Origin of the sequence: Actinomadura sp. 3N508, assembly GCF_044326375.1 — a bacterium.
In the GTDB taxonomy this organism is placed as follows: domain Bacteria; phylum Actinomycetota; class Actinomycetes; order Streptosporangiales; family Streptosporangiaceae; genus Spirillospora.
Genome location: NZ_JBIRAX010000021.1, coordinates 1 through 54,853 on the forward strand (window position 1 = coordinate 1; position 54,853 = coordinate 54,853).

The window sequence follows — 54,853 nt, forward strand, 5'->3', positions numbered from 1 at the left end:
GGCCACCGCGTTCCTCTCCTTCGTTCTTGATCATCCATCTCGAAGGATCTACGCGGTGGCCGTCTCACGTCACGACGCCACGCTCTTCACCTGCGGAAACTCGTACACCACCTCCGTGGACGCAACCAAGAGCCCACAGAGCATCGACGACCGACCAAGCAAGCCACGGCTGGCACACGATGCCCGACCGACCTGGAGACAACAGTTTGCGGTGGGTCGGGAGGCGGCGGGCCGGACGGTGGCGGGGAAAGGGAGCACGGGGGCGGGGAAGTTCGGGCCTTAGGGGCGCGAGCTAGAGAAGGCGCTGTCTTCGGGAGCCGCCGGCCTCGGGCTTGGGCTCTCCGGCCCAGGCGTGCTCGTCAATGTGACGGTCCGTCCTTCGCCTCACTCGGTGAAGAACTTCGGTGGTTCGGTGTGGTGTTCTGGCGAGCGTGTCCGGCCCAGCCTCCCTACCCCCTGTGGAGAAAGGCCGGACCGGGCACGCTCTGGCTGTGCCGACGGCTGATGGTTCAGCCGTCTAGGGACCGGCGTCGCCGGTCCCGGCGGTCACAATCGCTTGGCCGGCTGGGCGCCTACGGCGACTTTCCAGAGGGCGTAAGCGATCGCGTCGGAACAGCGGTCGAGTGCGGTCGTGTTGACGTTGGCGGGGTAGCTGTCGCAGGCCTGGTGGTAGCACCGGTCGAACGCCTGGTTCGCGGTGCCGCCCCACTTCTGCGCCTGAGCCGCGGTCTTGCGTGCCGGAGCTCCCGTGAACAGGAACGTCGTGGCGATCCCGGCGTCGCGGAACGACCCGTCGTCACTGCAGCACTCGGCGACCTCCTCCGTCGGCACGTTGATCGAGTCGAAGTGCTCCTTCAGGTTCTTCGCCAGCGGCGAGTTGATGTTGTCGATGAAGTAGCCCGGGTTCGGCGAGCCGACCATGTCGAAGTTGAAATAGCCCTTGATCTTCGCCCGGTCGGCGGCCGCCAGGCGGCTCACGTAGAACTTCGAGCCGCGCAGGCCCTGTTCCTCGTCCGTCCACCAGGCGAACCGGACGTGGTTCAGCATGGTGGGCTTGGACTGGGCGAGCTGCAGCGCGACCTCCAGCTGGGCCGCGGAACCGGTGCCGTTGTCGTTGATGCCGGGACCCGCGGCGACGCTGTCGAGGTGGGCGCCGAACATGTAGACGTTGTTCTCGTTCCCGCCGGGCCAGTCGGCGATCAGGTTCGGCCCGGCACCACCGCTGCATCCGGACGCGCAGGCCTGGCGGGCCACGGTGAACCCGGCGGCCTTCAGCTTCTGCTCGATGTAGGACACCGATGCGGTGTAGCCGGGGCCGGTGGCGCGGCGGTTGCCGCCGTTGCTGCTGGCGATGGTCTGGAACTGCTGCAAATGAGCCTTGACGCTCTCGACGTTGATGTCAGGCGCCGCCGCTTTTGGGTGGCTGCCGCCCCCGACCGTGTAGGCGGCGGTGTTGTTCGCGCCGGCGGTGCAGGTCGGCTCACCGGACTGCGCGCCCAGCTGCACGGCGTCCCAGGCCGCCTTGACCTTGTTGTACGACTGGCAGGTCGCGTCGAGGTTCTTCGCGGCGGTGAGGGTCAGCACCCGGTACCGGCCGTAGCTGGTGCCGGACGTCTTCAGCATCATCGCGTTGTAGAAGATCTTCGCGGCCTCCATGACGCCGATGCCCGTCACCTGGCCGCCCTGGCAGACCGGGCTGGTCGGCTTGCCGCCGCCCGGCTGGGAGCCCTCGGCGAGCAGGTAGAACCAGTGGTTGCCGGGGCCGGCCGCCTTGTGCACCTCCATCCGCGGTACGGAGGCCGAGTAGCAGTTCGGGTCGTTGTTGACCTGCGACGGGTTGTACATGTTGCGGATCGGGCCGCGGCCGACCAGGTCGACCAGCTCACCGACGGTGTAGTCGGGGGTGTCGTTCGGGTTGTTGAGGGCGTGCTCGACGACCGCGCCCCACACGTCGCCGACGAACTCCTGGGTGCCGCCGCCGGACATGCCGCCGGGGGTGAAGTTGTCGAGCCCGTGACCGAACTCGTGGGCCACCACGTCGGTCGAGGTGAGCCACTGGTTGCGCTGGTTGTGGCCGAACTGGGAGTCGGTGCCGTTCCAGTAGGCGTTGACGGCGTTGAGGCCGACCCTTGCCGGGGCCCACTGGTTGTTCCGCAGGCCGGTGCGCCCGAAGGACTTCAGCACGTCCCAGAAACCGGCGGACGAGTACATGACGTCCACGCAGCCGGATTCCTTGTCGGTCTTGGACGTGCTGCCCCAGACGTCGTCCGGGCCGGTGAAGATCCGGTTGCCGCTGAAGTCGGCGCAGGTCATGCCGGCCCGGTTCGGGTCGCGCATCGAGTAGGTGCTGCCGGACTGGGTCGTGCCGATGGTCAGGTTCGGGCCGCCCCAGATGCCGGTGCCCGTGCCCGCCTGGATGGTCTCCTGCGCGTCGAACCGCTTGCCGGTCAGCGCGTCGATGTAGACCTTCTTCCGGCTCGGCTGGTCGCCGTCGCGGCCGGACACGATCGTCTCCCACGCCAGCCGGGGCTTGGCCAGCGCGTGCACGACCAGGCGCGGCTTGAGGTCGGCCTTGTCCGGCTTGGTCAGCGCGGTGCGAGAGTGTCCCGCGGCCGCGGCTTCGGTGACCTTCGGGGTGGTGCCGACCGTGATCTGCTGGTTCTGCGCCACCGACAGGGTGCGGACGCGGCCCTTCCCGTCGGTGGCGATCACGAAGTCGCCGCCGACCACGGGGAGCCCGCGGTAGGTGCGCTCGTAGGCGACGTAGTACTGGTCCCAGGGGGTGCCGACGACCTGGGTGCGGATGTACTTCTCGTCCTTCCCGGTGTACAGGTCGGCGGCGTTCCCGGCGATCAGCGCGTCCGCCGACGCCGTCGCGGCCGCCTTCGGATCGGGCTTGGGGGCCCGACCGCTTTCGGTGGACGTCATGGCGGGAGCCGCCATGCCCGTGACCGCGAGCGCGGTGACCACCGTGGTCACCAGAAGATGATGTCTGCGTTTCACAGCCGCATGCCTCCATCAGGGCGGGGGTGAGGCCGCCCCGCGGGGGCGGGGCGGCGGCCGACACGACGACGGACCGGGGGAGCGGGGGCGCACACGTACTTGGGGAGCTGTGTGGCGCGGGTGGCCGGCCATCGCGTCCTGCAAGGTCGAGATTGACATCTCATGAACGCGTAGGGACCATCACATTTAGCCATAAATCAGCGCTATGTAGGCTGAACTGCGCCGTTTCCGCCGACGCGGCCGAATTGACGGACGAACGGCCTCGCGCGGAGCCGGTGAAGCCCCCGGACCGGCGATGTCAGGTGGCGGCGAGATGGTCGGGTTCGCAGCTGAGAACCTCGTGCAGAACGGGTGGAAGTTCGTCCCAGAGCCACTCGTTGAGCGTGCCGGGGAAGTCGGCCGGCGGCCGGATCGCCAGGCGGCTGGGAGCCGTCTCCGTCAGGCGTATGGAGAGGGGCCCGTCGTCCCACATCGGGTCGCGGTTCCCCCAGTACGCCGCGAAGTCGGCGCTCGTGAGCATCAGCTCGGCGGGCACGGTGTGCTCGCCCGGGTGCCTGCCCAGGGGCAGCAGCCGCTGCGCGGTCGTCCGGAGGACGTTGAGCGCGGCCAGGTCATGCGGGCAGGCGACGCCGGTGATCTCCAGTTCGGGCAGCCCGAACCGGTGCAGGCCGCGGGTGGCGAGGTCGACGCAGGCGCAGCCGTCGATGTCGTCCTCCGCGGCCGTGCAGCCGCCGGAGTTCCGGTACGGCGGCAGCGACGCGCCGAGCCAGTGGTCGGCGAGGACGAACTCGTCGAAGCGTCCGAACGTCGCGACGGGCACGACCTCGTTGGACGCGACGTCCACGGGGACGCCGCTGAGCGACTCGGCGACGGCCATGGCGGTGGCGCGCGCGAGGTGCGGCCCCGACGGGAGGTCGCTGACCGGCAGGACGGACGTGACCCCGATGTGGCGCCTGGCCTGCCGGACCCGGTCGGCGTCGTCCGCGTCGGCTCCTCGCACGTCGCACAGATCCCAGGGCGAGTCCGCGGCGCGATGGCAGGTGACCATCAGCCGCGGGCTGCCGAGGCGGACCGACACCGCCGCGGCGAACGCCCCGGGGAGCCGCTGCCGGATCGCCGCCGGAAGGTCGCCGGGGTCCCGGTCGGTGGCGATGACGAAGCCGGCGGTCGTCTCGTCGGGAACGGTGATCGTGACGTGCATGGCGCTCTCCTCGGGGGCTCGAACCGGCTGGTGCGACCCAGCTTCGAGGAGATTCACGAGCGGTGGAACAGAAATCGCTTCCTGTGGATAACTCCCAACGAACTGCCGGATATGTCTGGATAAAGGCGGTCAGAATGCGCAGGGGAGGGCCTTGATCCCGTTGATGAAGCTGCTGCGTTGCCTGACCGGCGCGTCCGTGGCGTGCAGGTTCGGAAGACGCGCATACAGCTCGCGCAGTAGCACCGTGACCTCGCGGCGGGCGAGGTGCGCGCCGAGGCAGAAATGCGGTCCGGGGGACCCGAAACCCACATGCGGGTTGGGGGAGCGCGTGATGTCGAATCGGTGGGGATCCTCGAACACGTTCTCGTCCCGGTTGGCCGAGTTGTAGTAGAGGACCACGCGGTCACCGGAACGGTAGAGGTGGCCCTGCAGTTCGTAGTCACGAGACAGAGTGCGGCGCATCCACGTCACCGGCGAGGCGTAGCGGACGATCTCCTCGACGGCGCTGGGCAGGTGTCCGTCCAGGTCCGCGACGAGGACGTCCTTCTGGGCGGCGTGCTCGGTGAGCAGGACGACGGCATGCGACAGCGCGTTGCGCGTCGTCTCGTTGCCGGCGATGACGAGCAGCGAGAAGAACCTCCCGAGGTCGCGGTCGCTGAGCGCCTCACCGTCCATGTTCGCGCTCGTCAGCGCGGTGACCAGGTCGTTGGTCGGCTTCTCGCGGCGCAGGCGCCCGAGGTCCGCCATGAGCTCGTGCAGGTAGGAGAACTTCTCCGCGAGCACCGTCGGACGGTCCCGGCCGTCCTCGCTGACGTAGTCCGGATCCAGGACGGACAGGATGACGTTCGTGGCGTCGATGACGTCGTCGTACGCCGATTCGGGGATGCCCATCATCGAGCAGATGATCCGCAGGGGCATCGGCATGGCGACATGCTCCACGAAGTCGCACGGACCGCGCTCGGCCAGCTCGTCCACGATGCGGCGCGCAAGGGCCGCGACGTCTCCGGTGACCCGTTCGACCAGCCGCGGTGTGAAGGAGCGGGAGACGATCCGCCGGAGCCTGGCGTGCCGCGGATCGTCCATGCTGATCATGGAGCCCATGTACTCGTCGAGCCCCGGCGGCGGATCGACCAGCGCCACGGCGGTGGGCGCGGAGCTGAACACCTCCGGCTTGCGGCTCGCCTCGGCCACCTGCTCGTGCCGGGTGAGCGCGTAGAACCCGGGCTCGTTCGGCAGGGGACAGAACACGGGCCTGTCCTCTCCCCGGAGTTCGGTGAAGAACTCGTCCCGCTCGGCTTGGGGTTTCGCCCAGAAATCCAGGCTCGACAGCTTCTGCTCGACAAGGGAGGGCATATGTGGGAGCCGCCTTCCGCTGGGGAGTCGCAGCTCTCAGGCTAACCCCGCACACCGCAGAACGCTGGCCAGAGCAGACGGGCATGCGAACCCGCTCGCCCTGCACGAGGCGAGATGGAACGGCTCTGGTGAGAACCGGTGTAGAGCGGGCCCTGTTCGCCGGTGGGCTCCAGCCGATGGTCTCCTAGCGGGCCGACGCCTCCACGTAGTGACGCTCTCCCGGCCCCACGTACACCTGGCGCGGACGCCCGATCTTGGTGGACGGGTCGTTCATCATCTCGCGCCACTGGGCGATCCAGCCGGGCAGCCGTCCGAGCGCGAACAGGACGGTGAACGCGTTGGTCGGGAACCCCATCGCCTTGTAGATGACGCCGGTGTAGAAGTCCACGTTCGGGTAGAGCTTGCGCTCGACGAAGTAGTCGTCGCTCAGCGCGACCTCCTCCAGCCGCATGGCGAGGTCCAGCAGCGGGTCGGATTTGCCGAGGGCGTCCAGGACCCGGCCCGTGGCCTTCTTCACGACCGCGGCGCGCGGGTCGTAGTTGCGGTAGACGCGGTGCCCGAAACCCATCAGCTTGACGCCGGGCTCCTTGCGCTTGACGCGCTCGACGAACGCGTCGATGTCGTCGCCGCTCTCGTGGATGCGCTCCAGCATCTCCAGCACGGCCTGGTTGGCGCCGCCGTGCAGCGGGCCGAACAGCGCGTCCACGCCTGCGGACACCGAGGAGAAAAGGTTCGCCTGGCTGGACCCGACCAGCCGCACGGTGGACGTCGAGCAGTTCTGCTCATGGTCGGCATGCAGGACGAACAGCATGTCCAGGACGCGCACGATCTCGGGATCGATCTCGTACGGCTGCGTCGGGAGCCCGAAGGTCATGCGCAGGAAGTTCTCGATGTACCCGAGAGAGTTGTCCGGGTACAGAAGCGGCTGGCCGTTGGAGGTCTTGTACGCGTAGGCCGCGATGGTGGGCAGCTTGGCGATGAGCCGGATACTCGACTGGTTGACCTGCTCGGGATCGAACGGATCCAGACTGTCCTGGTAGAACGTCGACAGCGCGCTGACCGCCGACGACAGGACCGCCATGGGATGCGCCCTGCGCGGGAACGCCGAGAAGAACGCGCGGAACTTCTCGTCCAGCAGGGTGTGGATGCGGACCTGGTCGGTGAACTCGCTCAGCTGGTCGGGCGTGGGCAACTCGCCGTAGATGAGCAGGTAGGCGACCTCAAGGAAGGACGACTTCTCCGCAAGCTCCTCGATGGGGTAGCCCCGGTAGCGCAGGATGCCCGCCTCACCGTCGATGTAGGTGATCGCCGAGGTGGTGGACGCCGTGTTGGTGAAGCCGGGGTCGAGCGTGACGTGGCCGGTCTCCTTGAGGAGGCTGCCCACGACCAGTCCCGAGGGGCCCTCGGTCGACTCGGTCACCTCCAGAGGCATCCGGCCGCCCGCGTGACCCAGCTCGAAATCCGACATGCGCCCTCACTCCCAACTGCGTCCCACACCTGCGTAGACGTTCCGTTCATCATCGTATCCGCGTGATCACCGGCGCTTTTCAGCGGCCGCCTCGTTGACTTCGGGCACGCGCGGGTGCTCCGGTGGTGGCATGACCCGTCACCGCGCCACGGGGCTCGCCGCCCGCGCCCGCCAGGAGATCGCGGACGCGACGAGCCAGAACCGTTTCGTCGAGCTGCTGGAATCAGGTGGGATGCCCAGGGAACGCCTGGTCTGGCTGGCCGCAGAGGAGTACCGGATCGTCAGCAGCGACCGGCGCAGCTTCGCGCTGCTGGCGGCACGGTTCCCCGAAGCGCCGTCCGGCGAGCTGTTCCTCGGGCTCGCGCAAGGCGAGGGACAGGCGCTGGCTCTCCTCGGCGACTTCGCCGCCGCGCTCGGCGAGAGTGACGAGAATCTCAGAACCTACGAGCCGAAGCCATTCGCGCAGGTCTATCCGGCCTACCTCGCGCAGAGGGCCGCGTTCGGAACCGCGAGCGAGGTCGCCCTCGCCATGCTGGCCAACCTGGAGGAGTGGGGCTCCTACTGCTTCCGTATCGCGGAGGCCCTCTGCACCCACTACGGCTTCAGCAAGGCGGACGTCGGTTTCTTCACCTTCTTCGCGGAATCGCCGCCCGGTTTCGAGGAGCAGGCCATGGACGTCATCGCGTCCGGTCTCGCCTCCGGCGACGACCCGGAAGAGGCCGTCCGCGCCGCACGTCTCCTGCACGCGTATGAGACCGCCTTCTGGGACGCGCTGGCGGAAGGCCTGTCCTGAGCCGCTACGGGTGTGGTTCGCGGAGCGTCGGAAGCTCGGACGTGATTTCTACGAGCGTTCGTTCCTGCACGCCGATCAACTGCTCGACGTCGGCGGGCGGCCATTCCTCGCCGTAGTGGGCGTCCAGGAGCGTGGACAGCGCGACCAGGACCTGCTCCGGTGAAGGACGCTCTGCAGGATCCTTCAGCAGGCAGCGTGTCACCAGCCCGCGCATGGGGTCGGGCAACCGGGCGAGGTCTGCCTCACCATGGACGATCCGTGCGCGCACCTTGTGGCCCGTCCCGAACGGCGCCGCACCGGTGGCCGCGTACACGAACGTCGAGCCGAGAGAGAACACATCGCTCTGTGGCGCGACGGGATCGCCTAGCGCCTGCTCCGGTGACATGTAGGCCGGCGTCCCCAAGATCTCCGTCTTCGACAGGGGCAGCGCATCGAGTGGCCGCGCGATGCCGAAGTCGATGACCCTCGGCCCGTCCGAGGCCAGCAGGACGTTCGATGGCTTCAGATCCCTATGGACGATGCCCGCTCGATGGATCGCGATGAGGGCCTCGGCGAGCCCCGCGCCCAGCCGGCAGGCCGCCTGTTCCCGGAGCGGCCCCTTCTCCTGGACGAAACTGGAGAGGCTCACGCCCCGGATGTACTGCGTCGCCAGCCACGGCTGGTCCGCGTCAGGATCGGCGTCGACGACGGGCGCCGTGTAGAAGCCGCTGACCGACTGCGCCGAGGTCACTTCTCGGCGGAATCTCGCCCTCCACCTGGGGTCGTCCAGAAGTTCCGGCCGGATCACCTTCACCGCCACGAGCCGTCTGCTCGGCGACGCCCCGAGGAACACCTCGCCCATCCCACCGGAGCCCAGCCGCGCGACGAGACGGTACGGGCCGATCTTTTCCGGTAGCTCTGGCTGCATGGGCATCCGATCATGCTGGGGCGTGCTCAATCGTCCCATGCCCTCGCCGCGCGTCCGGCCGAACAGGGCGTCACGACCAGGGGAGGACGCTCCGTTCGGCCCAATAGACCTCCGGTGCGACGCTCAGGTCGGCCAGCGCTTCGAGGTCCTCCTCATCAAGCGACACTTCTGCCGCGACCAGGTTGGCGCCCAACTGTGCGGTGCTGACCGCGCCGATCAGGACCGTGTCCGCCCACGGTCGGCTCAGGGCCGCGGCAAGGGCCAGAGCATCCGGCTGGACGAGGTTCCTGGCCGCCACGTTCTGCATGCCCGCGGGCGGCTGTGTGGCGAGCCGCCCGTTGGCGAGAACCTCCTTGAGCAGCACATGCATGCCCGCATCGTGCGCTTCCCGTAGGGCTTCCTCTGCCGAGGTCTCTAGGACGTTCCACGTCGATTGAACGGTGCTGAACAGACGCTGTCCGGACACTTCGAGCGCCACCGCGCGACGGATCGTGTCGGCCTGCCCAGGCCCCGAGGTAGAGAAGCCGACGCGAACACCATCTGCGGCCGCTTCTGCAACAGCCGCCTGAAGGCCCACATCCTGGAACAAGGGGCTTTCTTCAGTGAGCGAATGCACCTGATAAACGGACAGATAACCATCGAGGAGAGCACGAGACTCCTCGTACTGAGTCCGGTAACGGCCGAGACTGTGCTCCTTCACCTCATGCACCGGCGCGTCGGTCTTCCACTCACCGACGTAGGTGTATCCCCACTTGCTCGACACCGTCACGTCCGCCGGGCGGCGCGAGGTGAGCCACCCGCCGAGGAACTCTTCCGCCCTGCCATAGGACCGCGCCGCGTCCACCCAGCGGACACCCCTGGCGTAGGCCGTATCGAGAACGTCCCAGGTCGCTTCGCGCATCTGCTCCACGCTCCGGCCGGGTGGCATTTCGTCCGCCCGGCCGACGTTGATGTACGCCGGACGCCCGAGCGCGGCCAACCCGATCCCGAGCCGATGAATCGCGTTCATGCTCAAAGTTTGACCCACCGCATTCCCCCCACAACCCGCAAAATGGACAAATCACACGTCAGATTATCCACAGAACCACATTCTAGTGCTATTGGCGCACCGTGTCGGCGAGGCTGATCGCGTCAACGTCCCGCCGTCGCAAGAAAGGCACGACAATGCCTGCACAGATCGTTCGTGGTCAATTCGGCGCCCACCAGTTCGCCACCCGCCTGGGGCTCTCCCGGTGGCAGATGCGCGTCGGCGTGGAGCACGGAATACTCCCGGAACCCGATCTCGACGGGGAGCGATGGTCCGCGAACCTCGCCGAGGAGTGCCGCGGACGCGGCGAGCAGGTCATCGCCAGATTCGGCGATGAGGCGCCGATCGGATCCGCCCGTGCGGCCGCCAGGCTGGCCGCGCGACTGGGGCTCGACGTCGAGCGGCGGGACATCGAGGTGCTCGCCGCGCAGGGAGACCTCGCCGTCATCAGCACCTTCCGCGGCCACCCGGTCTACCTCCTGCGAGACCTCGACCGGCTCGATTCCGACGCCGTGCGTTCGGTCGTGTCGGCCCGGAAGGGCCCGCTGACCGACACCGTCGACGCCGGCGGAGCCGCGACGATCCTGTCCTGGCCCAGGAAGACGTTCGAGCGCATCGCCACCGAGCGCGACCTCGCGACGGACCAGCTCGGACGCTACTCGCTGGCCGACGTCCGCGCCCTCGGCGCGGACGAGATCCTGGTACGGCGGGTCGCCGAGGAGAAACGCGAAACGGCCCTGAAACGGACGCGACGGTCCGAGACGAGGTTGGAGGACGTCGTCCGTGGCTGGATGCTCCGATGCACCGCCTACCTGGACCGAGACGCCGACCAGCCGCCGGACATCGCCTCCCTCAGCCGCGCGATCCGGGGCCTCACTGCCGTCAGGGCCGAAATCACAAGGCAAGAACGGACACCGTCCTAGCGAATGCCTCGAAGCGTGCCTCAGCCAAACGCGGGCCCTGCAGCACCCGAAGCGCACCTCAGCCGACACTGGTGAACCACCGTTGTGCTCGCTCGGGCGCGAGGAACCAAGCGGGCACTGCGCCGGGACCCCAAATAGAGACCCCGGCGCGTCTCGAAGTGAGCGTCAGTTACGGCGGAGGTATCCAGTCCACCCGGTCCACCGAGGCCAAGGCGGACCTGAACGTGCATAGCGTGAAGCGACGCCGTGCAAGGCTCACCGCCCAACTAGAGGCGTGTGTCACCAGGTGGACGTGTGTCACCAGGTAAGCGTCGTGAGGGGAGCTGCGAGTCACGCCCCTACACGAGATCCCACCCCTGCACCCGTCCACCGAGAGCCCTCCTCGCGGCATGGCTAACTCCTACAACCCAACTGACCGCCTTCGTCCCGTGCCAGAGAGCGGGCCCGGATGCTCGTAAGTCGGCTGGACGTCGGCCGGTTCGGCTCCTACCCGACCAATTGGTGCTTCTGAGAAGCGAGCAGGTTGGATATGGGTGGTCAGGGGCGGCGTTGGGTGGAACGACGTTTTGAGCCGGTTTTCTGGTCCTGCCGTTGGCGGGCCAGAGCCGCTAGGAGACGGTCACGCGCTTCGGTACGGGAGACGGCAGGGATGCGCTCGGGGAGCGCGGAGGCGAGGCTTGAAGGTGCATCGACCAGGCCATCGTCATCGACGATGGCCCGATCTCCCGTCCAGGCGCCGGTGAGGATCGCGGCGACGCCGCCGGGGTGGCGACCGAGGAGCGTCTCGATCCGCTCCGTCTCTTCCGTGCAATCGGCCACCAGAAGGAGACGTCGCCCCTGTTCGGCGCCCGTGTTCTTGCGGATCGCGAGTTCTGTCTCCAGATAGGCCAGGGCGGCGTCCAGGTTGCCGGGAATGAAGAGGCCGGCGGTGTCGTCGTCGAGGAGTTCGTCCTCGCCGAGTCCGAAAAGGAGGGTGGCGTCGGGTCGCGGAACGACGACAAGTGAGCTTTCGCTTTGCTCGTCGATGGCTGTCAGGGCCAGTGCCCGCGCGGCGGAAACGGCGCCCGGGCCCGTCAGTCCTGTGACCGGAGCGGCGAACGGGTCGGCCACAGGGTGATAGGTGAGCCGGGCGGGTGGTGCCGCCGTGGTCGTGGCCGTGGCCGTGGAGAACGCGGGCAGGCCGGCGGCGGCATAGATGCGGTGCCGGAACGGGTAGCAGATCGCCGCGGCCGCGGGAATGAGGAGGCCGAGGAGCAGAACCGGCTGCAGCGCGGACGGGCGCGAGTCAAGGTCCCGTGCCTGGGCTCCGGTGGGCGTCGGTGTCGGCGAGGAAACGGGTGGGGGTGCGGGCGTCGGCCGTTCAGGCGTGGGGCGAGGGGTGCTCGGAGCGTCCGGCACGGTCGGCCGGGGGGCGGGCTCCTTGGGTTGTCCCGCCGATGGCGGCCATCGTTTGACCTTGAACTTCCAGTCGAATCGGTCGCCTCTGCGAGTGAATTCCCGGCCGCGTCCTGACCGCCTGCGAGACCTCTCGTACATCGCCAGCCATGCCTCCCTGCACTTGTGGGCGCTGTGCCTGTCGCCGGAGATCACGGCGTGCCGGCAGATCGGTGGTATCGACCTGCGCGGCTCGGGCGAGGCGGGGGTGACCGCATCCGCAGGGGTGGCCAAGCCGATGGAGAGGGCGCCGGCCAAGGCCGTATAACCCAAGACCCCGCTGGTACAGCGAATCAAGTCGCTGATCATTGAGGCAGGTATGGGTTGTGTGAGGAAACGGTTCATCTTCGCCCCGGGGGATCGCGTCGGTCACCGTGAGAATGCCGATCGTAGTCACTCCGGCTACGGAGCGTTGAGTAATGCGCGCAGTCGAATGGAAGATCATTCGGAGTCGATCCAGTGATCCCTCTGGCGAAATGACTGGCATATCCGAAAAACCCGATATTGTCCCCCGGCTCATCGCATCGACCCGCGCAGCCGGAGAGGGGAAAGCCAACCGAGGAATCAGTCCCGCTTCCAGCGGATTTACCGAAGACGCACCATTGGAGAGACGTCCCAACGACGGAGGGCACGCGCAACCGCAAACGCCGACCAGCCTTAGAGCCCCAACGACGCACGACCCGGGTTAGCGACCAGGTGTTGCAAGTCTCACTCGGCGTCACCGCCCCTCGGAGCCGCCCGACCTCCCGCCAGCCAAGCCCCACACCGACGTTCCTCTGCCAACTGGACCCGCGCCTGAGGACTGTGCTTGACGGTCACGCTGGTCGGCCTCCGCGCTGGTTGGGCCGCGCTGGTCGGGCCGCGCTGGCTGGCTGCGCCCGCCCCGGCTTTCCTCCGCGCCATCTGGACCACGTGCTTGAGGGCTGACCTTAGGTTCGTGTTGGTCGACCGAGTACGGGGGAGCTGCGCGGGAGTGTCCAGCTGACGGCACTTCCCTGTGTCAGGCGGCGGTGAGCAGAGAGGTATCCGTGTCTTTGATCATCGCCGGGGAAACGACGCCACAGAGCCGTCGTTTCAGGCTGCGCAGGGCTTCTTTGCGGCTCTTGCCCTCGGCGCGTTTGCGCTGGTAGAAGCCACGCCCAGCGGTATGGCGGCGGATTTGAATGATGGCCATGATGTGCAGGACGCAGTTGAACTGGCGGTCACCGGCCCACGACAGCGGATGCCGTTAGACGTCTCTGGAGGAGGCATCCAGCGGCGCGACGCCACACTAGGAGGCGAACGCGGCGGCCGAGCGGAACCGGTCGACGCCCGCCGTTCCACGCCGGGCCCGTGCAAGTTGGCTCGGTATTGGGGCTGCCCTTGCTGGGCCGCGCGGACCGGCCCCGCGTTGGCCTTCTCCACTATCGGCTGGTTCGCGCCTGAGGGGCACGCTGGAGCTAGTCTCGCCCTGAGGCCGTGCCGGTTGGCTCCGAGTTGGGGGCTGCGCGGATGAGCCTGTGTCGACTTTGTTTGCGCCTGCAGAGGCTCATCCCCGAGCTGGCCGGTCCCTGTGTGGGCAGAGGCCGCGCTGAAGGCCACGATGGCTGGGCTCAGTGATGGGAGCTCACTGGCTGGGTCGTGCGGGGGTTGCGCGGTTGGGGGCCCTGCCGGCTTGTTCTGTGTTGGCCTGTCCTTGCGTTGGCCCGGATTCGTGTCGGTTGGGCCTGGGTTCGGAGGGTCACGTTGGCGTTAGGGCTCGTTGGTTGACTCCGTTCTGGGATCTGTGCGGCTAGGGCTGCGCCGACTTGCGCCGCGGTTGCTGTGCCTTGCGTTGTGGGCTGCCCCGGTTGGCCTTGCGCCGATCCGCCTCTGGGCTGGCCTGTTTCCGAGTCGAGCTGGATCCGCGCTTGAGGGACATGCTTGCTGGGCGGCGCGCTTTGGTTGGCTCCGAGTTGTGGGCCGCGTGGCCGAGCCCGCGGTCCTGCGCTGACAGGCTCATGCGCTTGCTGGTCCCATGCTGGGGTTTGCGTTGGCAATGCCCGTGTGCCCGGCTCTGGAGGGGTGCCTTGGCTCGCCCCGCGTCCAGGTGGGCGCGGAACTCGAGTGGGTAGTTGGGCGGTGCCTAGCTGTGCGGGCTTGGGTGCCTTCGCTCGAGTTTCCTAGTTTGGCATGCGGGCGTTCAGTTCCTCTCGTGGTGTGCTGGGCGGCGACCATGTGGGAACTGTCATTTGGGCTGGGGTTTGGTGAAGGGGCAGGTCTGTGGGTTGCTGGTGGGCGTGGGCGTGGGCGTGGGCGTGGGCGTGGGCGTGGGGGTGGGCGTGGGCGTGGGGGCGGGGTGTGGTGGTTAGGCGGCGGTTGGGAAAGGGTCTGCGGGGGATTCCAGTAGGTCGTGCATGCCCAGGGGAAGTGTGTCGCCCCACAGCCAGTCGTTGATTGTGCCGTCGAAGTCTGTGGGTGGGGCGACGGCTAGTAGGCGTGGAGTTATTAGGGAGAGGTGCACTCCGAACGGGGCAGGGGGTGTGCTGCGGACGCGGCGTGAGGTTCCCCAGAAGTCGTTGAAGTCGCGCTGTGCGAGGTGCAGGTCGGCGACGATCGTCCGGGTTCGGGCGGCTGGGCCGGTGGCCAGCCAGGTCCAGTGGTCGGTGAGGAGGCGCCGGGCCGTGGTGCGCAGGACGTTGAGGGCCGCCAGGTCGTGCGGGCAGGCGACGTCGCTGATCTGGATCTCGGGAAGGCCGAAGCGGCGGAGACCGCGGGTGCGCAGGTGGACGCAGGCGCAGCCGTTCACGCCCTCCGGGTCCAGTTCGGGTTCCGCGGCGGTGCAGTGGCCGTTGGCGCGGTATGGCGGCAGGACGTCGCCGAGCCAGTGGTCGGCGAGCACGAAGCGCGTTCTCTCCGTGGGGGACGGCGCCAGGATGTGGCCGGTGACGAGGTCGGCCGTGATCCCGCCGATGGCTTCCGCGATGGCGTTCGCGGCCGAGCGGGCGACCTGTGCGCACCGGGGCTGGTCGGTGACGGGTGCGAAGGCGGTGACAACGGCGAACTCTGCCGCGTCGTTGAAGGCGCGCGCGGCCCGGCGGTCTTCGGGCCGGGCCGGCTTGACGAGACCGGGATCCCAGCGCAGGCAGGTGAGCTCTTCGCGGGTGACCTGCAGTTGGGGCGAGCCGAGCCGTCCGGCGATGTGGGCGTGGAAGGGCGCGGGCTTGCTTCGGCGGAGCAGATCGGCGAGGTCGTGCGGGACGTTCTCGGCGGCGACGGCGAACCGGGAGGTCGTGGTGGACGGAACCGGGAACGTGATCGTGGCCATCAGGCCGCTCCTTCCTTGCCGCGACAGGATGTGACCAGCATGCGCGGCCGTCCGGGATGGGAGCAGTAGAACCCCGTTCTGGGGATAAGTCACGGCTCGGCCTCCAAGGGGAGGCCGAGCCGTCGCCGTTCTCAGCGGAAGAGCGGGTCGATGAAGTCCGCGCCCAGGCCGACCTTCTCGAAGTGCTCGCGGCACATCGCGATGTAGTCGTGGACGTCGAAGTAGCCGTCCGCCTCACCGTTCTCGTCCAGCCAGATGAGCGGGCCCTTCACGATGAACATCGTCTTCATCGGCTCGCCGCTCTCGTAGGCGACGAGCGTGTGGCCCTCGCCGGGCGCCTCGTAGACGAAGTCCCCGGCCGTGGCCGTCCAGGGACGTTCGAGGTAACCCCACTTCCCGGAGATGGTGTAGGCGAACACCTCGTGCGGGTGGTAGTGGCGGTTCACCAGGCCGGCGCTGGTCGCGCGCAGGATGTCCGACCAGGAGTTGTCCTTGACGTTGATCCACAGCGGGCGGGAGCCGACGGTCTCGGTGAACGGCACGTAGTAGCGGTCGTCGTCGGTGGCGACCTTCGACAGGTAGAGCTCGGGCAGCGCGTCCGGCTTCTGCGCGTTCTCGAGCGGCTTCAGGTCCTTCCAGAACTCTGTCGTTGCGTCCTCGGGCATGGCTCCTCCAGCGTCCGCGATCCGTTGGGTTGTAGTGAATCGTGCCAGAACCGGCCCCGTCTCCCCGATCTGCCTGGGATTTCGGCTCCTGGGGCGTGTTCGACGGTGTGTCGTGGTCTCCCCGGCGGGCGACGCGCGCCACGGCCGGGGCGACACGCCGTACGTCCAGGGGGCGACACGCCGTTCACCACGAAAAAGACCAGCTTCGGCCGAATTCGCGGTGATTCGCGCGGCATCGACGCTCTAATCGGGGGAATGTGTACCTTGGGGAGATCAACACTGCTGTGAGCTGCGGGGACTGCCCGCGCTGCGCAGCCTTGCGAAGAGGAGGTCCCCGTGGCCAGAACGATGTCCAGGGGCACCCGCGTCACCGGTGCCGAACGCACCCGGCTCGCCGCGGAGCTGGCGCCGCGGTACGCCAAGGGCGAGAGCATCCGTGACCTGGCGGCCGAGACCGGACGGTCGTACGGGTTCATCTACAACGTCCTGAAGGAGGCGGGCGTGCCGCTGCGTGGCCGCGGCGGCAACACCAGGCGCAAGAGGGCCTGACCGCTCCCGAGAGTAGGAAGAACGAACAGATGATCGGATGTCCCCCTCGCCCCCCGGGGGGACGCCGTGCGCTAGGAACGGCGGAACGTCCCGGTGACCTCGAGGCGGCCGTTCAGACTGGCGAGATCAGCGGCCGCCCGCCCGGCCACCCAACCCTCGTAGTTGGACACCGAACCCGCCCGTCCCTTGGCGAGGTTCGGGAACATCGTGCCGACCGCATGGTCGACGGCCCGGTCGCGCGCGGCCAGCACGGGAAGCAGATCCTTCCCGCCGGCGCCCGCGGCCGCCCGCTCCGCCGCGTCCCGCAGCCGCTCCCCGATACGGGCGGCGTAGGCGTTCAGGAAGGCGTGGCGGAACGAACGCGTCCGTGACCGTCCCCGCGCGTCGCGCCTGGGACCCGCGTTGACCATGGCCGCCGTCGCCTGGACGAGCAGCGACGTGAACAGCATCTCCACCGCCGCCAGATCGGCCGGAAACCCGAGGACCGTGGAGAACCCCAACTCCCGATGCCACACCGCGCGGCAGCGGTTGGCCTCGGCCACCACCGTCAGCAGGACCGCCTTGGGCGCGTCGTAGGGGTTGTCCACCGGAATGCGCCGTCCGGCCGGAGCGGTCGTGTCACCCGTCTCCGCGGCCAGCAACGCGTGGTCGATGCTGTGGCGCGCCATCAGTTCCTGGGCGCGCGCGCTGAGTGCCTCCGCTTCCTCGGGGAACTCGGTGGACTCCGCCTTGGCCAAGAGTGCTCTGACTCTTCCCAGCGTTCGCTGGTCGACCTCGCGTGGCGTCGACGAGGCGGCACGCGAGGAGCGTCCGGGCGGAGTGGTGGTGCTGGACGTGCCTGGGGGAGGACCTATTCGCGGCAGCCGCGGCAGGTTGCCCAGGAGATGGACGAGTTCGAGCGCTGAGACGACGTAGGCCGCGTGCTCGACGCCTTCGCGCTTACACCAGGCGCCTGGGTGGTCGTCGTTCTCCCACCATGTCTCCGCCCCGAGGGCGGCGAGTTGCTCATGCCATTGGTCGTCCACGGTCGCGCTGGAGTAGGCCTTCATCTCGGCTGAGATCGCGTCCGTCGCCAGGCGTGCGTGCCTGGCCGTACGGCGGCGGGACGTGAATCTGACCACATCGGCCGGTTGCCAGCCCATTTCCCAGGCCGTGGTGATCCCCTGGCGCATCTGGGTGGCGAGACATCCGGCGGTGGCGAGCCACCATTCGTCCTGGCTGACCGGGCCTGGGGCGGCGGTGAGTGCGGTCACCAGGCGGTTGAAGGCGGCGGTGTCGCCTCGTGCGAGCGCGTATACGGCCTGCGCTGTCAGGTCGTTTGCGGCCGCTGTGAGAGATGTTTCCGGCGAGGGGCCGGAGGTTTCTCCGGGGTGTGCGCGCCGCCACGCCTTCCGCACGGCCACTCCCGTCATCCGCGTCACATGGGCACCAGGCATCCTGCCATCTGCCGGTGACAGTCTCTTGGGGGACGCGGCCGTAGGCGTCCTCAAGCGAAAGCCCCCGGCCGTTCCGGCCAGGGGCTGGGGTAGGAGACGGGGTGCTCCTACTCTTCGTCGTCTCCGCGCATCTCCTCGACCACGACGCTCTGGTAGGCGCGGGACGTGTCCGGGACGTAGCTCAGCCGCGCCAGGGCCTTCCCCTCGCGGTTCCTGATCTCGAAGTTGTAGCCCTCGCGGGTCTCGCCGATGTGCGCCACGGCCTGGTCATGCCGGAGGCGGCACATCGTGTCGACCTTCTCCAGCGCGACCTTCAGGCTCCCCGCGTCGCTGATGAGCCGGGCCGGCTCGCTCGTCTCCCAGATCTCGAACATTGGTCGCGTCCTGTCGGCGGTCGGAAGGAACGGGCGGGGGCATTCCAGACGTCGGAGACAGCTTGAACCCAAACTATGGATCTTTCAATCAGTACGGGTATCGGATTGATCACTATTCGGAGTTGTCCACGCTCACAGGGTCATGTCCGCATGTGGTGGCGCATGGGCGCTTCCGCCTGGCGCGCCGGATCGATAAGGTCCGCCGCGCAAGCCGAGCGCCAATCCAAATGGGGGCGTACGGCTCTGGTGGTGCGTGTCAGCCGTCCTCGGCTACGGACACGACCGTCTCCTTTGCATCCGGTTCGATGAACCTTAGGAGCGACTCTCCCTCATTGGACAGTTCGTCAATGGCCGCCTGGGGGAGGCGCTCGAACGGGCGCAACCGAAGCGTGGCGACCTTGCGCTTGTACTCCGTCTCCCAGATGCCGCGTGCGAAGCCGTCCCAGAGGAAGACCGCCCGGACACGCAGGTTCTTCGTGGTGAGGGACGGCCGGTGCGCGTCGGAGATTATTCGCCTGCGGTCGGCGTGCGCCAGAACGAGGCTGTCGAACTCCGGCAGGAATCGTGCCGGTGCCGGAACGTCCTCACCGGGACGCGGGGCGTCAGGGAGGTCGAACAGTTCACGGCCTTTGTCATCGGCGAAAACGCGGAGGCGTGGACGCAGCCGGTCCAATGCGTCGCCGCACGCGGACAGCCCGGACCACGTTTGCGCATCGGCGGCCGATGCCGGCCCATAGGCGGCCAGGTAGCGGAGCATCAGTTCGTCCATCGCCGCTTCCGCCGCCGGGGCAATGCCCAGCCATTCGTCGGCCGGCGTGAAGCGCGACGCACGAGGGAAGCCCCATCTGTCCTGAGTGGGGACCATGACCAACGGCACGCAGAGCCGGACGGCATAGCCCAGAGCCCGATCGTTGACGTCCGGGAACCGTTCCTGGAGGAGCGCACGCACCTCACTGAACGTGCGGGGCTCCTCCGCGAGGAGGGAGCGCGCCGCCGGGACGACCTCCTCCAGATCCAAGCCCTGGGCGCGGTCGCCCAGGACGCGGAGGGCGCCGTCCAGCATGGGCTGCATCGTCGTGCGGAACGCCGTGTAGTCGTCGCCCGTCATCAGGTGCAGCGTGGCGCGCATCATCGTGGCGCGGACGAGCGACCGGTCGTGCAGGGCGCCGTGCAGGTCGGACGGCTGGAAACCGTCCAGGCGCGTCCACAGCCCCAGGAACGGCGGCTTGGGTTCCTGCGCCTGCATCCCGCACAGCCGGCGCACCGCCTCGGTGACCGTGATCGGCTCCCGCGCCAGCAGGAGCTGCCGGGCGAGCGTGGCCCGGTTGAGAGCTCGGACGCTCAGGATGTCTGTCACCCGTCCAGGATGCCCGCCGTCCCCAAGATCCCTGGCACCGGGAGCACTGGCGATATATCGTGTCTTGGCGATAACGAGATATATCGCAAGGAGGGATCGTGGTGGCAGGAGCGAGCGCTCGCGGCGTGCGCGGGCGGATTCTCGACCTGATGTTCGTGCGCGGCCGTATCGAGGAGGTCCGGCCCGCCCCGGGACGGATGCGGTGGATCCGCGTCGGCGGCGTCCCCGGCCTGGCCTGGACGCCCGGCCAGCAGATCCGCCTTCATGTGGCGGACATCACGGCCACGCGGACGTGGGTGAGCGGCGCCGTCCGCCATGCGCTGCGCACCTACTCGGTGTGGGACTACGACGCGGACGCCGGCGTCCTGGAGCTGTGCGTCATGGACCACGACGCGGACGCGCCCGGCGTGCGCTGGCTGCGGAACGCCCGGCCGGGCCAGGAGGTCGTCTTCGGCAAGCCGGAGGGAACGTTCGGGCTGCGTCCGGCCGCCTATCACGTGTTCGCGGGAGAGGAGACGGCCTCGGTGGCGTTCGGCGCCATGCTCCGGGCCCTCGACGGCCTCGACGGCCTCGACGGCCGGGGCGGCGGACCGGAGCCGGCCGGCCGCGGCGGGCTCGTCCCGGTGCACGGCGTGATCGAGGTCGCCCGGCCCGAGGACCGGCTGCCGCTGCCGCGCGGAGACGAGCTGACCTGGCGCCATCGCGGTGACGCCCCGGCGGGCCGTTCGGAGACGCTCGTGGACGCCGTGCGCGGCCTGAAGCTGCCGGAGGAGCCGGGGGTCGCCTACGTGGCGGGGGAGGCGCGCACCGTGCAGGCCGTCCGCGCCCACCTGGTGGGCGAACGGGGCTGGCCGCGCAAGTCCGTGCTGGTCAAACCGTTCTGGACGCCGGGCAAGCGCGGGATGGAGTGATCGGGAACGAGCGAGGGACGCCCCGGTTACGGGGGGAACTTTTCCAAAATGCACGTGCATCAGCTCTTGCACCTGCACGCCATCCCTAGCAGGATGAGCGCGGACCTCCCGCACGTGAACTCCCCGGAGATCGCGATGAACGCACACTTGAGCGACAGTGACCGACAGGCGCTGCGACTGGCCCAGGATCTCCGTGAGGAGATGCGGGCGGCGTTGCCGCACGCCCCGACCGAACCATCGGTCTCCCCGTTCGTCGACCAGACGGGGACGCCGAGCGTCCTGCTCCGGCTGGACGCCGACACGGCCCGCGCGCTGATGGCCTTGCTGGCCGAACGCCGCATGGAGCGGGGTGCCCTGGAGCGGAACTCCGCGCCGGGCGCCGCGCCGGCCGGGGAGCCGCAGTGGGGCGGTGGCACGCATGTGCCGCCATCCGTCCCGCCGCCCATGCCCCAGGGCGTCCCTGCAGCGCAGGGGCCCGTTGTGGCCGCGGTGTCCCCGTTCGGGGAGCCCGCCTATGCGGAGCCCGCCTACGCGGACCCCGGCTACGCGAACCCTGCTTACGCCGACCCCGCCTATGCGGAGCCCGGCTACGCTGAGTCACCGTTCATTCCGCCACAGCAGGGCACCTCGGTGTTCATCGGCGGGACGGGCCCGACGCCGCTCGTGCCGGCGCCGATCTACCCGGCGCGCTGACTCCGCGCAGCCCTCCTCGGCTCCGCCTACCGCGCTCATCCGGCCTCTGTGCCGTCTCGTGTGTGCATCGCCAGCCCCCGCACCGCCCCGGCGGTCGCGGGGGCTTTCGGCGTCCGGACGCCGACGGCCGGCCCGCCCTCCATGCCGGCCCCGCCCTCCATGCCGCCCCTGCCCGCGTCTGAGCGGCTACCAGGGCTGAGCGGCTACCAGGGCTGAGCGGCTCCGGCTTTGCCTCCGGCCGGTTTCCGGCTTTGACGCCGTCCGGGGCCGCCCTCGGCGCCGCTGCCCGTTTGAGCGGGCGTCAGGGCGAACGGGAGCCGCTCGCTCCCGCCGGTCCCGGCTTCGACGCCGTCCCGGGCCGGCCTCCGTGCCGCCGGCTGTCTGAGCGACTGCCGGCGCCCAAAGGTCCGCCCAGAGGCCCCCTTAGGCCCCGCCGGTTCCCGGCTTTGACGCTGTTCGAGGCCCTCCCAGGCCGTCTGGAGTGGTCCGGGCCATGGGAGTGTAAAGATCCTTTTCTTGGGGCTCGACCCATGCCGACTGGGCGGAAGGCCTTATGGGAAAGGCGCTCCGGGTCACTTCCCCGATAAAAGATCTACCTGGTCAAAGGTAAAGAAATCGCCCGTTTGGCGAAAGCACGGTAATGCCGTATATAGTCGACCCCAGGTCAGGGTCATGAACCGTTGACCCGGCCAATCGCAGAGCCGTCGCTTCCCGCCCGCCAGGCGGGATCCACGATGCCGAACAGCGGCCGTACCATGCACCGGCCGTGCACCGCGTGGAGCCAATGAGCCCCCGGTCGGCATTTCTCCCGCTTCATCGAAGTCCGTGATACGCGCACGCCCAAGGACGGTCGTGCGCCCTTGGTCGCGGGCGCGGTCAGGCATGCGCCTGGACCGTTCCAAGCGGGTCTTTCTCGCGGCGGTGTCTCCCGAGTCCTGAGTCTCGGAGCCGTTTCTCCATGCCCGGATCCCGGCCCAGCGCCGCCCGGTGCGAAGCGGCAGCCCTGTTCCCCGAACGAAGGAAACACATGCAGCAGCGAGCGATCAATGTCATCCTGACCGGCGTCACCGGTACCGCCCTCGCGGGCATGCTCGTGGCCGGTGTGGCCGCCGCAAGCGATGACTCCGCTCCCAGCGAGCAGCAGAACCTTTCGCAGGAGGCCAGCACCACCGGCCAGCACAAGGACGCCCCGAAGAGCTCGGACAAGTCCGGGTCGAAGGGCGACTCCGCCGCGGACAGCAAGCGCGGCAAGAACGACCCCCGCGTCCTGCTCAGCGGCAAGACGACCGCGTCCTACTTCTGGGATGACGGCTCCGGCGTGAACGGCGACACCGGCGCCCCCGCCGGTGGCAAGCCGATGCAGAAGGGCCTGTTCGCCAGCCCGAGCTGGCCCATGCACACCAAGGTCAAGGTCAGCTACAACGGCCGCAGCGTCACCGGCTTCGTCGGCGACCGCGGGCCGGGCAGGCCGTCGCACAAGGGCATCATGCTCGACCTCGACACCTACACCTTCCGGTACCTGCTGGACGGCAAGAAGCCGCAGAGCAAGTACAACGCCGGTGGCGGCGAAGGGCACCTGAAGGGCATCAAGTGGGAAGTCCTGAAGTGGGGCTCCGGCGCCGGCAAGAAGGGCAAGCCCAGGCCTTTCGGCTCATGACCTGAGGCCGCGCCCGAGCCGTGAAGTGAAGCGGCTCAGCCCCTGAGTGAAATGGCTCACAGCGTGGGCGCGGTCTCTTCCAGACCCGGCACAGGGCTGCCGGTGCATGGAAAATCGGGGATCTCCCGGTATCGAAAGATCACCGGGGGATCCCCGTTTTCAGTTCACCGGCGGCGCTCTCCCGGGCCAGCTCCCTCGACAGCGCCAGCGCGGCGGTCCGGACGGCCGGGGCCAGCCGGTCCAGGTCCAGCCGGCACACGTTCCCGGTGATGGAGATCGCGGCGATCACGCGGCGCCGGTGGTCGAGGACCGGCGCCGCCACCGCGGACACCCCGGCCTCCGACTCCTCCCGGTTGACGGCGTAACCGCGGTCGGCGGTGCGGGCCAGCTCCCGCTGCAGCAGCCCCGGCATGATGATCGTGTGCGGCGTGTAGCGGACGAGGCCCGCGTCCAGAACCCTCTGCAGCCGCTCGGGCGGCCCGAACGCGAGGAACAGCTTCCCCGTCGCCGTGCAGTACGCGGGCAGCCGTCCGCCCACCCGCGACACGATGGGCATGGAACGGCGCCCGCTGACCTTCTCCAGGAACAGCGTGTCCATCCCGTCCAGGACGGCGAGGTGGATGTTCTCGTGCGTCGCCTCGTACAGGTCCTCCAGGTAGGGGAGCGCGGCCTCGCGCAGCCCGCGCGGCCGCGGTGCCCGCTGGCCCAGCACGAACAGCCGCATGCTCAGCCGGTAGCCGGTCTCCGTGCGCTCGACGCCGCCCCACCGCACCAGCTCGCTCAGCAGCCGGTGCGCGGTCGGCTTCGGCAGGCCGGTCCGGGCGGCCAGCTCGGTCAGGTTCAGCTCGGTGTCGGCGGAACCGAACGCGTCCAGGAGGCTGAGGCCGCGTGCGAGCACCGACCTCGGCGGCCCCTCGCCCGTACCTTCGGGGTCCATATCCCGATGGTCACCGCGATCATGCCGGTCGGCAAGTGCGGGGAAGCGGGCGGAGTGCCTGGCCAAGGGCATCAGGCATCGTCCCCATGGCCGGTGATCGGGGCCTCGATGAGCAGCGGGGCGTCGAGCGCCTTGACACCGGCGACCGCGTCCCGCAGCTCGGCCGCCGAACCGGCCCGGATCGAGTCGATGCCGAACAGGCGCGCGGCGCTCTGCCAGTCGAGCGCGGGGGGTGCGAGGTCCATGCCGATGTATTCTCCGTGTTTCGCCGACGATCCGCCACTTTGATCGAGCGTGTTCTTCAGCGTCCGGTACTCGCCGTTGTTCATCACGACGAACGCCACCGGGACCTCGTAGCGGGCGGCGCTCCACAGCCCCTGGAGGCCGAACATCGCGCAGCCGTCCCCGAGCACCGCGACGACGGGACGCTCCGGGTCGCCCATCCGGGTGCCGATCGCCGCGCCGATGCCCCAGCCGAGCCCGCCGCCGACCGTGTGCACGTAGGAGCGGGGCAGGTCCTGGCGCAGCACCTCGCGCAGCTTCAGCCCGACGGTGATCGCCTCCTCCACCACCACCGTCCCGTGGGGGAGCCCGGACGCGACGGCGTGGGCTGCGGCGGCCGGGGCCATCGGGGACGCCCCGTACGCCGCCTTCGCGGCCTCCTCGACCTTGCCCCGCTCCTCCGCGTGCCGCGCGCCGAGCCGCTCGATCCGCTCCCGCGCGTCGGGGACGAGCCCGTCCAGCTGCCCGGCGAGCGCCCACAGCGTCTCCGGCAGATCGCCCGTCAGGCCGTGCCGGACGGCGAAGTTCCGGCCGATCTCCGCCGGGTCCTCGTCCACCTGCACGATCGCGAGCCCGTCCGGGACGGCCGGGCCGGGCGTGTAGTGGTGCGGCATGAACGCGTGGCAACCGGCGATGAACGCCACGTCGTAGGCGGACAGCTTCTCCCTGATGACGGCGTTGTGCGGCGGCAGCATCCCCGCGTACAGGGGATGGCCGGTGGGGAAGTCGATCCCGTCGTTCATCGGCTGGTGGTAGACGGCCGCGCCGAGCCGCTCGGCCACCGCGACCAGGTCGGCGACGGCACCCGCCCGCCCGACCCCGTCCCCGGCGATCACCACCGGGCGCTGGGCGCGCGCCAGCAGCGCGGCGGCGTCCGCGGCCGCCGCAGGGCCGGGGCCCGTGACGGGGGAGCGCGCCGGCACCGCGACGTCGGTGACCTCTTCGAGCAGGTCCATCGGGACCGACACCAGCACCGGCCCGGCGGGCGGACGCGCCGCGAGCGCGAACGCGCGCCGCAGCACGATCGGCAGGTCGTAGGCGTGCTGCACCTCCAACGCGTGCTTCGTCGCCGCCGACGCCAGGCCCACCAGGTCGCCCGACAGCATCGGGTCCTGGACGAGATGCCGCCGGTCCTGCTGCCCGGCCACGATCACCAGCGGGGTCCGGGACCGCATCGCGTTCAGCATCCCGATCAGCCCGTTCGCGACGCCCGCCGCGACGTGCAGGCTGACCATCGCCGTCCGGCGCGACGCGCGGGCGTAGCCGTCCGCCATCGCCACCACGGACCCCTCCTGCAAGCCCAGGACGTACTGCAGGTCGGGCGCCTCCACCAGGGCGTCCATCAGGGGAAGCTCGGTCGTGCCGGGATTGCCGAAGATGCGGCTCACGCCCTCGTCCCGGGCGATCTCCAGCAGCGCCTCGATCGGCCTCATGTTCTGCCTTTCAGTGCCCGTGAGGGCGGTCGTGGGGGAGGTCGGGAGCGGTCGGGAAAGTCGGGAGCGGCGGGGCGGCAGGGGGACGGCGAGGGCCCCACCCATCGGCGGGCGGTGGGCGCGAGGGTCAGTGCATGGCGGAGCCGCCGTCGACGTTGATCGTCTGGCCGGTGAGGAAGCCGCTGCCCTCGTCGCACACGTACAGCAGCGTAGAGACAAGATCGGCCGGCTCCTCGACGTGCGGGATGATCTGCTTGCCGCGTACCCGCTCGAAGCCGCCGTCCGCGCCGGTGGTGCGCGCCGCCATGTCGGTGCGGGTGAGGCCCGGCGCGATCGCGTTCACCGTGATCCCGTACGCGCCCGTCGCGCTGGCCAGCGCCCGCGTGAACCCGACGAGCCCGGACTTGGACGTTGTGTAGGCGACCAGGTCGGGCGGCCCGAGGAACACCACCGCCGAGACGATGTTGACGATCCGTCCCCACCCGGCGGCCTTGAGGTGCGGCAGTGCGGCCTGGGACACAAGGAACGGTCCATCCAGATTGACCCGCATGATCCGCCGCCAGTCGTCCAGCGTCGTCTTCTCGAACTCCAGCGGCGGGTAGATCCCGGCGTTGTTGACCACGATCTGCAGGCCGCCGAACCGGGCGGCGGTCTCCTCCACCGCGGCCTCGACCTCGACCGGGTCGGTCACGTCCGCGCGGACGGGATGGAACGCCTCGCCGATCAGGTCCGCGGTGCCGGACATGTCGGCGAGGTCGAGGCCCGCGACCCGGTGCCCGCGGCCGGCGAGCGCGATGGCGAACTCCCGGCCGAGGCCGCCGGCCGCGCCGGTGACGAGTGCGACCCGCTGAGGTGCGTCATTGGACGACGATTCGGTCATGGGTGGCAGGGTGCGCCACCCCGGCTCGAACCGACAAGACGCCGTTTTCACTCATTGGAACGCGACCCTTGTGACGGCGGGTACGCGGTCACATGCTCGCCGCATCGCGGTGTTCGGGCGACCGCCCGGCGCGCGGTGCAGACGGCCGTCGCCCCGCGCCGCCCCGGCGGGGCGCCGGTCGCGCTCATCGCGCGGCGCCGGCCCGGCCGGGTCACCCGGTGAGGAGCGGGATGACGGGTGCGAACTCCTCCATCATCGCGTCCGGCACCTGGTAGTAGGTGAAGCCGTAGCGGTCCCGGCGGGCGAGCATCTGCTCGGCGACGTGCTCGGGCGGCCCGACGAACTGGGACGGCATGTCGAGGACGAGTTCGGCCGACGACGTCCCCCAGCCCCGCATGACGGCGATCTTCGCGGCGGCGGCCCGTGGATCGGGGCCGAAGGTGGGCGTGACCATCATGCTCAGCTCGACGTCCCGCCCGCCCGCGGCCTCCGCCGCCTCCCGGACCTGCGCGACCTTGCGGGCGATGGTCTCCGGGAGCCGTTCGGTGATCTCGTCGGAGATCGTCCCGTCGGGGAGGGCGCGGGGCAGGATGCCCACGGTGTCGGCGTACCGTCCGGCGATGCCGAGCATGCGGCCGCTCCCGGCGCCGACGACGAGCGGCGGCCGCCGTCCGGGCGGCGGGAACACGGTCAGGCCCTCGACGCGGTAGTGCTCGCCGGTGAACGTGGTCTTCTGGCCGGCGAGCAGGCTCCGCAAGATCTGCAGCGACTCCTCCAGCCGCCCGACCCGGGTGCCCGCCTGGTCGAACGGCAAGCCCGCGGCCTGGTACTCCTCGCGCATCCAGCCCGCGCCGACGCCCAGCTCGAACCGTCCGCCCGACAGGTGGTCGAGGGTCGCGGCCTCCTTGGCGAGCAGCACCGGATGCCGGTAGTCGTTCGCGAGGACCATCGTGCCGAGCCGCAGCGTGCTCGTGACGGACGCGGCCGACGCGAGCGCCACCATCGGCGCGAGCTGATCGCCGAACGGCTCGGCGACGAAGTGGTCGCGCAGGACCAGCACGTCGTAGCCGAGGTCCTCGGCACGCCGCGCCGTGCCGGCCAGCTCGTCGCCGGAGCGGATCGACTCGCCGACGACACCGAAGCGGAAGTTCCTGTCCATGCGGTGAGCATGCCCCGTGCGCTCGCGTTTGCGCTGGCAGGAATCCGACATGGGCTTCTGGGGCCCACCGGGCCGGGGATGACCGGCGGAACGGGGCGAGTGGCTCGATTCGCCGTCCGAGCGGCGTAAGGGCGTCACCGACTGCCCCGTTCTCGCCGGTTACTTACCAGGCTGCGGCGAGATGCGTGGATTCGCAACCCGCGCCCTCCGGTGCACCGCTAGGAGTCGATGAACCGCTGGGCGCGGCGGAACAGGGCGAGGGTGATCGAGTGCAGCAGGTCGCCCGTCTCCCTGGGCGCCTTGCCGGCGTGCGCGCGGGCGTTCGTCCCCTCCAGGACGATGCCGAGCTTGAAGCACGCGAGCACCGCGTACCAGGTGATGGACGACAGATCGCGCCCGGCGACGGCGTCCGGATTCTCCGCGTAGGCGGCGACGAGCGCGTCCGCCGAGGGCAGGCCGCCCGCCTCGCCCAGCGGGCCCGCCAGCGACGCGCCGTCGCCCGACGGGTCGGGCCAGGTCGCCAGCAGCCAGCCGAGGTCCAGCAGCGGGTCGCCGATCGTGCACATCTCCCAGTCGACGATCGCGGCGACCTCGGGACCGCCGAAGGAGTACATCAGGTTCGCCAGGTGGTAGTCGCCGTGCAGGATCCCCGGCCGCCAACGGAGGGGACGGCGCTCCTCCAGCCAGCGGGCGACGTCGTCCAGGCCGGGGATGCCGGGGCCGGGATATCCGTCCAGCTTGCCGTAGGAGTCGAGTTCGGACAGCCAGCGGCTCACCTGCCGCTCCAGGAACCCCGCCGGCCTGCCGAAGTCGCCCAGCCCGGCGGCCTCGTGGTCGACCGCGCCCAAGGCGGACAGGGCGCGGGCCGCGTTCAGCCCCATCTCGCGCCGGACGGATTCGTCGACCGCGTGCGGTTCCGGCAGCGTGACCGTGGGGTTGAAGCCGTCCACCGGGGTCATGAGGTAGAAGACCGCGCCGCCCATGACGGACTCGTCCGGGCAGGCGGCGATGAGGCGCGGCGCGGGGACGCCGGTGCCGTCGAGCGCGGCCAGGACGCGGGCCTCCCGGCGCAGGACGTCGTTCGTCCGGGCCCGCAGATGGCTCGGGCCGCGCCGGAGCACGTAGTCGCGGCCCGCCCGGCGGAACCGGATCAGCGTGTTCTGCGTGCCCCCGGCCAGCGGCCGGACGTCCTCGAACGGGCCGACCGGGAGGCCGCGGCCGTCCATCCAGCGGGCCAGGACGTCGAAGTCCACGAGCGCGCGGTCGATCTGCTCAGGCTGCACGGTGCGGGTCCCTTTCCGGCACACGGACGAGACGACCAACGGAGAGTAACAGCCGATCTCGGGGCCGCCCGGGAGCCGAGGTCACATTCGTCCAAGACGGCCGGGGACCGCGCGGCGCAGACTGGGCATACAGGCAACGACCAGGGAGGACGCCATGACCTTGGAGATCCGCAGGACCTTCTACCCGATGATCAACTGCGCCGATCCGGACGCGTCGATGCGGTGGCTGGAGAAGGCGTTCGGCTTCGAGGCCGCGAACGTGCACCGGGACGACGACGGGAAGATCGTCCACGCCGAGATGCGGTACGACACCGGCCTGTTCATGTTCGGCAACGGCGAACCGGGCACCTCGGCGATCTACGTCGCCGTCGACGACCCGGACGCCCACCACGACCGCGCCAAGGCCGCCGGCGCCGAGATCTTCCGCGAGCTCAGCGACCAGGACTACGGTTCCCGCGACTACGCGGCCCGCGACCTGGACGGCAACGAATGGTATTTCGGCACGTATCGCCCCTGACCGCGGCACGCGTTTCCCCGAACGCCGCGCCCGGGTTTGAGAGAATTGCAGGCGTGGATCCGGAGGTGCGTCTGCGCGACGTCGAGCTCGGGGACGTCGACGCCTACGTCCGGATGCGCTGCGACCCGGTCATGATGGCCGAGCTCGGCGGCCCGCTGCCCCGCGAGGGCATCGAGGAGAAGGTGCGCCGGGACGTCGAGGACGCGGCGTCCGGCAAGGCCCTGATCAAGATGATCGTCCCCGCCGCGGGCGGCCCGGGCACGGCGGGCAAACCGGTGGCCGGGACGGTGACGCTCTGGCACCACGACGTCGACGGCACGGTGTTCTCCGAGATCGGCTGGATGGTCATGCCCGAGTTCCAGGGGCGGGGCGTGGGCAAGCGCGCGGTCCGGATGCTGCTGGAGCGGGCGCGCTACGAGGATCGCTGGGGGCTCGTCCACGCCTTCCCGTCGACGACGAACGCGCCGTCCAACGGGATCTGCCGCTCGCTCGGCTTCACGTTCCTCGCCGAGCAGGACGTCGTCTTCGCCGGGCGGATCGTCCGGACCAACCACTGGATCATCGACCCGAGCACCGACCTGGCCCGGACGGATTCGCCGAGCAGCCGCTAGAAGGCGACCAGGGCCCGGCGGGCGGCGGATATTCGGAGGCCGCCGCGGGCGCGCCGGTGTTACCGTGCGGGAGCCGGCCGCGGGACTTCGGTGTGACTTCCGGAACCCGCATCTGAAGCGATGATTCGCTGCTCGCGCCCTCCTTCCCCGGCCGGCACCCCTCGTCCCCCCGATCAGCTGGGAAACGCATGACCGAGACGTTCGCTGAGCTGATCGCGTGCGAGGACGTGCTGATGTTCGTCAACGCGGCGATCACCTCGACCGGGCAGCGGGAGTTCCACCACGATTCCGGTGACCAGCGGCTCAGCCTGGAATTCCTGCACGAGTACATGCTGGCGAATTACCGGGACATGTACGCGGCCGTCCTCGCGCTGGACATCAACGACCACAATGCGGCGCTCATCATCGTTAACCTGCTCGTCCGGGCGGGCGACGTCGGCGTCGAGCGCCGCAGGGCGGAAGGGCGGCTGATCGCGCGGCGGCTGGAATCGATGCCGCAGCAGCGCGTCTACCGCGTCTTCCGTGAACTGCGGCGGCGCGGGGTGAACAACCGGCGGACGCGCGCCATCATCCGCGACTGGATGGCCGCGCGGCGCGACCCGGCGTTCGACTCCGTCAAGTACCGCAGCCTCGTGAAGGTCGCGGCGCGCCACGCACATCTGCGGCTTCGCGGCGAGCAGGGGAATTTCCTCTTCGCGCCGTTCTCCGTGACCGCGTACACGACGCCGATATACGAGCAGTGGCGGCGCGCGCACTATGCCCAGGCCGCCATTTACGAACTGCCCTACACGGTGGCGGAGGGATTCGCCGCGCTGCACAAGATTCCGCGGGAGACGTTCCTTGAGCGCATCGAGCCCCGCATGACGCGGCTGGAGCGGCTGCGCATGCAGACGAGCGCCGCCAAGGTGGAGGCCGTCCGCACCGACCTGCGGGATCTGCGCGAGATGCCGCTGACCCGGCTCGCCTCCTACGTGCTGTCGCTGACGCTGGACGAGCGGTCCGCGCGCCGCGCCGAGCTGACGGAGGCGCTGCGCACGGCGGCCCGCCGCGTGGCCGGTGCGGCCCGCGGCTCCTGGGGGAGGGTCACGGCCGTGCTGGACGACAGCTACTCCGCGCTGGGGTCCGGGCAGAAGCGGCGGCGCCCGCTGGCGGTCGCGCTCGCGTCGCACTATCTGCTGGAGGCGCTGGCCAAGGAGTACACGCCGCTGTGGACGTCCGGGCGCACCGACGAGCTGCTGACGTACCCGTCCGGGCCCACGCCGCTGGGGACGCGGATCATCGACGCCCTGGACACCGGCCCCGAGCGGCTCCTCATCATCTCCGACGGCTGGGACAACGCGCCGCCCGGCCTCGCCGCGGACGTCCTGCGGATCTGGCGGACGCGCCTCGACCCCGGGCACCGGCTCGCCCCCGGGCAGCGGGTGATGATCGTCCATCTGAACCCGGTGTACGACGCCGGCGACTTCGACGTGCGGCGGCTGGCGCCGACCGTGCCGACCGCCGGCATCAGGGACGCCGAAGACCTGCCGACGCTGGTCGAGCTGGCCCGGTTCGCCGAGGGGCGCGTCGGGCTGCCGAGGCTGCGGTCCCACCTGGACGACCGGACCGCCCGCTTCCTGGGAGATCGCGCATGATGCTCGGATTGGACACCAGGCCGGCGCAGGCGTGGGGCTCGGTGCGGCTGGTCCCGCTCGTCCGCGACGAGCCCGTCCCGTACCTGCGGCTGCACCGGAAGGTCTACGGGGAGCCGGTGTCGGTCGTGGACACCGGCGACGGCGCCGTGTACGTCTCGTTCGTCCCGCACGCGTTCGTGGCGACGTGGAGCGACGGCGACCAGACGCCCGCCGCCTCCTACGGGACGCGCCTCCTCGAACGCGACACCAAGGCTCCGCCGCCGCGCATGCCCGTCCGGTTCACGCGGCGGATGGCGCGGAAGGCGGGCAAGGACCGGCTCCGCTTCCTGCCGCTGCACCTGGCCCTGGAGGGCTACCTCGCGCTGCACTTCGGCGGCCCGGAGATCGCCTGGGAGGAGTGGTCGCGCAGGACGGTCGCGCAGGGGCTGTCGCCGCGCTGCGAGGAGGCCTACCTCGGGCGGGACGTGCGCGGCATCGAGGACGCGCTGAGGATCTTCGAGATCCATCCGGGCCAGTGCGGCGTGCTGGTCTACGTCGGTGACACGCTGGCGTGCGCGTTCGCCGTCCCGCACCCGGACGACTACCGGGCGCTGCACCCGACGCTCGTCGAGGATCTCTTCGGTGAGCTGATCTACCTGCACGGGCTGCTGGGGATGCCGGCCGGCGACCTGTCCGCGCCGATCGACGACACCGAGATCAGGTCGCTGGACGATCTCCGCACGGCGGCGGAGCTGCGCCAGGCCGAATGGGCCGAGTTCCACGACGAGGTCATGGCGGGTCGGCTCTTCGACGAGGACGGGTCCCGGCAGGTCGTGCAGTACCTGCACGGCTTCGAGCTGACGCGGTTCCTGCCGTCGTTCGCGCTGCGCCGCGAGAACCACATCGGCGAGACGATCACCGATGCGGACGGCCGGATCGCCTACCTGAAGACGTTCCGGCTCTCGGAGGCGCAGGTCAGGCGCGGCTACCTGCTCAAGCGGCTGGCCGAGCACGACTGGCGGCTGGGCGCAACGGCCGCCGCGCTCGGCGCCGACAAGGCGGGCCTGGCGCTGCGGCTGGAGCGCGCGGGCTTCGGCTACCTGCTGCGCCAGGACGTCCTCGACCACTACAGGGCCCAGGCGAAAAGGTGACGGGGAAGGTCACCTGAGGCCGGCGAAGAGGTCGTCCTCCTTGTCCGGGGCCTGGACGCGGCAGTAGTGCCGGACGAACGCCTCGAACGAGAACACCATCCGCTGCATCTCCTCCGGCAGCCGGAGCAGGAAGATGTTCTCGCCCTGGCTCGCGTGCGCCTGGAGGGCCATGGCCTTGGCCTTCACGTGCGCGGACACGTCCAGCGTGCTGGTGATCAGCTCGTCGGGGGTGCCGAAGTCGTCGGACGGCTCGAAGTCGATCTCGATGCCCGCCTCCTTGACGGCCTCGAACATTTGCCGGATGCCCGAGCGCGGGATGGCGGTGTAGTAGAGCTTGTCGGGAATGCCGGTCTTCTCGGCGGCGGCGAGCGCGATGCGGTGCGCCTGGATGTGGTCCGGGTGGCCGTAGCCGCCCTCCTCGTCGTAGGTCACCACGACCTGCGGGCGGTAGCGCTCCATCAGCTCGGCCAGCCGCCCGGCGGACTCCTCCAGCGGGATGTTCGCGAACGCCGCCGGGTCGTCGTTGGCCGGCCAGCCGGCCATGCCGGAGTCCTGGTAGCCGAGCAGCTCCAGGTGGCCGATGTCGAGCAGCCCGGCGGACTCGCGGAGCTCGGCGAGCCGCCGCCGCGCCACCTCGTCGGCGTCGTGCCCCGGCTCGCCCGGCTTGATCCCGCCGGAGTCGTCGCCCTGCTCGCCGTTGGTGCAGGTCACCAGCACCGTGCGGATGCCCTCGGCGGCGCAGCGCGCGAGCAGGCCGCCGGTGCCCAGCACCTCGTCGTCGGGGTGGGCGTGGACGGCCATCAGCGTGAGTTCGGTCTTCATCCGGGACCCCCAGTCTCGGCCGTCCACTCTACGTCCCGGACGCCGGAGTTGATCAGGTTTGGGAGGTGGATTCGGCGGCCGAGAGGTCGTCCACGGTCAGGACGTGCGCCGGTGCGTCGAACGGGTGCATGGAGGAGGTGTCCGGGCCGTCGACGACGAGCAGCTCGCCGGGCGCGAGGAGCCGCCAGTCGGGGTCGTCGTCCAGCCGCTCGCTCGCGAGGACGCAGGACGCGGCGCGCTCCCGGTGCGCGGCGACCTTCAGCCGTCCGGGCTCGCGGCCCGCGTCCAGCCGCCGGCCCTCCCCGGGCTCGGTCAGCTCGTGCCGCAGCGCCCACAGCCGGTGGGTGCCGGGGTAGCGCAGCGCCCACATCCGCCGCGACTCCGCCAGCAGGACGTTCAGCGCGTAGACGGGCAGCTCGGCCGCGATCCGCCGGACGGCCGCGATCAGCCCGGACGTGGTGTCGCCCTGCCGCCGGATCTCCGCCGTGATGTAGGCGAACACCAGCTCGGAGTCGGTCTGCCCGCGGATCTGAGCGCGGTCCACGTCGGTGAGCCACGAGTCGAGGACGTCCAGGCCCTTCACCACGCCGTTGTGGGCGAACAGCCGGTCGTCCATGACGAAAGGGTGCGAGTTGTGAACGTCGGGTACCCCGGTGGAGGCGTACCGGACATGCGAGATGAACGTGTGCGACACGACCGTCCGCGCCTCGGAGTTGAAGTCGGCGTCCTCGTAGGCGGCGATCGGCGCGCGGTCGCGGACGGGCTCCTCGCCGAGCGAGAACCAGCCGAGGCCCGTCCCGTCGGGCATCCGGCGGGACTGGGAGCGCAGGCTGTCCACCGCGTCGAGCAGCCAGAACGTGGCGTGCACCCGCGGCCCGCCGGTGGTCATCCCGAACAGTCGGCACATGACCGCACGATGCCCGCGCAGCCACGACCTATTACCGGGCGGGCCGAAGGAAAATGACCTTCGACGTGCGGGCCCCCGATGTCGTACGGTCACGGGTATGGGGTCGCCGGTGGTTCTGCTCGACGTTGACGGGGTGCTCAACCCATTCGAGAGGCCGCACCGCGGCTACAAACGGCAGCGGTGCTCGCCGAACGGGATGACGTTCAAGCTGTGGCTCAATCCCGCGCACGGCCCGTCGCTGCTCGACCTGGCGGAGTCCACCGGCGCGGAGCTGGCCTGGGCGAGCTACTGGTGCGACAACGCCAACGTGTGGATCTCGCCGCGGGTCGGGCTGCCGGAGCTGCCGTTCGTCCCGATCCCGCAGTTCCCCGGCATGGACGAGGCGGGCACGCTCGGCGCCTGGAAGGCACGGCACGTGGCGCGATGGACGGAGGGCCGCCCGTTCGTCTGGTTCGAGGACGAGCCCGACGCCACCGAGTGCATCGCCGGCGAGCCGGGCGTCGCCGAGCACCTGCTCGTGGAGATCGACCCGGTGACGGGCCTGACCGACGAGCACCTCGCGACCGCCGCGGCCTGGCTCCGCGCCCTCACCCGCTGACCGCCGCGCCGCCTTCCGGACCGGCGGGGCCCGGGCCGTGGAGGAGGCCGGGCCCCGCCGGGGCCTGAAGCGGGACGGTCAGCAGCGGCCGAGCAGGCGGTCGAGCGCCGACTTCTCCGCCGAGTCGACCGTCAGGCCGTACCGGTGCTTCACGTCGATCCACGACCTGGCGTACATGCAGTGGAACGCGGCGCGCGGCGGCGTCCACTCGGCCGGATCCTTGTCGCCCTTGGCCTGGTTGACGTTGTCGGTGACCGTCCAGAGCTGCGAGCTGCCCATGTCGTTGGCGAACGCCTGGCGGCGCGACGTCGTCCAGGACGAGGCGCCCGACCGCCACGCCTCCGAGAGCGCGACCATGTGGTCGATGTCGAGGTCGGACGCCTTCGTCCAGGTGGCGCCGTCGTAGGGACTGTTCCACGTGCCGGACGTCGGATAGCAGTCCGAGCCCGTCTTCACGTTCTCCCCGTCGCGCTTGAGGACGGCTTCGCGGGTGTTGCAGCCGCCGCCCCGGTCGCTCCAGTGCGGGAACTTCTTGCGGTCGTATCCGGAGCTGGAGCCTTCGGCGCGGACGGTGAGCGCGGCGAGATTCCGCTTGGCGATGTCGGCGGCGGGTGGCGGCGGCGGGGCGGCGTTGGCGGTGGCGGCGGTGAGCGTGATGGCGGTCGTGGCGGTCGCGATGGTGGTGGCGGAAAAGATCAGGGTGGTGACGGCGATCCCCGTGCGTCTCACGGAAGGCCCCTTCTTGGCTGGTGGGAGCAGGAGGCGCCAGTCTCGAACAGTTCGATAAACCCGATGTGACCGTTCGGTTAGCGGACGACACGATCAGGTAACGGCGTTGGCGAGGATCGGCAGGCGCGGGAAGATCACCGGCGCTGAGGTGCCATTTGTCCAAGACGTCGCATTGCGCGGTCCGTAGCGTCGAAGCAGGTCACACGAAGCACCAAGGGGGAGCGGACCCATGTCGAGGTCACGGACACGATCGCCGTTGCTGGATCTGGCCTTCGGATACATGCCGGCGCAGATGCTGCACGCCGCCGCCGAGCTGCGGCTGGCCGACGCCCTCGCCGGCGGACCGAGGACGAGCGCGGAGCTTGCCGGGGAGACCGGCGCCCACGCGCCGTCCCTGCACCGGCTGCTACGCGGCCTGACCGGGCTGGGCGTCGTCGAGCAGAAGGAGCGCGACCTGTTCGCGCTCACCGCCGAAGGGCAGCGGCTCCGCGCCGATGCCCCGGACTCGATCCGCTCGCTGGTCATGCTGTTCTGCGGCCCGGCCGTGTGGCGGACGTGGGGCGACATGACCGAGACGCTGCGCACGGGGGAGTACGCCTGGGAGCGCGCGACCGGGATGACGCCGTTCGAGTTCTTCGAGTCGGACGCCAACGCGGAGCTGTCGGAGACGTTCAACGCGGCGATGGCCGAGCACACCAAGGCCGTCGCGCCTGGGGTCATCGAGGCGCACGACTTCGGCCGCTACGGGACGGTCGCCGACCTCGGCGGCGGCGACGGCACGCTGATCGGCGCGATCGTCAGCGCCCACCCGGGGCTGCGCGGGCTGCTGTTCGACCGGCCCGCCGGGCTCGCGGGGGCGTCCGGCGTGCTCGCAGACGTCGCGGACCGGGTGGAGATCGTCGAGGGCGACTTCTTCAAGGAGGTGCCGGGCGGCGCGGACGCCTACGTCCTCAAGAGCGTCATCCACGACTGGGAGGACGGGAAGGCCACCGCGATCCTGCGGAACTGCCGCGCCGCGATGCGCCCGGACGCGCGGCTCCTACTGCTGGAGCAGGTCATGCCGGAGATCGTCACCCCGGAGACGCAGGGCGTCGTCCGCAACGACCTCAACATGCTCGTCTGCACCGGCGGCCGCGAACGCACCGAGGCCGAGTTCCGCGAGCTGCTGGACGCCGCCGGGTTCGCCGGCGTCGCACTGACCGGGCCGATCGAGCCGTTCGGCTACCACGTCATCGAGGCGCGGCCCGGCGGCTGAGTCAGCTGCGGGTCCAGTCGGGCTGGACGAAGTCGGCGACCCTGGCGTGCCGTCCGAGCAGCACCACCTCGCGGAACTGCCACAGCATCGCGCCGGTCGGGGCGTGGACGCGCCAGTCCGGGGCCAGCCACATCTGCAGCAGGCGCCCGCCGTCCGGCTGCGGCACCCACCGGGGCGTGTCGTCGTCGGCGAGCCTGCGCAGGCTCGTGTGGTGGACGGAGTGGACCTCGTCCGGGCTCGGCACCAGCGGGCCCGGCGCGTCCAGCACCACCACGATCGGGGTGATCGCGAAGCCGGACGTGGCGGGGAAGTCGTCGAGCCTGCCGAGGACGTCGCCCGGCCCCGCCGCCAGGCCGATCTCCTCGCGCAGCTCCCGCAGCGCCGCCTCCTCGGGCGTCTCCCCGTCCTCCAGCCGCCCGCCGGGCAGCCCCCACTGCCCGGCGTTCCGGCCCTGGTACGCGCGCCTGATCAGGATCACCGAGGGGGAGCCGCCGTGCTCCACGACGCACAGCACCACCCCGGCGCGCTGCAGACCGGGCGCGTCCGGGACGGTCGTGTGCGCGAACGAACCGAGCCGTTCGGCGGCGACCGCACGGAAGGCCGTGAGGTCGCCGAACGGGTCGAGGGGGAGGTCCGTCATACGTCGATCTTGCCAGCCGCGCCATCGGCCCCGGCCTCCCGGGCGTAGCGCGCGGGCGGCGTCCCCACGGCGGCGGTGAAGTCGCGGGTGAAGTGGGCCTGGTCGGTGTAGCCCAGCTCGGCCGCCAGGCCCGCCCAGTCCACCGGCGTGCCCGCCTCGGCCCGCCCGGCCGCCTCCAGCATCCGATACCGCCTGATCACCCACTTCGGGCCGATCCCGACGTACTCGTGGAACAGCCGCTGCAGCCCCCGCGCGCTGAGCCCCACGTCGGCGGCGAGCTCGTCCACCCGCACCAGGGCGGGCAGCGCCGCGATCCGCTCGACGATCCGCGCGGCCCGCCCGATGGACGGGTCGTCCTCCGGACGCAGCCCGGTGAGGAATTCCGCCAGCCGCGCGACGGCGTCGTCCGCGCCGTCCGTCGCGAAGATCTCGGCGGCGAGCGCGCGGCCCGCCGCGCCGAACACCTCGTCCACGCCCACCATGCGGCCGGTGAGCGCCGAGACCGGCCCGCCCGCGAACGGCCGGAACCCGCCGGGCCGGAACCCCACCCCGACGACGCGCCCATCGCCGGCGATCTCCTCGACGAACTCGTCGCGCACCACCCCCACGATCCGGCCCCGGGTCTCTTTGCCGGTCCAGTAGTTCGTGAAGGTCATGTGGACGTTCGGCCGCGTGAGCACCTTCTGCCGGTGCGGAGCCCGGCCGCGCAGATCCCAGTGCAGCACCCAGAAGAACTCGACGAACGGGGCTAGCGCCTCCGGCGGCGCGATCCGTTCGACCTGGAACCGCTCCAGGCCCGTCCGCGCCCGCAGGATGCCTCGCGTGTCCTGGGGGAGGAGTCGTGCCATCACTTCAGGCTAGCCGTGTCGCGTTCCTACAAGACCGGACGCCGCCGGCCGCCTAACGTGCGGAACGTATTCGAACACGCATGCGAAGGAGAGATCGTGGACATCCGGAACCAGATGAATCCCGCCGCCATGGCCGCGGTGCGGATCGTCCGGCAGGTCCCCGAAGACCTGATGGGCGCGCCGACCCCGTGCCCGGACTGGGACGTCCGGGCCCTGATCAACCACCTCGTCCTCTGGATCGGCCGCGGCGAGAGCGCCGCCCGCAAGCTGCCGCCCGACGGCCCGGACGAGGGCCACGACTTCACCGCCGAGCCCGGCTGGGCCGACCGGTTCGAGGACCAGGCGCGCAGGGCCGCCGAAGCGTGGCAGGACCCGGCCGCCTGGGAGGGGAACACCAGCCTCACCGGCAACAAGGACGGCATGCCGGCCGGGTTCATCGCGGGGATCCTGTACGGCGAATGCGTCCTGCACGGCTGGGACCTCGCCGTCGCCACCGGGCAGGACCCCGGCTTCCCGCCGGAGACCGTCCAGACGGCCTGGGAGCAGACCCTCGGGACGGCGGAGATGGCCCGGGAGTACAAGCTGTTCGGCGAGGAGGTCCCCGTCCCCGAGGACGCGCCGCTGCTCGACCGCCTGGTCGGCCTGACCGGCCGCGACCCGCACTGGAAGCCGTGACACCTCGCCGCGGGCGCGAGCGGGTCCCGGCGCGAGCGGGGGCCCGCGCGCTCTACGCTTGAGGCATGTCTTCGACCTCTGCGATCCGTGTCCGCTTCGCCCCGTCCCCGACCGGCATCTTCCATGTCGGCGGCGCCCGCTCGGCGCTGTTCAACTGGGTGATGGCCGCGCAGTCGGGCGGGACGCTCGTGCTGCGGATCGAGGACACCGACGCCTCCCGCAACAGCCCCGAATGGACCGAGGGCATCATCCGCGCCCTGGCCTGGCTCGGGATGGACGGCGAGCAGTACGAGGGCCCCTACTTCCAGTCGGCCAACGCCGACCGGCACGCCGAGGCCGCCCAGACGCTGAAGGGCCAGGGCCGCGCCTACTACTGCGACTGCACCCGCGAGGCCGTCATCGCCCGCACCGGCGACCAGCACAAGGGCTACGACGGCTTCTGCCGCGACCGCGGCCTGGAGCCCGGCCCCGGACGCGCCCTCCGCTTCCGCACCCCCGACGACGGCCAGACCACCGTCGTCGACCTGCTGCGCGGCAAGCCCGTCTTCGAGAACGCCGTCCTGGAAGACTTCGTCATCGCCCGCGCCGACGGGTCCGTCACCTTCCTGCTGGCCAACGCCGTCGACGACATGAGCCAGGGCATCACGCACGTCGTGCGCGGCGAGGAGCACCTGTCCAACGCGCCCAAGCAGCAGCTGCTGTGGGAGGCGCTCGGCGGCGAGCCGCCCGTCTGGGCGCACGTCCCCGTCATCGTGAACGAGAAGCGGCAGAAGCTGTCCAAGCGGCGCGACAAGGTCGCGCTGGAGGCCTACCGCGACGAGGGCTACCTCGCCGACGCCATGCGCAACTACCTGATGCTGCTCGGCTGGGCCCCGTCCGGCGACCGCGAGATCGTCCCGTGGGACGTGATCGTCGACGAGTTCCGCATCGACGACGTCAACACCTCGCCCGCGTTCTTCGACGAGAAGAAGCTCCGCGCGTTCAACGGCGAGTACATCCGCGCGCTGCCGCCGCAGAAGTTCATCGCCGAATGCCTCCCGTTCCTCCAGGACGCCCCGTTCGACGTGGACGTCGCCGTGTTCGCCGAGCTGGCGCCGCTGGCGCAGACCCGGATCGCGCTGCTGTCGGAGATCGTCCAGATGATCGACTTCGCGTTCCTGGACGAGCCGCCGTCCGACGAGCAGTCGTGGAACAAGGCCATGAAGGAGCCCGCCGCCGCGATCCTCGCCGCCGCCGAGGCCGCCTACCAGGACGCGCCGTGGAACGCCGCCGAGCTGAAGGACCGGCTGGAGCGCATCGGCGCCGAGCACGGACTCAAGCTCGGCAAGACGCAGGCGCCCGTCCGCGTGGCCGTCACCGGCCGCACCGTCGGCCTGCCGCTCTTCGAGTCCCTGGAGATCCTCGGCCGCGACCGCACCGTCGCCCGCATAGCCGCGGCACGGGCGCGCCTCGCCGCGCAGGCATAGCCGTTGAGGGACGGCGGCGGTCAGGACGCGGGATCGTCGCCGTTCAGGGCGTGGCGGAGTTCGGTGAGGCGGCGGTCCAGCTCCTCGAACTCGCCGCGCAGCGACGCCGGGGCGCGCTTGCCGACGATCTCGGCCTGCTCCTCCACCGACATCAGCCGGTCGCCGACCCGGCCCGGCGGCGCGTCCCGCGGCCGGTCCGCGTCGCGTGAGGCCTTCGCGGGCCGCGCCTTCAGAAGCGTCGCCTGCTCGCGGAGCAGCGCGGCCTGCTCCCGCAGCAGGGTCGTCTGGTCGCGGAGCTGCTTGTTCTTGTTGTGCAGCTCCACGAACACCGACACCTTCGCGCGCAGCACCCATGGGTCGAACGGCTTGGAGATGAAGTCGACCGCGCCCGCCGCGTAGCCGCGGAACGCGTAGTCGGGGTCGCTGTTCACCGCGGTGAGGAAGATGATCGGCAGGTCGCGGGTCTTCTTGCGGCGCTTGATGTCGCGGGCCGTCTCGAACCCGTCCATGCCCGGCATGACGACGTCCAGCAAGATCACTGCGTACTCGTCGGTGAGCAGCGCCTTCAGCGCCTCCTCACCGGACCGCGCCCGGACGAGGTCCTGATCGAGCGAGCTGAGGATGGCCTCCAGCGCGATCAGGTTCTCCTCGCGGTCGTCCACGAGCAGGATCTTCGCCTTGTCGTCCACGCGCGTCCCTCCGATCCGGTCCCCGCCACTCCACGGCCGCGCCCCACGGCCACGACGACCTGCCTGCCACGACGACGCTGCCAGGCGTCTCCTCTCCCTCTCCTCAGCGGACGATGGAGGGTTGCAGCCAGTTCCTCATCACGTCAAGAAGATGGTCCACGTCGACGGGCTTCGGCACATAGTCCGACGCGCCCGACTCCAGGCTCTTCTCCCGGTCGCCCTTCATCACCTTCGCCGTGATCACGATAATGGGCAGCTCAGCGAACTGCGGCATCTCCCGGATCGCCGCCGTGGTCGCGTAGCCGTCCAGGCCCGGCATCATCACGTCCATCAGCACCACCGCGACGTCCGGGTTGCGGTGCAGGACGTCGATCCCGGCCTGCCCGTCCTCGGCGTACAGGACCTCCATCCCGTAGCCCTCAAGGACGCTGGTCAGCGCGAACACGTTCCGGACGTCGTCGTCCACGATCAGGACCTTCCGCCCGGAAAGGACGGTGTCGAGGAAGTCGGCCGGCGGCTCCTCCAGCAGCCCGTTCAGCCCGGACTCCTGCTCCCCGGGCCGCTCCCTGCCGGGCCGCTCCACCGGCAGCCCGTTCTCCCCGGCCTGGGCCGACACCGCGGCGCCGGTGATGCCGGGCAGGCCGCCGTTCGGGGCACCGCCCGGCAGCGCGGCCTCCTGCGCGGCCGCGACCTCGTCAGGCATCGCCGAGCGGCGGCGCCCGTCGCGCTCGCTGTACTGGGCGGGCAGGTAGAGCGTGAACACGCTGCCGTGGCCCGGCCGGCTCTCCGCGTGGATCTCGCCGCCGAGCAGCCGCGCGATGTTCCGGCTGATCGACAGGCCGAGGCCGGTGCCGCCGTAGCGGCGGCTGGTCGTCCCGTCGGCCTGCTGGAACGGCTCGAAGATCTCCTGCAGCTTGTCCGCGCTGACCCCGATGCCCGTGTCGATCACCCGGAACGCGATCACGTCCGGGGTGTTCCACAGCGCGGGCAGGGTGAAGTCGATGTCGCCGGCCCGCTCGATCACCAGCCGCACCTCGCCCTCGGCGGTGAACTTCACCGCGTTGGACAGCAGGTTCCGCAGCACCTGCTGCAGCCGCTGCTCGTCGGTGTTCAGCGTGGCCGGGACGTCCGGCGCGACCTCCACGCCGAACTGCAGCCCCTTGTCGACCGACAGCGGCCGGAACGTCGCCTCGACGTAGTCGACGAGCGCCGTCACCGCGATCCGCTGCGGATGCGCCTCCATCTTCCCGGCCTCGACCTTCGCCAGGTCCAGGATGTCGTTGATCAGCTCCAGCAGGTCGGTGCCGGAGTCGTGGATCGTCTGCGCGAACTCCACCTGCTTGCCGGTGAGGTTGCCGTCCTGGTTCTCCGACAGCAGCTTGGCCAGCACGAGCAGGCTGTTCAGCGGCGTGCGCAGCTCGTGCGACATGTTCGCCAGGAACTCCGACTTGTACCGCGAGGAGATCGCCAGCTGCTCGGCGCGCTCCTCCAGCGTCCGCCTGGCCTGCTCGATCTGGAAGTTCTGGATCTCGATCGCGCGGTTCTGCTGGGCCAGCAGCGCCGCCTTCTCCTCCAGCTCGGTGTTGGAGTGCCGCAGCTCGCCCTGCTGGCGCTGCAGCTCGTCCGAGCGCTCCTGCAGCTCCTGCGCGAGCCGCTGCGACTCGCCGAGCAGCGCCTCGGTGCGGGTGTTGGCGCGGATCGCGTTCAGCGTCACCCCGATCGTCTCGATCAGCTGGCTGAAGAACGCCAGGTGGACGTCGGTGAACCGGCCGAAGGAGGCCAGCTCGATCGCGCCGAGCACCTCGTCCTCGAACACGATCGGCAGCACGATGATGTTGACCGGGGACGCCTCGCCGAGCCCCGAGCCGATCTTGACGTAGTCGGCGGGCGCGTCGGCGATCAGCAGCGGCCTGCGCTCCTGCGCCGCCTGCCCGACGAGCCCCTCGCCCAGCGCGAACCGCGCGGCGGCCGGCTCTCCGGCGCCGCCGCCCCGGACGGCGCGGCCGCGCCGCGTCCCGTACCCGGCGATCAGCGCCAGCTCCGTCTCCTCGCCGCTGTTCTCCGCGAGGTAGAACGCGCCGTGCTGCGCGCTCGCCGTCGGCGTCAGCTCCCGCATGATCAGGTCGGCGACCTGCTGGAGGTCGCGGTGGCCCTGCATGAGCCCGCCGATCCGCGCCAGGTTGGTCTTCAGCCAGTCCTGTTCCTCGTTGGCGCGGGTCGTCTCGCGCAGCGTCGCGACCATCAGGTTGACGTTGTCGGACAGCTCCGCGACCTCGCCGCGCGCCTCGACGGTGATCGTCCGGGTCAGGTCGCCGGTGGCGACCGCGCTCGCCACCTCGCCGATCGCGCGGACCTGGGTGGTCAGGTTCCCGGCGAGCTCGTTGACGCTCTCGGTCAGCCGCTTCCAGGTGCCGGACACGCCCTCGACCTCGGCCTGCCCGCCGAGCCGCCCCTCGATGCCGACCTCGCGGGCGACGCGGGTCACCTCGGACGCGAACGACGACAGCGTGTCGACCATCGTGTTCAGCGTCGTCTTCAGCTCCAGGATCTCGCCCTGCGCGTTCACGTCGATACGGCGGGTCAGGTCGCCGTGCGCGACCGCCGTCGCGACCTGCGCGATGTTGCGGACCTGGTAGGTCAGGTTGGACGCCATGCCGTTGACGTTGTCGGTCAGGTCCTTCCACATGCCGCCCGCGCCGGGCACCCGGGCCTGGCCGCCGAGGCGTCCTTCCGTGCCGACCTCGCGGGCGACGCGGCTGACCTCGTCCGCGAACGCCGACAGCGTGTCGACCATCGTGTTCAGCGTCGTCTTCAGCTCCAGGATCTCGCCCTGCGCGTCGACCTCGATCTTGCGGCCCAGGTCGCCCTGCGCGACGGCCGTGGTGACCTGCGCGATCCCGCGGACCTGGTTGGTCAGGTTGTTCGCCATCGAGTTGACGTTGTCGGTCAGGTCGAGCCACACACCGCCCGCGCCTGGCACGATCGCCTGGCCGCCGAGGCGTCCTTCGGTGCCGACCTCTCGGGCGACACGGGTGACCTCGGACGCGAACGCCGACAGCGTGTCGACCATCGCGTTCACGGTGTCCTTCAGCTCCAGGATCTCGCCCTGCGCGTCCACCGTGATCTTCTTGCCGAGGTCGCCCTGCGCGACCGCGGTGGTGACCTGCGCGATGTTGCGGACCTGGTAGGTCAGGTTGGACGCCATCCCGTTGACGTTGCTGGTCAGGTCCTTCCAGACGCCGCTCACGCCGGGCACCCGGGCCTGGCCGCCGAGGCGGCCCTCGGTGCCGACCTCGCGGGCGACGCGGGTGACCTCCGCTGCGAACGCCGACAGCGTGTCGACCATCGTGTTCACGGTGTCCTTGAGCTGGGCGATCTCGCCCTGCGCGTCGACCGTGATCTTCTTGGCCAGGTCGCCCTCGGCGACGGCCGTGGTGACCCGCGCGATCCCGCGGACCTGGTAGGTCAGATTGTCGGCCATCGCGTTGACGTTGTCGGTCAGGTTCTTCCAGACGCCGCTGACGCCCGGCACGTTCGCCTGCCCGCCCAGCTGGCCCTCCGTGCCGACCTCGCGCGCGACACGGGTCACCTCGTCGGCGAACGCCGACAGCTGGTCGACCATCGTGTTCACGGTGAGCTTCAGCTCCTGCAGCTCACCGGTCGCCTCCACCGTGACCTTACGGGTCAGGTCGCCCTTCGCGACCGCGGTGGTCACCTCGGCGATGTCGCGGACCTGGGACGTCAGCCGCGCCGCCATCACGTTCACCGACGCGGTCACGTCCCGCCAGCGGCCCGTCATCCCGCGCGCCGGGGCCTGGCCGCCGAGCCGCCCCTCCGTGCCGACCTCCCGGGCGAACTGCGTGACCTCCCAGGTGAACTGGTCGAGCAGCTCCACCATGCCGTTGACGGACTTGGCCATGCGCAGCAGCTCCCCGCGCATCGGCCTGCCGCGCACCCGCAGCTCGACCCGCTGGCTCAGGTCGCCGGCCGCGACGGCCTCCACGACCTGGCTCATCCCCGTCGACAGGTCGGTCAGCTTGTCGATGATGGCGTTGGCGTCCTCGACGGCGGCCGCCCAGGTGCCCCGCAGCGTTCCCGGCGTGAGCCGCCCCCGCAGCTGCCCCTCCCGGCCGATCTCCCGCCGGACGCGGGCCAGCCCCGAGGACAGCTCATGTCCGTTCTGCCGGATCTCCTCCAGGATCGCCGCGGCCTCGGCCACGGCTCCCTCGCCCGGCACGGTCAGCTCGGTCTTCGCCTTCCCGTCCCGGACGGCGATGAGCGCCTTGAGGAGCGGTTCGAGATCGGCGTCGCTGTAGCGCGGTGCGGTGTCGCGGTACCCGCCGGATGGGCGGGCGCGAGACGCGGTACGCGGCATGCTCTTCATCCTCCTGGCCCGCGATTGTCGGCATCCGGAAACGGCGGCGGACGCCCGGATGGCACGGACTCCTTCCCTGGGCCTTCTCCTGGCCGCACCCTGTACTCTACGTCGCCCCGCGGCACTGGAACGGTCCTCACGCCGCGGTGAACGGACGGCAATGACCGTGCATCCTTCCTTGTAGCCTTCGTGTTACGGTCTGTCGTGTTGTGGCATGGGGTCGCATGCCGAGCCGGACACATCGCTCCGCTTCTCGGTGCACGGTTCCCGCGATCACGCGGCCGGCGGACCGGACACGATGGCCGGTCTGGCACGATGGCCTCACCGGGTCACGATGGCCGGCCGGGTACTGATGCTTCGAACGAGGGACGGCAGTTGGATCGGCAGACGGCGTCGGCGACCTTCCCGTCCGCCGCCGCGGCGGTGGCGGACGCGCGCCGCTTCGTCCGCAAGGTGCTCGCCGACTGGGGCATGGACGAGGTGGCCGACGACGCCGTCCTCGCCACCAGCGAGCTCGCCACCAACGCGATCGCCTACGCCGGCACGTCCTTCGAGGTCTCCTGCCATCTGGAGGAGGGCGACGTCAGGATCGAGGTCCGCGACCGGCACCCGACCCGGGGCATCGAGATGCCCGGCGTCACCGCCTCCAGCGGGCGCGGGCTGCCGTCGATCGCCCGCCTCGCCGCGTCCTGGGGCGTCTCCTACGACAGCCGCACCAAGGGCGTCTGGTTCCGGCTGCCCCGGCCCGGCGCCGCCACCGGCCCCACCCTGGCCGGAGAAGACACCGAACCCGATTCGGCCTCCGCTGCCGAATCGCCGGGCGGCCGCGCCGCCCGGACCGAGGCCGCCCGCGAATGGGCCCGCGAGCGCATCGCCCGCGACGGCGGCGGCGAGCCCGCCCGCGACGGCGCGGGCCACGGCGGCCAGGCCAGGGAGAGCAGGCTCGCCGAAGGCGTCGGGGAGGTCCCCGTCGCCGGAGACCGCCTCCTGCGCTCCCCGGCCGCCCTGGAATCCATGGAGGACGGCGTCGCCACCGTCCGCGAGGTCCTGGGCGCCGAGGGCGCGGCCGTGCTGCTGACCGAGCGCGACGGCCGCCTGATCATGGGCGCCTCCGCCGGGACCGCCGCCGAGATGCCCCTCGGCGAGCTGTCGGTGGCCGGACTCGGCCCCGCCGCCCGCGCCGGCTCCGCCTGGGTCGCCGCCGACGCCTCCGATCCGACCGCAGCCGCCCTGCAGGCCCGGTCGCTGGCCGCCGCGCCGCTGGAGTCCCAGGGACGCCTCACCGGGCTCGTGGTGGCCGTCTCGTCCGTTTCCGGCCGCTTCACCGAGGCCGACGGCGTCCGGCTCGGCCGCCTCGCCGACGAGATGTCGCTATCCCTGGAGAAGGCCAGGGTCGGCGAACTGGAACGGTCCTGGCGCGGCTGGCTCAGCTTCGTCGCCGAGGCCAGCGACCTGCTCGCCGGAACCCTCGACCAGGAGCGCACGATGGCGCTCGTCGCGCAGCTCGTCGTGCCCCGCCTCGCCACCTGGTGCGCCGTCTACACCGTCACCGAGGCCGAGCCCGACCGGCTCGCCTACGTCTGGCACGCCGACGAGAACCGCGCCGACGGCCTGCGCGAGCTGCTCGAACACGCGGGCGCCGCCCCGCCGACCGACGTTCCCGGCCCCTGGACCGGGCTCGCCACCGCGCCCGACGACGTCCGCGCCGCCGCCGGCGACACCGCCGCCGACCAGGTCTACGCGTTCCCGCTGATCGCCCGCGGCCGCCGCATCGGCACCATCGTCATCGGCCGCCCGTCCGGCGACCGGTTCCCGCGCAGCGCGGTCGAGCTGGCCGAGGAGCTCAGCCGCCGCGCCGCCCTCGCCGTCGACAACGCGCGGCTGTTCTCCGCCCAGACCGCCATGAGCAGCGCCCTCCAGCGCAGCCTCCTGCCACCCGGCATCCCCGAGATCCCGGGCCTGGAGGTCGCGGTCGTGTACGAGCCCGCGGGGGAGGGCAGCGAGGTCGGCGGCGACTTCTACGACGTCTTCGAGAGCGGGGCACGGCCCGGCGGCCCCGCCCCCGCGACCCGCTGGCGGTTCGCCATCGGCGACGTCTGCGGCACCGGCCCCGAGGCCGCCGCCGTCACCGGCCTCGCCCGGCACGCCCTGCGCATCCTCGCCGCCGAGGACATGTCCGTCCCCGCCGTGCTCGGCCGCCTCAACCGGCTGATCCTCGGCGAGGGCGAGCGCGGCCGGCTGCTCACCCTGCTGCACGGCGAGATCGCCGCCCGGCGCCGCCGCGACGGCGTGACGATCAGGCTGACCAGTGCCGGACACCCGCCGCCCCTGATCCTCGACCCGGACGGCGGCGTCCGCGAGGCCGCCTCGCCGCAGCCGCTGCTCGGCGTCTTCGACGGCGTCGAGTTCCACACCGACGCTGTCGACCTCCGGCGCGGAGAAGTCCTGCTCTGCGTCACCGACGGCGTCACCGAGCGCCGGTCCGGGAACCGGCTGCTCGGCGACGGCCACGGGCTCGAGCGCCTCCTCGCCGGCTGCACCGGGCTGAGCGCGGGCGCCGTCGCCGCCCGCATCCAGCGCGCCGTGCGCGACTTCGGGCCTGAGCCGTCGAACGACGACGTTGCCCTCATCGTTCTGCGGGCGTCATGATGGAGACCAACAATCGGTAAGGTGGGGTGGCGTGGGGCTTGCCTTGCACACGACACGAACGGACGGCCGCGCGACGATCGCCGCGCGCGGCTCGATCGACCTGCACTCCTCCGACGAGCTCCGGTCCAGGCTGACCGAGCTCGTGGACGCCGGTGAGCGGGCGGTCGTCGTCGACCTCACGGCGGTCGACTTCTGTGACTCCTCTGGTCTGAACGTCCTCGTCCGGGCGTACAAGCACGCGCGCGCGCAGAACGCGACGCTGACCGTCACCGGCGCCTATGGCCGGGTCGAGAACGTGCTGCGGACCACGGGCCTCGATCGCTTCCTGATCGAAGGCCCAGCGGAGGAGGCTCCCGCCGATGGAGGACGGTGAGGAAAACGCTATGAAGAACGGCGAGCGGGCGGGGTGACCGACCCGATGACCGAGACGACACTGCGGGCCGCGCCCCAGACCGAGGCGGTCGAGTACGCCAGGCGCCTCGCCGCCCGCACCATGCGCACCTGGGCCCTGATGGACCGCGAGGAACTCGTCACCGCGATCGTGGCCGAGCTGGTCGCCAACGCGGTCCGGCACGCCGGGACGGCGCTGGAGCTGCGGCTGCTGCGCGGCAGCGGCCGGATCCGCGTCGAGGTCCGCGACCGCGCGGCCCAGCTCCCGCGGCTGACCGTCCCCGGGCCGCTCGACGAGTCGCACCGCGGCCTGTTCATCGTCGACCGCTTCGCGAACTCCTGGGGCGCGGACCCGGTCACCGGCGGCAAGGTCGTCTGGGCGGAAGTCGACATCTAGCCCCCGCGGCGTCCACTTTCCTCCGTGGAACGTGCCGCCGCGGAAGGCTTCGCGCCGTGCGTCCTATGCTCAGGCGGACTTGCGGTACAGCTCCGCAACCATGAACGCCAGGTCCAGCGACTGGCCCCGGTTGAGCCGCGGATCGCACGCGGTCTCGTACCGCTGGTGCAGATCGGTCTCCGCCAGGCCCTGCGCCCCGCCGACGCACTCGGTGACGTCGTCGCCGGTGAACTCGATGTGGATGCCGCCCGGATGCGTCCCGAGCGCCCGGTGGACCTCGAAGAACCCGGCCACCTCGTCCAGGACGTCGTCCAGCCGCCGCGTCTTGTGGCCGCTCGGCGCCTCGAAGGTGTTCCCGTGCATCGGGTCGCACAGCCACGCCACCGGGGCGCCGCTCTGGTGCACCTTCTCGATCAGCGGCGGCAGCGCCTCCCGGATCCGCCCGGCGCCCATGCGGGTGATGAACGTCAGCCGGCCCGGCTCCTGATCGGGATTCAGCCGCTTGATCAGCGCGAGGGCGTCGTCGGCGGACGTCGTCGGCCCGAGCTTCACCCCGATCGGGTTGCGGATGTGCCGCAGGAACTCGACGTGCGCGCCGTCCAGCTGCCGGGTGCGCTCGCCTATCCACAGGAAGTGCGCGGACACGTCGTACGGCAGGCCGCTGAGGCTGTCGATCCGGGTCAGCGCCCGCTCGTACTCCAGCAGCAGCGCCTCGTGGCTGGAGTAGAACTCCACCTCGTGGAACTCGTCGGGGTCGGCCCCGCACGCCTTCATGAACGTCAGCGCCCGGTCGATCTCGCCCGCGAGCCGGTCGTAGCGCAGCCCCGCCGGGCTGTGCGCCACGAAGTCCTGGTTCCAGGCGTGCACCTGCCGCAGGTCGGCGTACCCGCCCTTCGTGAACGCCCTGCACAGGTTCAGCGTCACCGCCGAGCAGTGGTACGCCTTCAGCAGCCGGTTCGGGTCGTTGCGGCGGGACGCGGCGTCGAAGCCGAGCCCGTTGACCGCGTCGCCCCGGTACGCGGGCAGCTCCACGCCCCCGCGCACCTCGACCGGCTTCGACCGCGGCTTGGCGAACTGCCCCGCCATCCGGCCGATCTTCACGACCGGCACGCTGGCGGCATAGGTGAGCACGACGGCCATCTGCAGCAGCGTCTTCAGCTTGTTCTTCACCGCGTCGGCGTTCGACCCCGCGAACGTCTCGGCGCAGTCGCCGCCCTGCAGGACGAACGCCTCGCCGCGCGCGACGTCCGCGAGCTGCGCCTTGAGCTGGTCGCACTCGCCCGCGAACACGAGCGGCGGCTGCGCCGCCAGCTCGGCCGCGACCGCGCGGAGCTCGTCGGGATCGTCCCACTCGGGCTGCTGGAGGGCGGGGAGGTCGCGCCAGGCGTCCAGATCCCCGATGGCGGGTGTACTCACGCTGAAAGGTTATGGCACGCCCGGCCTTGCCGGACGACCTGTCCGGGTGCAACCACAGCCCGAACCGGAAACAGAACGCGAACAAGCGAAGACACAGGCTAATGAGAAGTGGGATGAACACACAACGACGTCGTTCGCACACGTAGAGACATGGCACGAACAAACAAGGTCCCGGCACGAAACCCATGGAGGGCATGGCCGGGAAGACGCGACCGGACGGGGCGTGACGACAAAGAACGGGCGGCCCCGGGGTCTGCGGGGCCGCCCGTTTGTCGTTCAGGGGAGGTGGTGCCGGACCGTGCTCAGGCCGCCCGGCTTCCTGCCGCCGTGCGAACGCGTTCGGGGGCGGGGGGCGAGCCGCCCGCCAGCGTCCGGCGGCCGCTCAGGTCGGCGTCGCTCGCGAGCTGCCGCAGCCGCCGCAGCGAACGGTCGGTGATCTGCCTCACCCGGTTGTGGCTGAGGCCGTATCTGGCGCCGATCTGCGCGTACGAGAGCGGCTGGCCGTTGTCCATCCCGAAGCGGGCCCGCAGGATCGCGGACTCGCGTTCCGGCAGCCGGTCGAGGAGCCGGCCGAGGCCCTCGATGTCGTCCAGCGCGAGGATCTCGGCCTCGGGCGTCACGGCGTCGGGATCTTCGAGCAGGTCGCCCATCGGGGTCTCGCCCGCGTCGTCGACGGTCGCGTCCAGGCTCGCCGGGTCGCGCCGCCAGCGCAGCAGCTCGTCCACATGGTCGGCGTCGGCGCCGAGCACGCCGGCGAGCTCGTCGCGGGTCGGCTCCCGGCCGAGCTCGCGGCCCAGCTGCCGCTCCGCGCGGCGCAGCCGCGAAAGCTCCTCCTCGACGTGGACGGGCAGCCGGATCGTGCGGGCGGTGTGGCTGAGCCCGCGGCCGATCGCCTGCCTGATCCACCAGGTGGCGTATGTGGAGAACTTGAAGCCACGGCGGTAGTCGAACTTCTCCACCGCGCGCATCAGCCCCAGGTTCCCCTCTTGAATGAGGTCGATGAGGGGCAACGAGTCGGTCGGGTATTTCCGGGCGATCGAGACCACGAGCCGCAGATTGGCCTCGACGAAGCGCTGCTTGGCACGCAGCCCCGCCGCGGTCAACTCTTCCAGCTCCTCGCGGGACACGCCCTTGGGCACGTTCCCATCTTCGAGGAGTTGTTCGGCGTACAGGCCCCCTTCGATCGCCTTGGCCAGATCGACCTCCTCCTGCGCGTCGAGCAGGGGGGTGCGGCCGATCCGGTCCAGGTACGCCCCAACGAGGTCCTTGTCGGGGACGTCGACCCTGTCGCCCTTGGTACGGGTTGCAGCCATCCTGACCCTTCTCCGGTGCGATCTCCCTAAGAGGAGAACGCTAATTACCGCTCTGTGATTCCCGGGTGGGGAATACTGCGAACCTGTCAGCCGCTCTAGGTCCTGATACCCCGACTGAGGAGAAACCGACATGGCGACGGTCACACTCACCGCGAAGAACTTCGATGAGGTCGCCCAGGCGGACGGCATCGTCCTGATCGACTTCTGGGCGGACTGGTGCGGACCGTGCAAGAGGTTCGCGCCCGTGTTCGAGCGGTCCGCGGGCAAGCACGACGACATCACCTTCGGCAAGGTCGACACCGACGCGGAGCCGGAGCTGTCGGAGCGCTTCGGCATCCGGTCGATCCCGACCCTGATGGCGATCCGCGACGGCATGATCGTCTTCGCCGAGCCCGGTGCGCTGCCCGAGTCGGTGCTGGAGAACGTGATCGAGCAGGTCAAGGGCCTCGACATGGAAGACGTCAAGCGGCGCGCCGAGTCCTGAAACGCGTCCCGTGGCAGCGCGCTCACCAGCGGTGATGGATGGCCTGCCCGGGAAGACCCGCTGACGACCGGACGGCGCGAGGGCGGCGCGACGGCAAAGAACCGTGCGGTACCGCCCGTTCCGAGGCCATCATGCAGGATGATGGACGCGTGCTCGCCGATGTCGTCCAATACCTGGTGTGCCCCGTGTGCGGAGCGGATCTCGAACTGGCTGACCGCGGACTGCTCTGCCCCGCCGGGCATACCTTCGACATCGCCCGCCAGGGCTACGCGAACCTGCTGCCCGGCAACGCCCGGCCGGGAACGGCCGACACCCCCGAGATGGTCCGCGCGCGCGAGGAGTTCCTCAGCGCGGGCCACTTCGCGATACCGGCGGACCGGCTCGCCTGGAGCGTTGCACGCGTCCGGCCGTCCTTCGTTGTCGACGCGGGCGCCGGAACCGGCCACTACCTGAGCCGGACGCTCGACCGCTCACCGGACGCGGTCGGTCTCGCACTCGACATCTCCAAGCACGCCGCACGCCGCGCCGCCAAGGCCCATCCACGCGCCGGAGCCGTCGTCGCAGACCTGTGGCGGCCCCTGCCCCTCCGGAACGGCGCCGCCGACACCATCGTCAACGTCTTCGCACCGCGCAACGCGGCGGAGTTCCACCGAGTCCTCAACGACGACGGGCTGCTCTTCACGGTGACGCCCTCGCCCAGGCACCTCGGCCCGCTCGTGGAGTCACTTGGGCTCCTCTCGATCGACAAGCGCAAGACCGAACGCACGGACGCCGCACTCGCCGGATACTTCAAGCTGGACTCGCGCCAGGAACTGGAGACCGAGGCCGTCCTGACACACGAGGAGATCGTCACCCTCGTGGGGATGGGGCCTAGCGCGCACCACGTACCGGCTGAGCAACTGCGGGAACGGCTGGTGCGCCTACCCGACCCGCTCCCGGCGCCTCTGTCCTTCGTCCTGTCGACCTACCGCCGGCTGGAGTAGGCGCGAGTGCACCTCCTGGTGAGCTCAACGATCACCTGTGGAACCTCACCCGGTCGCGTCACATCCTCCACTCCGGCCACGTCGCCGGCTTGGAAACTGAACGAGGCCGAGACCCCGCGGACCCGTCCGGCCAGCAGGACACGCTGAAGGGCCTGACCCGCCCGAAGCCATTGCGCGGGTGAGTCACCGTAGGTGGCCAGTACACCCCGCTGACTCGCCGCCCCATGCGCGGTGGGCAACGGCCGGAACCTCACACCTTCCAGCCTTGCCGCCCCTGCAAGCTCATTGACGACGGCGACGCGCGGCCGTTCCCCGACCGCCGGCCGGGCAACGGTGAAGGCCCGAAGCGACGCGGCGTAGAGCAGCCGCTCCTCGCGCGTTATCCGGTGACGGCCTGCGAGGCGCACCGCAGCGAGCACTGACGGACGTCCGGCATCCGGGAGCAACCGGACCACCGCCGCACGCCCGAGCTGGACGGCCGCAAGACGCAGGTTCACCAGCGCCGCCCCGCCGGCGAGGTGCAGCTCCCGGCCCAACGGGTCGCGCGGCGGCCGGAACCTGACGGGATCGACGTGCAACTCGATCAACCCCGGGACGACACTGAACCGCCAGGCGTGCACCTCGTGGACCGTCGGTCCCATCGTCGCGGCGACGACCAGTCGTTCCGCCGAGGCCCTGATGGCGACGGGCACGCTTCCTCCAGAACTCGACCGGCCGTCCTGCCGGGAGCCATCGCACACCCACGACGCCGGACCCGGGCAGTACGGCCCGCGCACAGTACCTCGTGCCGCTTCACCCCCGAGGAGAGGCGGGCGCCGACGATTTGACGGCCGAAGCCGAGGACCCTAATGTCTCTCCTGCCCCGAGGGACGCGGGACGCCACTAGGCGGCCGGTCTCGGGAAACGCAGGCTTCAGAAAACGGCTCGGGCATCGCTCGGACTGATGTAAGATGGCCTGCACAGCCTAAGACGGGATGCAGGACGCCGGAAGGTGGCCGGCCCGTAGGGCACCTCCCATCGAAGCGATCTTGGCGGGTTCTTCGCCTGCGGGTTCGTTGACGTGTGGGAACTCGGTTCATCTGCCTCCGTCGAAAAGATCTTCCCGGATCTGCTTGACAGCGGCGGCGAACCAGGTAAGTTAGAAGGGTTGCCCCGGAGCCGGGGCCCGCGGAAGCGGGTTCACGGCGCGGTGGGTGTCCGTTTCTTGAGAACTCAACAGCGTGTTAAAAGCCAGTGCCTTTATACGGCCCGGTCCTGCTTTTGCGGGGGTTGGGTCGTCCCCGTGGGCTGTCTTCGGATGGTTCAGGGATTTCT

Annotated in this window: 48 protein-coding genes; 20 read left to right on the forward strand and 28 right to left on the reverse strand. The window is 70.5% G+C overall.

Annotated elements, in window-relative coordinates; translation table 11 throughout:
* The coding region (locus ACH34S_RS40820; protein ID WP_395958303.1) for a hypothetical protein at positions 1-283 on the forward strand (283 nt) is incomplete at its 5' end.
* 263 nt (positions 284-546) lie between these two features.
* On the opposite strand, the gene ACH34S_RS40825 is transcribed toward ACH34S_RS40820, so the two are convergent.
* The 4 genes from ACH34S_RS40825 to ACH34S_RS40840 all read right to left on the reverse strand — a co-directional run bounded on the left by ACH34S_RS40825 (position 547) and on the right by ACH34S_RS40840 (position 7,025).
* Positions 547-2,979: a M28 family peptidase gene (locus ACH34S_RS40825; RefSeq protein WP_395958304.1), complete on the reverse strand. Its 2,433-nt coding sequence runs from the start codon at positions 2,977-2,979 to the stop codon at positions 547-549.
* A 322-nt stretch (positions 2,980-3,301) separates the two neighbouring features.
* Positions 3,302-4,204, reverse strand: a complete 903-nt coding sequence (locus ACH34S_RS40830) for a hypothetical protein (RefSeq protein WP_395958305.1) — start codon at positions 4,202-4,204, stop codon at positions 3,302-3,304.
* Between the two features lie 129 nt (positions 4,205-4,333).
* Positions 4,334-5,557 (reverse strand): cytochrome P450, encoded by a 1,224-nt coding sequence (locus ACH34S_RS40835; RefSeq protein ID WP_395958306.1) that lies wholly within the window; start codon positions 5,555-5,557, stop codon positions 4,334-4,336.
* A gap of 184 nt (positions 5,558-5,741) precedes the next feature.
* Positions 5,742-7,025: a citrate synthase gene (locus ACH34S_RS40840; protein WP_395958307.1), complete on the reverse strand. Its 1,284-nt coding sequence runs from the start codon at positions 7,023-7,025 to the stop codon at positions 5,742-5,744.
* A gap of 130 nt (positions 7,026-7,155) precedes the next feature.
* On the opposite strand from ACH34S_RS40840, the gene ACH34S_RS40845 reads away from it, so the two are divergent.
* On the forward strand, positions 7,156-7,818 hold the full coding sequence (locus ACH34S_RS40845; RefSeq protein ID WP_395958308.1) for a hypothetical protein: 663 nt from the start codon (positions 7,156-7,158) through the stop codon (positions 7,816-7,818).
* 4 nt (positions 7,819-7,822) lie between these two features.
* On the opposite strand, the gene ACH34S_RS40850 is transcribed toward ACH34S_RS40845, so the two are convergent.
* Positions 7,823-8,731: a serine/threonine-protein kinase gene (locus tag ACH34S_RS40850; RefSeq protein WP_395958309.1), complete on the reverse strand. Its 909-nt coding sequence runs from the start codon at positions 8,729-8,731 to the stop codon at positions 7,823-7,825.
* A gap of 64 nt (positions 8,732-8,795) precedes the next feature.
* Positions 8,796-9,734, reverse strand: a complete 939-nt coding sequence (locus ACH34S_RS40855; protein ID WP_395958310.1) for an aldo/keto reductase — start codon at positions 9,732-9,734, stop codon at positions 8,796-8,798.
* Between the two features lie 155 nt (positions 9,735-9,889).
* Here ACH34S_RS40855 and ACH34S_RS40860 point away from each other — a divergent pair, with 155 nt between their 5' ends.
* Complete coding sequence (locus tag ACH34S_RS40860; protein ID WP_395958311.1) at positions 9,890-10,675, forward strand: hypothetical protein; 786 nt, start codon at positions 9,890-9,892, stop codon at positions 10,673-10,675.
* Between the two features lie 537 nt (positions 10,676-11,212).
* Here ACH34S_RS40860 and ACH34S_RS40865 read toward each other — a convergent pair.
* The 4 genes from ACH34S_RS40865 to ACH34S_RS40880 all read right to left on the reverse strand — a co-directional run bounded on the left by ACH34S_RS40865 (position 11,213) and on the right by ACH34S_RS40880 (position 16,060).
* Positions 11,213-12,418 carry a hypothetical protein gene (locus ACH34S_RS40865; RefSeq protein WP_395958312.1) on the reverse strand — a complete coding sequence of 402 codons (1,206 nt, stop codon included), beginning with the start codon at positions 12,416-12,418 and terminating at the stop codon, positions 11,213-11,215.
* 691 nt (positions 12,419-13,109) lie between these two features.
* Complete coding sequence (locus ACH34S_RS40870; RefSeq protein ID WP_395958313.1) at positions 13,110-13,283, reverse strand: hypothetical protein; 174 nt, start codon at positions 13,281-13,283, stop codon at positions 13,110-13,112.
* A 1,152-nt stretch (positions 13,284-14,435) separates the two neighbouring features.
* Positions 14,436-15,395, reverse strand: coding sequence for a hypothetical protein (locus ACH34S_RS40875; protein ID WP_395958314.1), 960 nt, complete (start codon positions 15,393-15,395; stop codon positions 14,436-14,438).
* Between the two features lie 131 nt (positions 15,396-15,526).
* Positions 15,527-16,060 carry a 2,4'-dihydroxyacetophenone dioxygenase family protein gene (locus ACH34S_RS40880; RefSeq protein ID WP_395958315.1) on the reverse strand — a complete coding sequence of 178 codons (534 nt, stop codon included), beginning with the start codon at positions 16,058-16,060 and terminating at the stop codon, positions 15,527-15,529.
* A gap of 336 nt (positions 16,061-16,396) precedes the next feature.
* Between ACH34S_RS40880 and ACH34S_RS40885 the strand changes: the two genes are divergently transcribed.
* Entirely contained in the window at positions 16,397-16,609 is a 213-nt protein-coding gene (locus ACH34S_RS40885) for a helix-turn-helix domain-containing protein (RefSeq protein ID WP_132181646.1), read from the forward strand.
* Positions 16,610-16,680: 71 nt separating this feature from the next.
* Here the strand turns inward: ACH34S_RS40885 and ACH34S_RS40890 are convergent, their stop codons facing one another.
* From ACH34S_RS40890 to ACH34S_RS40900, 3 genes are all read right to left on the reverse strand, one after another.
* Positions 16,681-17,862, reverse strand: coding sequence for a DUF2786 domain-containing protein (locus ACH34S_RS40890; RefSeq protein ID WP_395958316.1), 1,182 nt, complete (start codon positions 17,860-17,862; stop codon positions 16,681-16,683).
* Between the two features lie 290 nt (positions 17,863-18,152).
* Entirely contained in the window at positions 18,153-18,419 is a 267-nt protein-coding gene (locus tag ACH34S_RS40895; protein ID WP_395958317.1) for a hypothetical protein, read from the reverse strand.
* Between the two features lie 256 nt (positions 18,420-18,675).
* Complete coding sequence (locus tag ACH34S_RS40900; protein WP_395958318.1) at positions 18,676-19,776, reverse strand: winged helix DNA-binding domain-containing protein; 1,101 nt, start codon at positions 19,774-19,776, stop codon at positions 18,676-18,678.
* A gap of 98 nt (positions 19,777-19,874) precedes the next feature.
* Here ACH34S_RS40900 and ACH34S_RS40905 point away from each other — a divergent pair, with 98 nt between their 5' ends.
* The 3 genes from ACH34S_RS40905 to ACH34S_RS40915 all read left to right on the forward strand — a co-directional run bounded on the left by ACH34S_RS40905 (position 19,875) and on the right by ACH34S_RS40915 (position 23,037).
* Entirely contained in the window at positions 19,875-20,687 is an 813-nt protein-coding gene (locus ACH34S_RS40905) for a siderophore-interacting protein (protein WP_395958319.1), read from the forward strand.
* Between the two features lie 135 nt (positions 20,688-20,822).
* Positions 20,823-21,380, forward strand: coding sequence for a hypothetical protein (locus tag ACH34S_RS40910; RefSeq protein ID WP_395958320.1), 558 nt, complete (start codon positions 20,823-20,825; stop codon positions 21,378-21,380).
* Between the two features lie 1,027 nt (positions 21,381-22,407).
* Entirely contained in the window at positions 22,408-23,037 is a 630-nt protein-coding gene (locus ACH34S_RS40915; RefSeq protein ID WP_395958321.1) for a hypothetical protein, read from the forward strand.
* A 139-nt stretch (positions 23,038-23,176) separates the two neighbouring features.
* Here the strand turns inward: ACH34S_RS40915 and ACH34S_RS40920 are convergent, their stop codons facing one another.
* The 5 genes from ACH34S_RS40920 to ACH34S_RS40940 all read right to left on the reverse strand — a co-directional run bounded on the left by ACH34S_RS40920 (position 23,177) and on the right by ACH34S_RS40940 (position 29,011).
* A complete protein-coding gene (locus ACH34S_RS40920) occupies positions 23,177-23,974 on the reverse strand; it encodes an IclR family transcriptional regulator (RefSeq protein WP_395958322.1) in 798 nt (265 codons plus the stop codon).
* Between the two features lie 71 nt (positions 23,975-24,045).
* Positions 24,046-25,689 (reverse strand): thiamine pyrophosphate-binding protein, encoded by a 1,644-nt coding sequence (locus tag ACH34S_RS40925; protein WP_395958323.1) that lies wholly within the window; start codon positions 25,687-25,689, stop codon positions 24,046-24,048.
* Positions 25,690-25,816: 127 nt separating this feature from the next.
* On the reverse strand, positions 25,817-26,569 hold the full coding sequence (locus ACH34S_RS40930) for an SDR family NAD(P)-dependent oxidoreductase (protein ID WP_395958324.1): 753 nt from the start codon (positions 26,567-26,569) through the stop codon (positions 25,817-25,819).
* A 211-nt stretch (positions 26,570-26,780) separates the two neighbouring features.
* Positions 26,781-27,728 (reverse strand): TIGR03621 family F420-dependent LLM class oxidoreductase, encoded by a 948-nt coding sequence (locus ACH34S_RS40935; protein WP_395958325.1) that lies wholly within the window; start codon positions 27,726-27,728, stop codon positions 26,781-26,783.
* Positions 27,729-27,946: 218 nt separating this feature from the next.
* The gene (locus ACH34S_RS40940; protein ID WP_395958326.1) at positions 27,947-29,011 is read right to left on the reverse strand and encodes a phosphotransferase family protein; all 1,065 of its coding nucleotides are present in this window, start codon (positions 29,009-29,011) and stop codon (positions 27,947-27,949) included.
* A 154-nt stretch (positions 29,012-29,165) separates the two neighbouring features.
* Here ACH34S_RS40940 and ACH34S_RS40945 point away from each other — a divergent pair, with 154 nt between their 5' ends.
* The 4 genes from ACH34S_RS40945 (at position 29,166) to ACH34S_RS40960 (ending at position 32,903) form a co-directional block, all read left to right on the forward strand.
* Positions 29,166-29,528 (forward strand): VOC family protein, encoded by a 363-nt coding sequence (locus ACH34S_RS40945; RefSeq protein WP_395958327.1) that lies wholly within the window; start codon positions 29,166-29,168, stop codon positions 29,526-29,528.
* A 53-nt stretch (positions 29,529-29,581) separates the two neighbouring features.
* Positions 29,582-30,139 (forward strand): GNAT family N-acetyltransferase, encoded by a 558-nt coding sequence (locus ACH34S_RS40950; RefSeq protein WP_395958328.1) that lies wholly within the window; start codon positions 29,582-29,584, stop codon positions 30,137-30,139.
* A 188-nt stretch (positions 30,140-30,327) separates the two neighbouring features.
* A complete protein-coding gene (locus ACH34S_RS40955; RefSeq protein WP_395958329.1) occupies positions 30,328-31,773 on the forward strand; it encodes a hypothetical protein in 1,446 nt (481 codons plus the stop codon).
* A complete protein-coding gene (locus ACH34S_RS40960; protein WP_395958330.1) occupies positions 31,770-32,903 on the forward strand; it encodes an ARPP-2 domain-containing protein in 1,134 nt (377 codons plus the stop codon). Before ACH34S_RS40955 ends, ACH34S_RS40960 begins: the two co-directional genes overlap by 4 nt.
* A gap of 9 nt (positions 32,904-32,912) precedes the next feature.
* Here ACH34S_RS40960 and ACH34S_RS40965 read toward each other — a convergent pair whose 3' ends face one another.
* Together ACH34S_RS40965 and ACH34S_RS40970 are read right to left on the reverse strand one after the other, a co-directional pair.
* Complete coding sequence (locus tag ACH34S_RS40965; RefSeq protein WP_395958331.1) at positions 32,913-33,725, reverse strand: PIG-L family deacetylase; 813 nt, start codon at positions 33,723-33,725, stop codon at positions 32,913-32,915.
* Positions 33,726-33,777: 52 nt separating this feature from the next.
* Positions 33,778-34,632 (reverse strand): class II glutamine amidotransferase, encoded by an 855-nt coding sequence (locus ACH34S_RS40970; RefSeq protein WP_395958332.1) that lies wholly within the window; start codon positions 34,630-34,632, stop codon positions 33,778-33,780.
* Between the two features lie 97 nt (positions 34,633-34,729).
* Here ACH34S_RS40970 and ACH34S_RS40975 point away from each other — a divergent pair, with 97 nt between their 5' ends.
* Complete coding sequence (locus tag ACH34S_RS40975; RefSeq protein WP_395958333.1) at positions 34,730-35,230, forward strand: HAD domain-containing protein; 501 nt, start codon at positions 34,730-34,732, stop codon at positions 35,228-35,230.
* A gap of 78 nt (positions 35,231-35,308) precedes the next feature.
* On the opposite strand, the gene ACH34S_RS40980 is transcribed toward ACH34S_RS40975, so the two are convergent.
* Positions 35,309-35,959, reverse strand: coding sequence for an HNH endonuclease family protein (locus ACH34S_RS40980; RefSeq protein WP_395958334.1), 651 nt, complete (start codon positions 35,957-35,959; stop codon positions 35,309-35,311).
* A 229-nt stretch (positions 35,960-36,188) separates the two neighbouring features.
* Here ACH34S_RS40980 and ACH34S_RS40985 point away from each other — a divergent pair, with 229 nt between their 5' ends.
* The gene (locus ACH34S_RS40985; protein WP_395958335.1) at positions 36,189-37,214 is read left to right on the forward strand and encodes a methyltransferase; all 1,026 of its coding nucleotides are present in this window, start codon (positions 36,189-36,191) and stop codon (positions 37,212-37,214) included.
* A 1-nt stretch (position 37,215) separates the two neighbouring features.
* Here ACH34S_RS40985 and ACH34S_RS40990 read toward each other — a convergent pair whose 3' ends face one another.
* Together ACH34S_RS40990 and ACH34S_RS40995 are read right to left on the reverse strand one after the other, a co-directional pair.
* Positions 37,216-37,854 carry an NUDIX hydrolase gene (locus tag ACH34S_RS40990; RefSeq protein WP_395958336.1) on the reverse strand — a complete coding sequence of 213 codons (639 nt, stop codon included), beginning with the start codon at positions 37,852-37,854 and terminating at the stop codon, positions 37,216-37,218.
* Entirely contained in the window at positions 37,851-38,702 is an 852-nt protein-coding gene (locus ACH34S_RS40995; RefSeq protein WP_395958337.1) for a DUF6597 domain-containing transcriptional factor, read from the reverse strand. Before ACH34S_RS40995 ends, ACH34S_RS40990 begins: the two co-directional genes overlap by 4 nt.
* Before the next feature lie 96 nt (positions 38,703-38,798).
* On the opposite strand from ACH34S_RS40995, the gene ACH34S_RS41000 reads away from it, so the two are divergent.
* Positions 38,799-39,377 carry a TIGR03086 family metal-binding protein gene (locus ACH34S_RS41000; RefSeq protein WP_395958338.1) on the forward strand — a complete coding sequence of 193 codons (579 nt, stop codon included), beginning with the start codon at positions 38,799-38,801 and terminating at the stop codon, positions 39,375-39,377.
* 65 nt (positions 39,378-39,442) lie between these two features.
* Positions 39,443-40,843: a glutamate--tRNA ligase gene (gene gltX, locus ACH34S_RS41005; RefSeq protein WP_395958339.1), complete on the forward strand. Its 1,401-nt coding sequence runs from the start codon at positions 39,443-39,445 to the stop codon at positions 40,841-40,843.
* Positions 40,844-40,863: 20 nt separating this feature from the next.
* Here gltX and ACH34S_RS41010 read toward each other — a convergent pair whose 3' ends face one another.
* Together ACH34S_RS41010 and ACH34S_RS41015 are read right to left on the reverse strand one after the other, a co-directional pair.
* Positions 40,864-41,532 carry a two-component system response regulator gene (locus ACH34S_RS41010; RefSeq protein WP_395958340.1) on the reverse strand — a complete coding sequence of 223 codons (669 nt, stop codon included), beginning with the start codon at positions 41,530-41,532 and terminating at the stop codon, positions 40,864-40,866.
* 103 nt (positions 41,533-41,635) lie between these two features.
* On the reverse strand, positions 41,636-45,907 hold the full coding sequence (locus ACH34S_RS41015; RefSeq protein ID WP_395958341.1) for a HAMP domain-containing protein: 4,272 nt from the start codon (positions 45,905-45,907) through the stop codon (positions 41,636-41,638).
* A 375-nt stretch (positions 45,908-46,282) separates the two neighbouring features.
* On the opposite strand from ACH34S_RS41015, the gene ACH34S_RS41020 reads away from it, so the two are divergent.
* From ACH34S_RS41020 to ACH34S_RS41030, 3 genes are read left to right on the forward strand one after another with little or no spacing between them, the layout of a single operon-like run.
* Entirely contained in the window at positions 46,283-48,556 is a 2,274-nt protein-coding gene (locus ACH34S_RS41020; protein ID WP_395958342.1) for a SpoIIE family protein phosphatase, read from the forward strand.
* Positions 48,557-48,587: 31 nt separating this feature from the next.
* On the forward strand, positions 48,588-48,929 hold the full coding sequence (locus tag ACH34S_RS41025; protein ID WP_132180925.1) for an STAS domain-containing protein: 342 nt from the start codon (positions 48,588-48,590) through the stop codon (positions 48,927-48,929).
* 45 nt (positions 48,930-48,974) lie between these two features.
* Positions 48,975-49,343 carry an ATP-binding protein gene (locus tag ACH34S_RS41030; RefSeq protein ID WP_217919851.1) on the forward strand — a complete coding sequence of 123 codons (369 nt, stop codon included), beginning with the start codon at positions 48,975-48,977 and terminating at the stop codon, positions 49,341-49,343.
* A gap of 69 nt (positions 49,344-49,412) precedes the next feature.
* On the opposite strand, the gene ACH34S_RS41035 is transcribed toward ACH34S_RS41030, so the two are convergent.
* Both ACH34S_RS41035 and ACH34S_RS41040 read right to left on the reverse strand, forming a co-directional pair.
* Positions 49,413-50,759 carry a class II 3-deoxy-7-phosphoheptulonate synthase gene (locus tag ACH34S_RS41035; protein ID WP_395958343.1) on the reverse strand — a complete coding sequence of 449 codons (1,347 nt, stop codon included), beginning with the start codon at positions 50,757-50,759 and terminating at the stop codon, positions 49,413-49,415.
* Positions 50,760-51,061: 302 nt separating this feature from the next.
* Positions 51,062-52,072 carry an RNA polymerase sigma factor RpoD/SigA gene (locus ACH34S_RS41040; protein WP_395958344.1) on the reverse strand — a complete coding sequence of 337 codons (1,011 nt, stop codon included), beginning with the start codon at positions 52,070-52,072 and terminating at the stop codon, positions 51,062-51,064.
* Positions 52,073-52,202: 130 nt separating this feature from the next.
* Between ACH34S_RS41040 and trxA the strand changes: the two genes are divergently transcribed.
* Positions 52,203-52,556, forward strand: coding sequence for a thioredoxin (gene trxA, locus ACH34S_RS41045; protein WP_395958345.1), 354 nt, complete (start codon positions 52,203-52,205; stop codon positions 52,554-52,556).
* 131 nt (positions 52,557-52,687) lie between these two features.
* Positions 52,688-53,539 (forward strand): putative RNA methyltransferase, encoded by an 852-nt coding sequence (locus ACH34S_RS41050; RefSeq protein ID WP_395958346.1) that lies wholly within the window; start codon positions 52,688-52,690, stop codon positions 53,537-53,539.
* Here the strand turns inward: ACH34S_RS41050 and ACH34S_RS41055 are convergent.
* On the reverse strand, positions 53,521-54,231 hold the full coding sequence (locus ACH34S_RS41055; protein WP_395958347.1) for a hypothetical protein: 711 nt from the start codon (positions 54,229-54,231) through the stop codon (positions 53,521-53,523). The genes ACH34S_RS41050 and ACH34S_RS41055 overlap by 19 nt on opposite strands.
* Positions 54,232-54,853 lie beyond the last annotated feature (622 nt).

Excerpts from the sequence above, each read along its gene's own strand:
- ACH34S_RS40830 (WP_395958305.1), bottom strand. The coding sequence starts at position 4,204 with ATGCACGTCACGATCACCGTTCCCGACGAGACGACCGCCGGCTTCGTC.
- ACH34S_RS40835 (WP_395958306.1), bottom strand. The coding sequence starts at position 5,557 with ATGCCCTCCCTTGTCGAGCAGAAGCTGTCGAGCCTGGATTTCTGGGCG.
- ACH34S_RS40840 (WP_395958307.1), bottom strand. The coding sequence starts at position 7,025 with ATGTCGGATTTCGAGCTGGGTCACGCGGGCGGCCGGATGCCTCTGGAG.
- ACH34S_RS40845 (WP_395958308.1), top strand. The coding sequence starts at position 7,156 with ATGACCCGTCACCGCGCCACGGGGCTCGCCGCCCGCGCCCGCCAGGAG.
- ACH34S_RS40850 (WP_395958309.1), bottom strand. The coding sequence starts at position 8,731 with ATGCCCATGCAGCCAGAGCTACCGGAAAAGATCGGCCCGTACCGTCTC.
- ACH34S_RS40855 (WP_395958310.1), bottom strand. The coding sequence starts at position 9,734 with ATGAACGCGATTCATCGGCTCGGGATCGGGTTGGCCGCGCTCGGGCGT.
- ACH34S_RS40860 (WP_395958311.1), top strand. The coding sequence starts at position 9,890 with ATGCCTGCACAGATCGTTCGTGGTCAATTCGGCGCCCACCAGTTCGCC.
- ACH34S_RS40865 (WP_395958312.1), bottom strand. The coding sequence starts at position 12,418 with ATGATCAGCGACTTGATTCGCTGTACCAGCGGGGTCTTGGGTTATACG.
- ACH34S_RS40870 (WP_395958313.1), bottom strand. The coding sequence starts at position 13,283 with ATGGCCATCATTCAAATCCGCCGCCATACCGCTGGGCGTGGCTTCTAC.
- ACH34S_RS40875 (WP_395958314.1), bottom strand. The coding sequence starts at position 15,395 with ATGGCCACGATCACGTTCCCGGTTCCGTCCACCACGACCTCCCGGTTC.
- ACH34S_RS40880 (WP_395958315.1), bottom strand. The coding sequence starts at position 16,060 with ATGCCCGAGGACGCAACGACAGAGTTCTGGAAGGACCTGAAGCCGCTC.
- ACH34S_RS40895 (WP_395958317.1), bottom strand. The coding sequence starts at position 18,419 with ATGTTCGAGATCTGGGAGACGAGCGAGCCGGCCCGGCTCATCAGCGAC.
- ACH34S_RS40910 (WP_395958320.1), top strand. The coding sequence starts at position 20,823 with ATGAACGCACACTTGAGCGACAGTGACCGACAGGCGCTGCGACTGGCC.
- ACH34S_RS40915 (WP_395958321.1), top strand. The coding sequence starts at position 22,408 with ATGCAGCAGCGAGCGATCAATGTCATCCTGACCGGCGTCACCGGTACC.
- ACH34S_RS40920 (WP_395958322.1), bottom strand. The coding sequence starts at position 23,974 with ATGGACCCCGAAGGTACGGGCGAGGGGCCGCCGAGGTCGGTGCTCGCA.
- ACH34S_RS40925 (WP_395958323.1), bottom strand. The coding sequence starts at position 25,689 with ATGAGGCCGATCGAGGCGCTGCTGGAGATCGCCCGGGACGAGGGCGTG.
- ACH34S_RS40930 (WP_395958324.1), bottom strand. The coding sequence starts at position 26,569 with ATGACCGAATCGTCGTCCAATGACGCACCTCAGCGGGTCGCACTCGTC.
- ACH34S_RS40935 (WP_395958325.1), bottom strand. The coding sequence starts at position 27,728 with ATGGACAGGAACTTCCGCTTCGGTGTCGTCGGCGAGTCGATCCGCTCC.
- ACH34S_RS40945 (WP_395958327.1), top strand. The coding sequence starts at position 29,166 with ATGACCTTGGAGATCCGCAGGACCTTCTACCCGATGATCAACTGCGCC.
- ACH34S_RS40955 (WP_395958329.1), top strand. The coding sequence starts at position 30,328 with ATGACCGAGACGTTCGCTGAGCTGATCGCGTGCGAGGACGTGCTGATG.
- ACH34S_RS40960 (WP_395958330.1), top strand. The coding sequence starts at position 31,770 with ATGATGCTCGGATTGGACACCAGGCCGGCGCAGGCGTGGGGCTCGGTG.
- ACH34S_RS40965 (WP_395958331.1), bottom strand. The coding sequence starts at position 33,725 with ATGAAGACCGAACTCACGCTGATGGCCGTCCACGCCCACCCCGACGAC.
- ACH34S_RS40970 (WP_395958332.1), bottom strand. The coding sequence starts at position 34,632 with ATGTGCCGACTGTTCGGGATGACCACCGGCGGGCCGCGGGTGCACGCC.
- ACH34S_RS40975 (WP_395958333.1), top strand. The coding sequence starts at position 34,730 with ATGGGGTCGCCGGTGGTTCTGCTCGACGTTGACGGGGTGCTCAACCCA.
- ACH34S_RS40985 (WP_395958335.1), top strand. The coding sequence starts at position 36,189 with ATGTCGAGGTCACGGACACGATCGCCGTTGCTGGATCTGGCCTTCGGA.
- ACH34S_RS40990 (WP_395958336.1), bottom strand. The coding sequence starts at position 37,854 with ATGACGGACCTCCCCCTCGACCCGTTCGGCGACCTCACGGCCTTCCGT.
- ACH34S_RS40995 (WP_395958337.1), bottom strand. The coding sequence starts at position 38,702 with ATGGCACGACTCCTCCCCCAGGACACGCGAGGCATCCTGCGGGCGCGG.
- gltX (WP_395958339.1), top strand. The coding sequence starts at position 39,443 with ATGTCTTCGACCTCTGCGATCCGTGTCCGCTTCGCCCCGTCCCCGACC.
- ACH34S_RS41015 (WP_395958341.1), bottom strand. The coding sequence starts at position 45,907 with ATGCCGCGTACCGCGTCTCGCGCCCGCCCATCCGGCGGGTACCGCGAC.
- ACH34S_RS41030 (WP_217919851.1), top strand. The coding sequence starts at position 48,975 with ATGACCGAGACGACACTGCGGGCCGCGCCCCAGACCGAGGCGGTCGAG.
- ACH34S_RS41040 (WP_395958344.1), bottom strand. The coding sequence starts at position 52,072 with ATGGCTGCAACCCGTACCAAGGGCGACAGGGTCGACGTCCCCGACAAG.
- trxA (WP_395958345.1), top strand. The coding sequence starts at position 52,203 with ATGGCGACGGTCACACTCACCGCGAAGAACTTCGATGAGGTCGCCCAG.
- ACH34S_RS41050 (WP_395958346.1), top strand. The coding sequence starts at position 52,688 with ATGCAGGATGATGGACGCGTGCTCGCCGATGTCGTCCAATACCTGGTG.